The sequence below is a fragment of the Paraburkholderia domus genome (genome assembly GCF_905220705.1).
Classification (GTDB): domain Bacteria; phylum Pseudomonadota; class Gammaproteobacteria; order Burkholderiales; family Burkholderiaceae; genus Paraburkholderia; species Paraburkholderia domus.
The window spans coordinates 1-56,680 of sequence record NZ_CAJNAT010000038.1 but is presented as its reverse complement, the minus strand read 5'-3'; the positions used below and the strand labels follow the sequence as shown (position 1 = coordinate 56,680).

At 60.3% G+C, this 56,680-nt stretch carries 55 protein-coding genes, 1 pseudogene and 5 riboswitches (1 of these 61 cut by a window edge); of the genes and pseudogenes, 9 read left to right on the top strand and 47 right to left on the bottom strand.

The window, feature by feature from the left end; translation table 11 throughout:
• From KHO31_RS34975 to KHO31_RS34880, 20 genes are all read right to left on the bottom strand, one after another.
• Nucleotides 1–1,650: the 5' portion of an LPD7 domain-containing protein gene (locus KHO31_RS34975; RefSeq protein WP_201083128.1), read on the bottom strand. The gene continues 36 nt to the left of window position 1, outside the view; the window shows 1,650 of its 1,686 coding nt (coding positions 1–1,650); the start codon lies at nt 1,648–1,650; its stop codon lies off the left edge, out of view.
• A complete protein-coding gene (locus KHO31_RS34970) occupies nt 1,647–3,428 on the bottom strand; it encodes a type IV secretory system conjugative DNA transfer family protein (RefSeq protein WP_201083130.1) in 1,782 nt (593 codons plus the stop codon). Before KHO31_RS34970 ends, KHO31_RS34975 begins: the two co-directional genes overlap by 4 nt.
• Nucleotides 3,429–3,430: 2 nt before the next feature.
• Nucleotides 3,431–3,787 carry a hypothetical protein gene (locus KHO31_RS34965; protein WP_201083132.1) on the bottom strand — a complete coding sequence of 119 codons (357 nt, stop codon included), beginning with the start codon at nt 3,785–3,787 and terminating at the stop codon, nt 3,431–3,433.
• A gap of 52 nt (nt 3,788–3,839) precedes the next feature.
• A complete protein-coding gene (locus KHO31_RS34960) occupies nt 3,840–4,208 on the bottom strand; it encodes a hypothetical protein (protein WP_201083134.1) in 369 nt (122 codons plus the stop codon).
• Complete coding sequence (locus KHO31_RS34955) at nt 4,205–4,495, bottom strand: hypothetical protein (protein WP_201083136.1); 291 nt, start codon at nt 4,493–4,495, stop codon at nt 4,205–4,207. The genes KHO31_RS34960 and KHO31_RS34955 overlap by 4 nt, the downstream gene beginning before the upstream one ends.
• Nucleotides 4,492–4,719, bottom strand: coding sequence for a DUF3717 domain-containing protein (locus KHO31_RS34950; RefSeq protein ID WP_201083138.1), 228 nt, complete (start codon nt 4,717–4,719; stop codon nt 4,492–4,494). Before KHO31_RS34950 ends, KHO31_RS34955 begins: the two co-directional genes overlap by 4 nt.
• Complete coding sequence (locus KHO31_RS34945) at nt 4,716–4,979, bottom strand: hypothetical protein (RefSeq protein ID WP_201083140.1); 264 nt, start codon at nt 4,977–4,979, stop codon at nt 4,716–4,718. Before KHO31_RS34945 ends, KHO31_RS34950 begins: the two co-directional genes overlap by 4 nt.
• Nucleotides 4,976–6,013: a P-type DNA transfer ATPase VirB11 gene (gene virB11, locus KHO31_RS34940; protein ID WP_201083147.1), complete on the bottom strand. Its 1,038-nt coding sequence runs from the start codon at nt 6,011–6,013 to the stop codon at nt 4,976–4,978. Before virB11 ends, KHO31_RS34945 begins: the two co-directional genes overlap by 4 nt.
• A gap of 48 nt (nt 6,014–6,061) precedes the next feature.
• A complete protein-coding gene (locus KHO31_RS34935) occupies nt 6,062–6,724 on the bottom strand; it encodes a hypothetical protein (protein ID WP_201083149.1) in 663 nt (220 codons plus the stop codon).
• Nucleotides 6,725–6,735: 11 nt separating this feature from the next.
• Nucleotides 6,736–8,106: a TrbI/VirB10 family protein gene (locus tag KHO31_RS34930; protein WP_201083151.1), complete on the bottom strand. Its 1,371-nt coding sequence runs from the start codon at nt 8,104–8,106 to the stop codon at nt 6,736–6,738.
• Between the two features lie 18 nt (nt 8,107–8,124).
• Complete coding sequence (locus tag KHO31_RS34925) at nt 8,125–9,033, bottom strand: TrbG/VirB9 family P-type conjugative transfer protein (RefSeq protein ID WP_201083152.1); 909 nt, start codon at nt 9,031–9,033, stop codon at nt 8,125–8,127.
• The gene (locus tag KHO31_RS34920) at nt 9,030–9,881 is read right to left on the bottom strand and encodes a virB8 family protein (protein WP_201083154.1); all 852 of its coding nucleotides are present in this window, start codon (nt 9,879–9,881) and stop codon (nt 9,030–9,032) included. The genes KHO31_RS34925 and KHO31_RS34920 overlap by 4 nt, the downstream gene beginning before the upstream one ends.
• An 8-nt stretch (nt 9,882–9,889) precedes the next feature.
• Entirely contained in the window at nt 9,890–10,147 is a 258-nt protein-coding gene (locus KHO31_RS34915) for a hypothetical protein (protein WP_211625454.1), read from the bottom strand.
• 35 nt (nt 10,148–10,182) lie between these two features.
• Entirely contained in the window at nt 10,183–11,055 is an 873-nt protein-coding gene (locus KHO31_RS34910) for a type IV secretion system protein (RefSeq protein ID WP_201083245.1), read from the bottom strand.
• Between the two features lie 69 nt (nt 11,056–11,124).
• On the bottom strand, nt 11,125–11,370 hold the full coding sequence (locus tag KHO31_RS34905; RefSeq protein WP_201083158.1) for a hypothetical protein: 246 nt from the start codon (nt 11,368–11,370) through the stop codon (nt 11,125–11,127).
• Nucleotides 11,360–12,133 carry a type IV secretion system protein gene (locus KHO31_RS34900; RefSeq protein WP_201083160.1) on the bottom strand — a complete coding sequence of 258 codons (774 nt, stop codon included), beginning with the start codon at nt 12,131–12,133 and terminating at the stop codon, nt 11,360–11,362. The genes KHO31_RS34905 and KHO31_RS34900 overlap by 11 nt, the downstream gene beginning before the upstream one ends.
• A gap of 25 nt (nt 12,134–12,158) precedes the next feature.
• Complete coding sequence (locus KHO31_RS34895) at nt 12,159–14,729, bottom strand: VirB4 family type IV secretion system protein (RefSeq protein ID WP_201083162.1); 2,571 nt, start codon at nt 14,727–14,729, stop codon at nt 12,159–12,161.
• Complete coding sequence (locus KHO31_RS34890) at nt 14,729–15,166, bottom strand: VirB3 family type IV secretion system protein (protein ID WP_201083164.1); 438 nt, start codon at nt 15,164–15,166, stop codon at nt 14,729–14,731. Before KHO31_RS34890 ends, KHO31_RS34895 begins: the two co-directional genes overlap by 1 nt.
• Nucleotides 15,167–15,173: 7 nt before the next feature.
• The gene (locus KHO31_RS34885; RefSeq protein ID WP_007731410.1) at nt 15,174–15,539 is read right to left on the bottom strand and encodes a hypothetical protein; all 366 of its coding nucleotides are present in this window, start codon (nt 15,537–15,539) and stop codon (nt 15,174–15,176) included.
• A 50-nt stretch (nt 15,540–15,589) separates the two neighbouring features.
• On the bottom strand, nt 15,590–16,249 hold the full coding sequence (locus KHO31_RS34880) for a lytic transglycosylase domain-containing protein (RefSeq protein WP_201083167.1): 660 nt from the start codon (nt 16,247–16,249) through the stop codon (nt 15,590–15,592).
• 526 nt (nt 16,250–16,775) lie between these two features.
• On the opposite strand from KHO31_RS34880, the gene KHO31_RS34875 reads away from it, so the two are divergent.
• Entirely contained in the window at nt 16,776–17,063 is a 288-nt protein-coding gene (locus KHO31_RS34875) for an Arc family DNA-binding protein (RefSeq protein ID WP_201083169.1), read from the top strand.
• A 71-nt stretch (nt 17,064–17,134) separates the two neighbouring features.
• On the opposite strand, the gene KHO31_RS40125 is transcribed toward KHO31_RS34875, so the two are convergent.
• From KHO31_RS40125 to KHO31_RS39930, 13 genes are all read right to left on the bottom strand, one after another.
• Nucleotides 17,135–17,623: a fatty acid desaturase gene (locus tag KHO31_RS40125; RefSeq protein ID WP_407945982.1), complete on the bottom strand. Its 489-nt coding sequence runs from the start codon at nt 17,621–17,623 to the stop codon at nt 17,135–17,137.
• A gap of 458 nt (nt 17,624–18,081) precedes the next feature.
• Entirely contained in the window at nt 18,082–18,801 is a 720-nt protein-coding gene (locus tag KHO31_RS34865) for an autoinducer binding domain-containing protein (RefSeq protein WP_201083173.1), read from the bottom strand.
• A gap of 14 nt (nt 18,802–18,815) precedes the next feature.
• The gene (locus KHO31_RS34860; RefSeq protein WP_201083175.1) at nt 18,816–19,079 is read right to left on the bottom strand and encodes a hypothetical protein; all 264 of its coding nucleotides are present in this window, start codon (nt 19,077–19,079) and stop codon (nt 18,816–18,818) included.
• A 315-nt stretch (nt 19,080–19,394) separates the two neighbouring features.
• Nucleotides 19,395–19,685: a hypothetical protein gene (locus tag KHO31_RS34855; protein WP_201083177.1), complete on the bottom strand. Its 291-nt coding sequence runs from the start codon at nt 19,683–19,685 to the stop codon at nt 19,395–19,397.
• Nucleotides 19,682–20,455, bottom strand: a complete 774-nt coding sequence (locus KHO31_RS34850; RefSeq protein WP_201083179.1) for a hypothetical protein — start codon at nt 20,453–20,455, stop codon at nt 19,682–19,684. Before KHO31_RS34850 ends, KHO31_RS34855 begins: the two co-directional genes overlap by 4 nt.
• A 259-nt stretch (nt 20,456–20,714) precedes the next feature.
• Nucleotides 20,715–21,743, bottom strand: coding sequence for a tRNA 2-selenouridine(34) synthase MnmH (gene mnmH / locus KHO31_RS34845; RefSeq protein ID WP_201083187.1), 1,029 nt, complete (start codon nt 21,741–21,743; stop codon nt 20,715–20,717).
• Between the two features lie 593 nt (nt 21,744–22,336).
• Nucleotides 22,337–22,555: a hypothetical protein gene (locus KHO31_RS39605; protein ID WP_201083189.1), complete on the bottom strand. Its 219-nt coding sequence runs from the start codon at nt 22,553–22,555 to the stop codon at nt 22,337–22,339.
• 346 nt (nt 22,556–22,901) lie between these two features.
• Complete coding sequence (locus tag KHO31_RS34840; RefSeq protein ID WP_201083195.1) at nt 22,902–23,216, bottom strand: hypothetical protein; 315 nt, start codon at nt 23,214–23,216, stop codon at nt 22,902–22,904.
• A 264-nt stretch (nt 23,217–23,480) separates the two neighbouring features.
• Entirely contained in the window at nt 23,481–24,140 is a 660-nt protein-coding gene (gene gmtX, locus KHO31_RS34835) for a gamma-mobile-trio protein GmtX (RefSeq protein ID WP_201083197.1), read from the bottom strand.
• A gap of 209 nt (nt 24,141–24,349) precedes the next feature.
• Nucleotides 24,350–26,749, bottom strand: a complete 2,400-nt coding sequence (gmtZ, locus tag KHO31_RS34830) for a gamma-mobile-trio integrase GmtZ (RefSeq protein ID WP_456238765.1) — start codon at nt 26,747–26,749, stop codon at nt 24,350–24,352.
• A gap of 31 nt (nt 26,750–26,780) precedes the next feature.
• Complete coding sequence (locus tag KHO31_RS39595) at nt 26,781–27,083, bottom strand: tyrosine-type recombinase/integrase (RefSeq protein WP_236071655.1); 303 nt, start codon at nt 27,081–27,083, stop codon at nt 26,781–26,783.
• Nucleotides 27,029–28,159, bottom strand: a complete 1,131-nt coding sequence (locus KHO31_RS34825) for a hypothetical protein (protein ID WP_236071659.1) — start codon at nt 28,157–28,159, stop codon at nt 27,029–27,031. Before KHO31_RS34825 ends, KHO31_RS39595 begins: the two co-directional genes overlap by 55 nt.
• A 463-nt stretch (nt 28,160–28,622) precedes the next feature.
• On the bottom strand, nt 28,623–29,030 hold the full coding sequence (locus KHO31_RS39930) for an MFS transporter (RefSeq protein ID WP_328822639.1): 408 nt from the start codon (nt 29,028–29,030) through the stop codon (nt 28,623–28,625).
• Nucleotides 29,031–29,082: 52 nt separating this feature from the next.
• On the opposite strand from KHO31_RS39930, the gene KHO31_RS39925 reads away from it, so the two are divergent.
• Complete coding sequence (locus tag KHO31_RS39925) at nt 29,083–29,970, top strand: hypothetical protein (protein ID WP_328822641.1); 888 nt, start codon at nt 29,083–29,085, stop codon at nt 29,968–29,970.
• Between the two features lie 60 nt (nt 29,971–30,030).
• On the opposite strand, the gene KHO31_RS34810 is transcribed toward KHO31_RS39925, so the two are convergent.
• The 12 genes from KHO31_RS34810 to KHO31_RS34755 form a co-directional block, all read right to left on the bottom strand.
• Nucleotides 30,031–30,186, bottom strand: a complete 156-nt coding sequence (locus tag KHO31_RS34810) for a hypothetical protein (protein ID WP_201083204.1) — start codon at nt 30,184–30,186, stop codon at nt 30,031–30,033.
• 37 nt (nt 30,187–30,223) lie between these two features.
• A complete protein-coding gene (locus KHO31_RS34805; RefSeq protein WP_201083205.1) occupies nt 30,224–30,562 on the bottom strand; it encodes a DUF190 domain-containing protein in 339 nt (112 codons plus the stop codon).
• A gap of 28 nt (nt 30,563–30,590) precedes the next feature.
• Nucleotides 30,591–31,901: a voltage-gated chloride channel family protein gene (locus KHO31_RS34800; RefSeq protein WP_201083207.1), complete on the bottom strand. Its 1,311-nt coding sequence runs from the start codon at nt 31,899–31,901 to the stop codon at nt 30,591–30,593.
• A gap of 76 nt (nt 31,902–31,977) precedes the next feature.
• Nucleotides 31,978–32,044, bottom strand: a riboswitch (Fluoride riboswitch).
• Between the two features lie 60 nt (nt 32,045–32,104).
• Entirely contained in the window at nt 32,105–34,096 is a 1,992-nt protein-coding gene (locus tag KHO31_RS34795) for a proton-conducting transporter transmembrane domain-containing protein (RefSeq protein WP_201083209.1), read from the bottom strand.
• Nucleotides 34,086–34,895, bottom strand: coding sequence for an NADH-quinone oxidoreductase subunit NuoB (gene nuoB, locus KHO31_RS34790; protein ID WP_201083211.1), 810 nt, complete (start codon nt 34,893–34,895; stop codon nt 34,086–34,088). The genes KHO31_RS34795 and nuoB overlap by 11 nt, the downstream gene beginning before the upstream one ends.
• 12 nt (nt 34,896–34,907) lie before the next feature.
• Nucleotides 34,908–36,395 (bottom strand): hydrogenase large subunit, encoded by a 1,488-nt coding sequence (locus tag KHO31_RS34785; RefSeq protein ID WP_211625452.1) that lies wholly within the window; start codon nt 36,393–36,395, stop codon nt 34,908–34,910.
• Nucleotides 36,392–37,864, bottom strand: a complete 1,473-nt coding sequence (locus KHO31_RS34780) for a hydrogenase 4 subunit F (protein ID WP_201083215.1) — start codon at nt 37,862–37,864, stop codon at nt 36,392–36,394. The genes KHO31_RS34785 and KHO31_RS34780 overlap by 4 nt, the downstream gene beginning before the upstream one ends.
• Nucleotides 37,865–37,866: 2 nt before the next feature.
• Nucleotides 37,867–38,547: a hydrogenase gene (locus KHO31_RS34775; RefSeq protein ID WP_201083217.1), complete on the bottom strand. Its 681-nt coding sequence runs from the start codon at nt 38,545–38,547 to the stop codon at nt 37,867–37,869.
• Between the two features lie 6 nt (nt 38,548–38,553).
• A complete protein-coding gene (locus KHO31_RS34770) occupies nt 38,554–39,501 on the bottom strand; it encodes a respiratory chain complex I subunit 1 family protein (RefSeq protein WP_201083218.1) in 948 nt (315 codons plus the stop codon).
• A gap of 238 nt (nt 39,502–39,739) precedes the next feature.
• A riboswitch (Fluoride riboswitch) is annotated at nt 39,740–39,811 on the bottom strand.
• 50 nt (nt 39,812–39,861) lie between these two features.
• A complete protein-coding gene (locus tag KHO31_RS34765; RefSeq protein ID WP_201083220.1) occupies nt 39,862–40,230 on the bottom strand; it encodes a DUF190 domain-containing protein in 369 nt (122 codons plus the stop codon).
• 261 nt (nt 40,231–40,491) lie between these two features.
• Nucleotides 40,492–41,784, bottom strand: coding sequence for a phosphopyruvate hydratase (eno, locus tag KHO31_RS34760; RefSeq protein ID WP_201083221.1), 1,293 nt, complete (start codon nt 41,782–41,784; stop codon nt 40,492–40,494).
• The gene (locus tag KHO31_RS34755) at nt 41,762–42,127 is read right to left on the bottom strand and encodes a DUF190 domain-containing protein (protein WP_201083223.1); all 366 of its coding nucleotides are present in this window, start codon (nt 42,125–42,127) and stop codon (nt 41,762–41,764) included. The genes eno and KHO31_RS34755 overlap by 23 nt, the downstream gene beginning before the upstream one ends.
• Nucleotides 42,128–42,323: 196 nt before the next feature.
• Nucleotides 42,324–42,391, bottom strand: a riboswitch (Fluoride riboswitch).
• 186 nt (nt 42,392–42,577) lie between these two features.
• A riboswitch (Fluoride riboswitch) is annotated at nt 42,578–42,650 on the top strand.
• 175 nt (nt 42,651–42,825) lie between these two features.
• Here KHO31_RS34755 and KHO31_RS34750 point away from each other — a divergent pair.
• Nucleotides 42,826–43,563, top strand: a complete 738-nt coding sequence (locus tag KHO31_RS34750) for a hypothetical protein (RefSeq protein ID WP_201083225.1) — start codon at nt 42,826–42,828, stop codon at nt 43,561–43,563.
• A 100-nt stretch (nt 43,564–43,663) separates the two neighbouring features.
• On the opposite strand, the gene KHO31_RS34745 is transcribed toward KHO31_RS34750, so the two are convergent.
• Together KHO31_RS34745 and KHO31_RS34740 are read right to left on the bottom strand one after the other, a co-directional pair.
• Nucleotides 43,664–45,214, bottom strand: coding sequence for a MutS-related protein (locus KHO31_RS34745; RefSeq protein ID WP_211625450.1), 1,551 nt, complete (start codon nt 45,212–45,214; stop codon nt 43,664–43,666).
• Nucleotides 45,211–46,746, bottom strand: coding sequence for a MutS-related protein (locus tag KHO31_RS34740; protein WP_201083229.1), 1,536 nt, complete (start codon nt 46,744–46,746; stop codon nt 45,211–45,213). Before KHO31_RS34740 ends, KHO31_RS34745 begins: the two co-directional genes overlap by 4 nt.
• 259 nt (nt 46,747–47,005) lie before the next feature.
• A riboswitch (Fluoride riboswitch) is annotated at nt 47,006–47,068 on the bottom strand.
• A 974-nt stretch (nt 47,069–48,042) separates the two neighbouring features.
• Here KHO31_RS34740 and KHO31_RS34735 point away from each other — a divergent pair.
• The 6 genes and pseudogenes from KHO31_RS34735 to KHO31_RS34710 all read left to right on the top strand — a co-directional run bounded on the left by KHO31_RS34735 (nt 48,043) and on the right by KHO31_RS34710 (nt 56,141).
• Nucleotides 48,043–48,474, top strand: a complete 432-nt coding sequence (locus tag KHO31_RS34735) for an NUDIX hydrolase (protein WP_201083231.1) — start codon at nt 48,043–48,045, stop codon at nt 48,472–48,474.
• Between the two features lie 31 nt (nt 48,475–48,505).
• Nucleotides 48,506–49,207: an MgtC/SapB family protein gene (locus KHO31_RS34730; protein ID WP_236559988.1), complete on the top strand. Its 702-nt coding sequence runs from the start codon at nt 48,506–48,508 to the stop codon at nt 49,205–49,207.
• A 684-nt stretch (nt 49,208–49,891) separates the two neighbouring features.
• The gene (gene imuA, locus KHO31_RS34725; RefSeq protein WP_201083248.1) at nt 49,892–50,584 is read left to right on the top strand and encodes a translesion DNA synthesis-associated protein ImuA; all 693 of its coding nucleotides are present in this window, start codon (nt 49,892–49,894) and stop codon (nt 50,582–50,584) included.
• Nucleotides 50,514–51,983: a Y-family DNA polymerase gene (locus KHO31_RS34720; RefSeq protein ID WP_201083233.1), complete on the top strand. Its 1,470-nt coding sequence runs from the start codon at nt 50,514–50,516 to the stop codon at nt 51,981–51,983. The genes imuA and KHO31_RS34720 overlap by 71 nt, the downstream gene beginning before the upstream one ends.
• 6 nt (nt 51,984–51,989) lie before the next feature.
• Nucleotides 51,990–55,136 (top strand): error-prone DNA polymerase, encoded by a 3,147-nt coding sequence (locus KHO31_RS34715; RefSeq protein WP_211625448.1) that lies wholly within the window; start codon nt 51,990–51,992, stop codon nt 55,134–55,136.
• A gap of 46 nt (nt 55,137–55,182) precedes the next feature.
• Nucleotides 55,183–56,141 (top strand): annotated as a pseudogene (locus tag KHO31_RS34710) (SOS response-associated peptidase family protein).
• Nucleotides 56,142–56,680 lie beyond the last annotated feature (539 nt).

Here is a 56,680-nt window from a genome sequence, read left to right as displayed (position 1 = left end):
GGCGGTCTGCGACTGCAGATCCTGTCCGCGCTCCGGCGTCGCCTGTTGGGTGGCCTGCTGTGCTGCGTGAGCCTGGCCGCGCTGCTCCAGCTCGATCTGCCCACGCACGGCCTCGATCGTTGCTTCGCTTACCTGAGGCATGGGCACGTCCAGTGGCCGGTTAGCTGCGCGCGCCTCGGCCACGGCGCTTTCGAACTCCCCCATCAGCTTCTCCTGCTGCTGCTCCGGCAGACCCTTGATCTCGTCACGCAGCACCTCGCGCGCGGCCTGCGCCTTGATGCGCTCGCGTGCTTCATCGAGCGTCTTCTGCTGTTCCTTCGAGTATTTCCAGTCTCCGCTCAGGAACCGCTCGCGTGCCTCATTGATCTGTCGGCGCTCATCGGTTTCGCGGCGCGCGCTGGCCAGCGCTTCGCGCTGCTCGCGCGTGGGCAGGCCCGGCACGTCGGGCGAGAACACCAGCCATTCGATACGCCGGCTCTCGACTGACTTCGGAGCGAGTTCGGCACCCTTCTCGTCGAACTGGCGCTTCTGCGCTGTTACCGTCTTGCTGCCGCCCTTTTCCAGCTCGATCCGCTGACCGGGCTGCACACCGCTTTCGCCGATCGCGCGTTCGAGGTCCAGCCCCCACACGGTGCGCTCGCCACCCTCTGTCCGCACGGTCGCGTAGTAGCTGTCGTTCTGCTTATCGTCGTGGTTGAACGGAGCGGGCCCGTGTGCCACCATCACCCCCGCCGTGACACCGGCCGGCTTTGGCGTCCCCTGAACGGGGCTCGCCGGCGCTGCTGCAGACGGCTGCGTAGCGATCGTCGGGTTGCCTCCGGACGCAGTGTTTTCACGTGCCGGAGTGGCTGGTTTCGCAGCATCCGGCACGGCGGGCTTTTGCCCCACTGCGTCTGCTGCCTCCATCTCATTCGTGCGCGCCTTGTCCGCCGCACCGGATTTGTCGCCCGCGCCAATGCGCATTGCCTCGCGCGCAGCGGTCAGTACGGCGCGATCCTGCGCACCGGGTTTGAAGCCACGCGTCGGCACGCCGGCGAGCTCGGCCGCGATCCACGCCTGCCGACGAAACTCCTCGCTGCCCTTGAGCTGCAGCTCACCCCAGTTCTTCGCCTTCGCAACTTCAACCATATGCGCGATCACGTCGCGGTCCTCGCTTGCCGTCGACAGCGAGCGGCCCTTGTCCTCGAAGTGGACGGTCTCACTCTTGCGATCGAGAAACTTGCCCTCATGCGCGACATACTGATTGGCCACCGACTTCGGCACGTCGTAACCGCTCCGATCGAAAATCGGTTTCGGGCGGATGCTGTTCTCCGCCCCTTCGCCCTTCTTCCCGAGCGGCTTGCCGGTGCCGGCGGCCGGCTTCACCGCCTCGTCGGTGGCTGTGCTGGTCGTTGGGTTGGTCGCTGAGTTGGTCGATAAGTCGCGCTTGAGCAGCTTCCCGACCTTCTCCCGATCGGCCTCGCGGATCTTCTTCAGGCGCGCTTCGGTTGCGTCATCGACCGGCGTTTCCGGAGGGCCGGGCACGGCGCCCGCGTCCGGGTCGTTCGCCGGCGGCGTGACGCGCGCGCGGATGGTCGACGCATCGTCGGCATTGGCCGCGTCGCGTTCGCGGTAGTCGATCCTGTCGGCGGGAAATTCGATCTCGTTCATACGGTCACTCCTTGTGGTTCAGGGTGTGATTGAGGTGCTGCGGTTTGCGCCGTCACGGCGGCCGCCGCGTCCGGCAGGACTTCTCGCAGATAAGGCATCAACTGGAACAGCGATGCGCGGATGCTGTTACGGTTGGCCAGCTGGACAGGCGCGAGTACTCCGATTTCGTGCTCACGAACGTCACGCGCCTTACCGGCCGACTGTCTGGCGGCGTCTGCCGCCGCGACAGCCTGTTGCGCACGTCGGGCCGCGTTCTGCGTCTGCCACCACTGCTCGATGTCGATCTTTGGCACGGGTGCGCACAACTCGCGCGCGACGAACGCGGCGTGTTTCATCTGTACCTCGTTGGGAAACTTCGGACCGAAACCGAACCAGGCGCGCTGGCGGTTGGTCTTCTCCAGCTTCGCCATCACCGCCTGCAGATAGGGACTCTGCTGCACAAGCCGGTCGACGAGTTCGGCGTCTTCATAGAAAAACGCCTTCTCGCACAGGATCGGCTCGCACCCCTCCATCGTGATGATCTGTTTGTTGTGCTTCAGCGCCCGCAGCTCCTGCGGCATCATCAGTGCCCTGCCGTGCTCCGACTCGCTGGTGCTCGTCGACGAACTCCGCCCGCGACTACGGTTACGCGAGCGCGCCATGTACGTGAAGGTCCCCAGCATCTTCGAGTACTCTTCCGATTCCTTGACCGTACGCGGTGCATAAAGGCTGCGCATCTTGCAGTTGATCGCCAGCGTTTCGGCGCCGTGCTTGCCATACAGCTTCGGATCCTCGATCTGTGACATGCCCTGAAAGATCAGCATCAGCCGGAGGTTGTAGCCAGCAATGAACGGGTTGGCCGTATCGATGATGTCGATCTTGCCGGGCGCTGCAAACTCGTCCAGGATCAGCGCGCACTGGTATTTGAGCGCAGGATTCTCCGCAGGCATCTCGCGCGTGTTCAGGTCGATCAGCTGCGAGAAAAAAAGATTGACGAGCAGCGCGCCGGCCTTCAGGTCGCCCGGCTTGATGCCCACATAGATCGACATGCGCTTTTTGCGCACATCGGCCAGATCGAAGTCAGAGCGGCTGGTTGCCGCGTCGACAACCGGATTGCTGAAGACGTTCAGCGGCGCGGTCATCGTCGATACGATGTTCGCGAAGGCTTCCTTCGACTGCGACAGGAAGCGGTTCAGCGCGTCGAGACATTCGAACGTGAGCGCCGGCAGCCCGTCAGTCGCGTGAGCTGCATCGGCGCGCGTGCTGACGATCGACGAGATGTGTTCACGGATCGCCCTGCCCTTGCCGGAGGCCTGTCGCAGCGCCTCACCAAACGTGCAGGGCAGCGAGGGCGTTTCCAGCAGATACAGCACGATCCCGATGAACAGGTTGCGGGCGTTGTCGTTCCAGTACTTCAGACGTGCATCGACGTTGGACGGATACAGGTGTTCGCCGATCGTCATCACGTCGCCCACGCGCGCATATGCGGGTCGGCCTGCGATGTATTCGAGCGGGTTGTACGCGTGCGAGCGTCCGTCTTCCGAGAACGGCGCCCACAGATAGGTTTCGTGACCGCATGCCCGCCGGTAGCCGGACGTATAGTGGTAGTTCTCTTCCTTGATGTCCTCGACCACGACGGAATCGGGATAGGTGAGAAGATTCGGGATCACGAGCGACGTGCCCTTGCCGGAGCGGGTGCCGGCAGCCGTCATCAGGAAATCCTGGCCGTAATACTTCAGGTATTCGCCCTTGTACTTGCCGACAATGAACGGCGGATACAGATGTTGTGAGGTCGTCATGGTTATTTCTTCTCCAGCAGGCCCGCTTTCACAATGTCGTTACGGGTTGCGAACCGGGCCTCGCCAAACTGCGCGAGGCGCTTGCGGCCCGACACGAGCGCCATCGTGATGACGACCACTGGCAGGCCGGTGATGACCACCGACAGCAGCGTGCACACCTTGAGCGCGCGCACCACCGCAGGCACGTCGCCGTAGGCATGCCAGTAGTCGTACAGTGTGAACACGCCCGCGCTGCCCTCCGGCAGCTTCTGCATCTTCGCGAAAAGCTGACCGCCGGCGAACTGCCCGAGGAACGCGAAGCCGCACAGGATCAGCAGGAAGACCACGATGGGGATCAGAATTCGAAGCGGGTTCGGCATGGTCGGTCCTCAGTGGGTGGCTGCATCGCTATTGACCTCAAATCCGGCCGCGTCAATCCGACGATCGGCTTCGCAGGGAACCCTCCGGCCTAGTCGGCGGCCGCGGGCCTGCGGCCGTCTCGTCGTCGCAGTGTTCAAGTACGCGCTGCGTGGCGCGAAGGACCGGCTTGCGGGCACGCAGGCGCTCGGCGCTCGCATAGGCATGGCGTGCGAAATTGAGCGGTCTGTCAGCAAGGAGCCGGTCCAGCACCGTGCGTCGACGGACCGAAAAGTTAGCGGCGCCACGGCAGCCCGGTTTGCCGTTCGCCTTGACGTCGCGCACCGCAAACGTCACGTGATCAGGGTGATCCGGCGCATAGCCGTTGCCGTCCTCCATGCAGATCCACTTCTCGCCGATACGGAATTTCAGATGCGTTGTCATGCGGCCATCTCCTGTTGTTGCAGATGCGCGCTCAGGTCGCGATGCAGGCGCATCGCGTCGCGCACGTTACCGAAGGGTCCGTGGAACTGGTTGCCGTTGGCCGCCGCACAGCGGTCGATCGGCTCCCACAGCAGGTAGCGCCACTCGTCATAGACTGAGTACCGCGCGATCGTCCAGCCCGACGGGTGCACCAGCGCAAAGTCGCCGGACGGTCGCCATTTGCACGGGCTGTCATCGCTCGCGTCCGCGGCATCGGCAAGCGCGGTAGCCGGAAGATCTGCCTTCATTGCGGGAACTCTCCGGGTGGATCGGCGCACAGGATCCGCAGGGCGTCGCGCTGCGCGTCGTCCAGTCCGGCGTCGGTGATAGCCACGCAGCCGTGCAGGATCACGGCGCCGTAGAGCCGCGCCAGCGCGCGGGCCTCTGTGCTGGCCGCAAATGCTTCGTCGGACGGCGAGCGCATGCGCCATCCCTCGATCGCCGCCTCGATATCGCTGATCGCGAAGTTCATACATGGTCCTCTCTGCGTACGAGCCAGTGCGCCGTGAAACCGCGCGCCCACGACGCGGCGTAGACAAAGCACAGTGCAAGCACGCCGTACTGATGCGCTCGCCACGCCATGTCGAACCAGAACGGTTGCGCGGCCAGCCCGAAGATGCAGGCCCAGCGCCGCCAGTGCGCACGCCTGTCCTGCGACAGAAACACGGCGAGCGCACCGCACAGGCTGATCGCGATCTGTTCGATCATCTGCGCCGCAGCATCGGCGCTCATGAGACACAACCCAGCAGTTGAGCCTTGCCGATCGGGTCGTACCAGATTTCGCTGAGCCGCTTGTTGCGCATGAAGAGAACCAGATCAACCGTTACGCGAACCTGTTCCAAGATGAATTGCCAGTCGAGCGTCTGGCCGACCGCGCTCTGCTTGACCAGCGTCGCGATGCGCGAATGTGCCGAGCGCGCATCGTTGCAATGCACGGTTGTGATACCGCCGGGCGTGCCGGTGTTCAGCAGCGTCATGTAGTCCCACGTCTCGTCGCCACGCAGCTCGGCGAGGAAAACGCGGTCAAACTTCATGCGCAACGTGGAGCGCACCAGTTCCTTCGCCGGCAGCGTGTCGCTGAAGAACATGTGCACGCGGTTCGGGTGGTTCGGCAGCGACAGCTCCGGTGTGTCCTCGATAGTGCCGATCCGCTCATCGGACGGCACGAGGTCTGAGAGCGCCTTGTTCAGCGTTGTCTTTCCGGAGCCGGTGCCACCGGCGAGCACAATGTTCAACCGGTTGGCAACCGCAAGCTCAAGCATGCGCGTGACATTGCGCTGACCTTTCGCCTCGAGCATCTCAAGCTCGAACGGCTGCAGATCAAGTGATACCGACATGTCGCGACGTGGCGACACGTCCCGATAGCCCTCGAACCAGCCGTTGCGCTCATACTCGGCAACCGACAAACGGACGTCAGACGGGATGCGGATCGTGATGGAGATCGTGTCCTGCTCGCAGGCCGGTTGCATCAGCACGTGCCCGCGCTGGCCCTCGGGCAGGACCACCGGATGAATCGGCTCTTTTGTGGAAAACTTGCCGCCCTTCATCACCGTCAGGGCGTTCGCGAGCTTGAAGCACGCATCGAGCGAGCAGGCCGGCGCATCGTGTCGTCGCCATCCAGCACTCCCCTGCGTCCAGATCTCACCGGGACGGTTGATCGCAACCTCGGTAAGACTCCCGTCGAAGAAGTTCGAGATGCCCATCTGCTTGAGGAAACTGCGCGCGATCGTGCCCTTCTCGATCACATCGATTACGATTGCACTCATTCGCACTCCTTTCTGGTTTTGGTCACATCGGTGCGTCATGGCGCGCTATCAACGAGGCGTAGTGCCCGAATCCTGCGGCTCGATCTGCACTGACACGCGATATAGGCGGTGATCGTCCGGCACGCTGCTGGCAAGCTCGCGGAGCGTTTGCGCCGGCGACATGGAAACCACGGTTGCGCTCAGTGGCGCGGCCGGCCGGGTCAATTTCCATCCCGCACCGCCGATTGCCACAGTTGCGCATAGCCCCGTTACAAGCCAGATGCGCGATGTGAGTGGCGCCTGGCGATCGTGAATCGGTGGTGTCTTGATGGGTTGACGGTTAGTTGCGTGCACTTCCATTGCGTGAGCGGCCGCGTGATTGACCTGCTCATCGAGCGACGGCAAGGCGTTGTCGCTCCATTCCGAGATCGTCAGCCCGATACGCGCCCCGACACTACGCAACAGGTTGCGTAGTGTCGGCGCTGACATGTCGTCGATCCGGCACCCATCGAGCGCCATGCAATCCTCGAACGCGTGCTCGTCGGCGATCTGACGCAGTGGCAAGGCATCGGGAACCATATGCGCACGCCGTGCATCGACCCGCTCGGCCAATTGCCGGACCGTGTTGCCGTAGAAACAGAAGCGCAGTGCGCTCCGTAGTTTCGTTTCGAACATGTCGCGATCGAGGCCGTGCAGGGGAAAATCGTCCGGGTATGTGACTTTCAGGTTCATGGATCCGTTCCTCATTGCTGTCCGCTCTGGCCAACCGGCTCGCCCAGCGCGTCGACGTTCTCGTACACGCCGCTCAGGTCAATGTCGCGCGCCACAAAGATATTGATGACCGAGCCCTGGTTCGAATACGCCGTCGGCGGGATGTTGATGGTGCTACGCAGCGTTTCCGCGGCCACGTTCTGTGTGGCGTTCGAACTGTTGGAGAACGTGATCTGCTGGCCAGACCCGGTTGCCTTGTTCGCGAGCGCCTGGCCGAAGTCGCCAATCAGGCTGACCATCAGCGCGCCCTTGAACCGCAGCCAGAAGTGCTCGTCAACATAGGCTGGAATGCCTGCGGCGCCCAGCGGATCGGTAGCCGGCGAGTTCAGTGGAATGCGTACGTCGCCGTCGTCGATCTCGTCCCAGATCGCGCCGATCACTCCCTGCCCCTGGATCACCGCGTCGCGCTGCTCGCCCTTCGCCATCGCACCCTTGCGAACGAGCAGCGTCGTGCCATCGTCGGACCATACGTCCTGCGCGATCGGGCACCCGATCAGGCCCGGCCGGTCGGTGCGGATCGCCGTCGACTGACCACAGCGGATCATCGTGTTGCGACTGAGCAGGTAATGCCGGTTCGGCCGGAACGAGGCCTGCATCGGCTGCAGCTTCGACGGTTGCAAGGACTGGTCGATCGCGGAGCCCTTGCCCTTGCCCTCGCCCGCGTCCGCCTTGCTGGTTGAGCTGGGCCCACCGCCTGCACTGCCGCCGCGCAGCGCTGATATGCCCATCGACTTCGCCAGACCTGCCAGACCACCGGCATCGTGGCCGACCGCTCCAGTGCTGCCACTGTCGCTGTCGCCAGTGGCTTCATTTGATGCCACGGGACCATCTTTGCTCTGGCCGGAATCGTTGTTGCCCTCATTGCCCCTGCCCGCGACGAGCACGCTGCCCTCCAGGCGGCGCTCGGCCGGCGTAAGCGGCCGCGGCTGGTTGCTCACGGTCACCGCCTGTCTATTCCTTGTACCTCCCGTCTGCGATGCCGCGCCAGCCGGCGTCGCGAGGTGGGAATTCGCTGCAGCGGCGGCCGCAGCCTCCGACGCTGCACGGGCCTGGTCTTCCGCGCGTTTGATACGTTCCTTCTGCGTCTCCAGATCCGCACCGGCGTCACTCGCGCCGCTGTCTTTCGGTTTTGTCAGCGCCGCCTGTTTCGCGTCCTGATGCTGCTGGAACAGGCGCTGCAGATAGATCGTGACACCCGACGCACCCAGCGCAATAACGGCGAGCGCGACCAGCACCAGACGCAGCTTGCCCACGCGCGTTTTCCGGCGGCCCGGCAGATCGAGCGAAGGCTGCGGGCCGACGTCGGTCGATGCCGCATGTTCCATTTCGTTTCGTTCAGTCATACCCTGTTCGCTCCCTGATCAGTCCGTCGATGCATCGGTATGGTCACGCGCGATGCGCGCGCTGCCCGGTACCGACGAGCCCGCACGGTTGTAATGACCATCAGGCGAATAGCCGTCGTTGCGAATACCCAGCACCGACTGGCCGTAGCGGATGACAAACGACTTCGACACTTCGTGCACGACGACCGTATCCCGCTCCATATGAAAGTTCGCCGTCGCCTCGCCACCGTCGGGAAGCTTCGTGAAGATCGTCGGCAGGTCACGCGCCGTTGCGTACTTGAAGTACGTGAAACGGCCGTCGTCCCACAGCGCGGTCGGCGCGAGTGCACGATCGCCGCGCATCATGTACTGGATATTGGCTGCAGGAACTGACGCCACAGGCATGGATTTCACAGCGCCCACGCTCACGATCGATGCGGGAACCGCCGGTTCATTGCCCTGCTGACCGCCCAGCGCTGCACTAACCGCTTCCTGCCGCCGCAGCTGCGCGCTCGCCGCCCTGGCACGCGTGTCCGGATAGTCGAAACGCAATATCCATGTCGCGGGCTGTGCAGCCGACACGTTGACAAGTGACAGCGGATAGGTGCGCCGGTTGGTGACCAGCAGAAGGTTGGTTTCCGGCTGCGGCGCACCCGGTTTGAGCATCGCGCCACTGTCGTTGATGGCCACGTGCCAGGCTTTGCCGTCTCCAATGCCCTCGCCGCTGTTGATGATGTGTTCGCCTGGCTCGAACTGGATCATCACCGCACGCCCCGGCATGGTCGCCACACGATAGGCCTGGTCCGGATCGTAGATCGCGCACTGGATGTGCGGGTCTGAACCGCAGCTGCGCGGCGTTTCGAGCGCTCGCGCATGGATCGGCGCCAACGCGAAGCTCAGTGCGGCCGCCGCTGCGCCTGCTGACATCCGCATCGTTCGTCCTTTCATGCTCCACCTCCGGCTGCCGCAGAGCCCGACGCCGACCCCGACGTAGCCCCGGCATCGGCGGGCGCCCGGGTCCAGTCTCGCGTGACCTCGTAGCTCGTGCAGCGAAAACCGTCCGCGTTGAGATCCTGCTGATCCTGCTTTTCCGGTACGTTCACACGCTCGAATGCGACCGTCGCAATCCAGTACGTCGGATCCGGCCGTTTCGCTGCGGGATTCAGCGGGACCAGCTGACGCGAGAAGAACACCTGCGCGGCGGGTGCGAACGTGATCGAGCCGACGTGTGCGATGACCCGCGCCTGATCCTTCAGAAGTTTGAGCGGGCCCACCGGGCCGCGCACCAGCCCGTCATAGGCTTCCTTCTCGTGATCGTCGCTCATGAACATCACCGCGGCGTGCGTGTCCGAAATCGTCTCCCAGTCATAGCTCTCACGTAGTTCGACGTAACGGTGCAGATCGGCGCGATCGGTCTTCTCCGAAAACGTAACGTGTCCGTTAGCCGTTGTCGGCAGCACGTCGACCTTACCGGTCGACGAGTCCACTCGCAGCACAGCAGGCGGGTTCGGCCGCTTTAGGAGTCCTAAAGCCCCCATGCCAGAAACAGCGGCGAGAGCGACAACGCCCGATAGCACCGAGCGCCGGTCCGCGATACGGGCCTTCTCTTCCGCTGCTTTGACCTTTGACTTTTCGAAGGCCTGTGCCTGTTTCAGGTACCAGCTGACCGCATCGCGCTCACTTGCCTCAACATCGCTCACCGGCGCTTCTGTGCGCGTGGTCGACCCGGCCGGGCTTCCCTTACGTTTGCGCGCGTTCGCTCCCAACGCAAACCAATGCCTGATAGTCGATGCCATCCTGTTCCTCACTTCGGTTCCGTATGGTCCGACTGCTGGGCCAACGGTTGATTGACCGGTACCCACTGACCAGTCGGCTCGGGCGGCTTTGGCGCCGAGCTGCACGCCTGCAGCGCGAAGGCCATCAGTAAAATAGCGACAGGAGATTTCATGTTCTCCGTTTCTCCTTTGGATCGAGCAAAACAGGCGTATTGCGTGGCATCTAGCAAAACAGCTTGATCGATACCATCGCGCCGATCGTTGCCACCACCGCCGCGATAAGCCACCAACGTGCGATCGTCTTGAATAACCTGATCATTTTTTATGCCTGACTCAAACTACCGCCGGTCTTCGGCGATCCGCCACCGCCCATTTTTCCAAGCAAGCCGGCAAATCTCGCGACGCTACCCAGCTTGCCCACCATCGTCGAGATACCGACGCCGCCTGCAAGAGATGAAGCCAAACCCGGTAGGTTAAGTGAGATAACCCAGAAGGACAGCCCCATGATGTCCAGGTCGATGACTTGCGCGATAGAAGGGGATCCGTTCAGCGGCACCACGCCCATCGCGAAATTGACCTCGAGCGCACAGGCGGCTGCGAAGAGCGTGACCAGCAGGGTGTAGTTCATGCATTGACCGACCCAGTTCCAGAAGAACTGCCGCGATGGTGGGAAGAGCGCCGCCGAGATGAACAACGGACCGAGTGCGAGCAGAAGCCCAAGCGCAAACTTCGCCAGAATAATGTACGCAATGGCTATCGCCATGAATGGGCCGCCGAAAATGATCATCAGCGCGATCGTCCAGATGGCTGCAATTACCTTCAGGCCGGACGCCTGTGCATAGATCTCCTGGGCTGCATTGATGTATGCATTGAGCAGGTTGTCGAGGCCGGACACCGGGTTGCTACCGTTGGTCAGCGCGCCGGCCAGCTGCTCGCCAAGACCATTAAAGAACGGAACGATATACTCGCTGTAGAACTGGATGTTCATCCCGCAGGTCAGGATGACCGCCCAAGTCGCCATGCGCATCAGGAAATCGTTAATCGGCTCGTCGTTGCGCCCCTGCCAGTATGTCCAGAGGATCAACAGGACATAGATGCTGAAGCAGGTAGCCATCAATGGCGAGATCAGCGAAATGATGCGGGTCGAACCGGCCGAGATCGTGTTCAACACGTTCTGATCGAACGATTTCGTCATTGAGGTGAAAAGCTGGATGTCTGCCACGGATATCCCCTGCTTCGGTCAGCGGTTGATGGACGAGCCGGATTACTTGAGCCCGGCCGCGCTGGCTTCAGCATCGTCGCTTGCAGCGTTGATGCCCTTCGCCTTACGCTCAGCGGCAAGCTTCTCAGGCGTCGTGCCGAGAAACGCCGCGTCGAACTTCAGATCCTGTTGCTGCCGTTGCTCTTCCTGCAGGTTGTGCTGGTGACGATCCCATGCGAGGTAGCCGAGGTAGCCGGCGATCGCGACCAGCAAAGCGATGATTGAGCCGAGAAGTGTCTTATTGATCATTGGTTTTCCCCAGGAATGCGTTGTCGAATTCACGGTCGCGCTGCTGTTCGGCAAGCTGCAGCTCTGTTTTCTGCAACTGCGCGGTGAGCTGCAAGCGCGTCTGATCGTTCGTGACCATCGTCTCTTCGGCCGCCATTCGGTTCTGCAGATCCGCCTTCTGCGCGGGATCCTGCGTCAGATTCGACTGCTGCATGAGCGACTGGATGTTGTTAAAGCGCGCCATGATCGCGCTATACGCCTGCTCGTTCATCGCCTTGTTGGCCGCGAGCGTGTCGTAATAGCGCTGCTGACCGGGGGTGCTCGCGCCGGTCATGCTTTCCTGCTGCTCGATCGAACGCATCGACGAACTGATACCCGAGAGACCGCCGTTCTTCGCCTGGTCATAAATGTTTTGCCACTGTTCCGGAAGGTAGTTGCGCAGCGATGCATCGTTCATGATGTTGCCGAAACTGCTGTTGCCAGTCAGCGCCTGATACTGGGCCTCCTGATTCTGGACCTGCTGCATCAGCTGCTCGACCTGCACCATCTGCTGCGCGAGCTCCGCGGGCGAAATGGTCGGCACACCCTGCGCGTGAGCCTGCGAAAACGCACACGCGCACAACAACGCGACCAGACTGCGACGAGGCCAAAGTGTAATTCGCGGCAGATAGGCAAAGGCGCTCATGCCGGCGCGCGTTGATCGTGCCCGCAGCGCCTCGCGAAGGTTGCAGATCGCAAGGTCAACTGGCCGGTGCACGGCCGGATAGACATCGGTGCTGTTCATCATTCCCTCCCTGGGTTGCAGCACATCAGGCAAAAACGTCGTCGTCAACCGGCTGATTAACCGGTGGATAAACCTGCGCAAGCTCAGCACGTTTGCGCTCGAGGCCGCGCTGCAGCTCGGCGGACCACAAACGCTCATCGGCGCCGTGTTTTGCCGTGAGCCGCGTGCGCAGCTTGCGTTCGAACACGCGGTACAGATAAACGGGCAACCAGACGTCCGGATCGCCACCAAACTCGGCCCGCACCCCGTCGCAGATCAGTGCGTTCTCGCGATCGCCAGAGAACACCGCAATCGCGTCCTCAAGCCCGTTCAGGTCAAAGCTGGCAAAGGCCGACTGGTTGCCCTGCTTGATCAGGAATCGGTGCAACTGCGGTGTGAGTTTTTTGAATTCCTTGAACTCCTTGCGGGTCATGCCGTCGCGCAGATAGGCCTCTTCTTCGGCCGCCGGATCGGCTAGCCAGATCTTTGTGGCGACCAGACTGCGCAGCGCGGGAAACAGGTCTGCCGCACGCTGCGCCTGTTCCGGCTGTTGCGTGATCAGTCCCATGAATTCCCCTTCTTTACGCCCGCTCGCCAGCGTTTCCTCGATCTGCTCGCGGATCGTGCGAAAGCGCAGCGGCAGCCAGTACTCTTCGATCACCGTCAGCATCAGCGTGCCTTCCCGACGCATCAGTTTCTTGAGATGGAACAGGTAGGCAAATGCAGGCTCCGACGGCTCATAGTTCTCGACAAGAAACGCCTCAACATCGAACCCGATCCAACGTTGCTCGCTCATGTTCAATGAGAGATTGGGCGGGTTATCGAACACCCACCAGAACCGGCCGCCCTCCGACTTGCACCAGATCGACAGACGTGCGCGCAGGCCGTCGTCGCCCTCGTCTGGAATGCTGTCGAGTAGCAGGCTGAAGCGGCGCAGCCGAACGTCATCGACCCCCATTACCGCATCGACGGCGTTGCGGCAGTGAATCTTCTCGCCGGCCGTCAGGTCAATCTTGATTGGCTTACCCTGATGGTCGACACCGTTCTTGCGGCCGCACAGTTCGACGAGCCCGTACAGGAATTCGCGATTGTCTGGCGTGTCGGCGAGTTCGAACGGCGCCCACCCGGTCGGCTTGCCTTTCTCCAGATAGACATAGGCGCCACCCATCGCACGAATGAACACTTCCCAGCCCCGCCCCTTGTCCAGCACGTACAGCATCGGATCGAAGCGGGACAGCATGCCGGTCGCCGCCACGATGACCGTAGACTTGCCGCTGCCCGTCGTGCCTTTCGCTTCAAAATGTCCGGCGACCTTCTCCGAAACATTGATGTCCCCCAGCCGGCTCGCGTGCGAGCTGTAGTTGTACACGCCCGAATCCGAGCGAAACGGGATGACGGCTGACCCGTCACCGATCGGGTTACCTTCCGCCTTGCCTGACGAGTAGTCATGGTAGGTGTACATCGCCGCAAAATTGCGTGAGGACTGCACTTTCGGTCGCGGTTTGACTCGCGCGCCCGGGACTTGTGAGAAGTACGTGAACGGAGCAGACCCCGTCGCGGGCGACCATTCAACTCCACACTCGTTGCGCGAACGGGACGCAAACCTGTCGGCGTTCTCCAGCGCCTCTTTCGCTGTTTCGCCGTAGATAACCGCCGCGCCGTGATACTCGCCGAACGACAGTTCACCCGTGTTCACGTAACCCTGTGCGGCGCGCAGTTCCTTGACCTGATGCTTCGCCTTGTCTCCGGCCGACTCCAGCTTGTTGATTACCGAATCGATGGTCCGGTTTGACTCAAAGCCCGTCATGCAGTTGAACGTATGCGTAGTCGTGAATTCCATGTTCAACGTGATCAACGGGTCGAGCTGGCCCCAGCCCGGCTTCTCCGGGCAACTGCGAAGGTCGAGGCAGGTTGCAACACGTCGGTACGCCGGCACGTCGCTCGCCCCGATCTCAAGCGTGTTGTAACCAAAATGCAGATGGCTCGACGGGATGACATCGGTGCCGGGTTCCGCTGCGACCGGCAGATCGCCGGTCTTCCCATTGATGAGATAGCTGACGAGCCCATACAAGGGCGAGAACAGCATCTTCGTGCCGTTCATGTGCTTGCGCTCGTACACTTCAAGCAACTCGGCTTCATACTCGGCGAACTGCAGCAGCGCCTGTTGGGCAAGAGACCCGATTTCTTTCAGCCCGTCGTCGAACTCCTCGTATTTCAGGATCAGCGACAGGTAGTAGCGGTTCTCGAAGAACTTTTCGTCTCCGAAACGTCGCCCGATGTACTCGCGTACGAACCACTGCAGGAAGCGTTGTTTGAAACGGTACATACGATCAAAACTCACGCGCTGTCGCACGAACGTTGCGTGATAGCCAAGGCGGCCACCCAGGTCGCGACCAAGCTTGCTGTACGCTTCCGTATCGCGATCGAACATGCGCTCCATCGCGACGTTCTCGTGCACCTCGAACGGCATGCCGCGCATGGCCAGCGTCACCATGAACCGGTTGGCCTCAAGGTGCTGTACGTGTTTCGTGACCGGATGCCCGTACTTCGGAATCCAGTCTTCCACGGCGCCGATCGCGCCGAGGATTTCGCTGGTGACGGCGGGTCTGCTTTGCATCAGGCCTCCGGATCGAGCTCACGCAGCCGGCGCTCACCCTTGGACAACGGTTTGAAAAAATCGCGATAGACGCGGCGCTGCCGTCCGTATCGCAGCGGCGCGAGCGTAGCAGTATTGCCGAAGCGCGGGGCGGCTCGCCCGGAATTTAGCCGCGCGCGGACCCGCAGCTGCCAGAAGTAGAAGCGGCAACGCAATTCCAGCCACATGATCCGCAGGCCCTGGTCGTCGGTTTCGCAGATGTGCTTGAAATACAGCAGCACCGGAAAGCCCAAGAAAACGAATAGCAGACCGCCTGGTCCCACGAAGAAGGAAACCAGCACGCCGACAAACATCGACGCGACGACGACAACCAGCATCGCCATATAGGGAACGCCCCAGATGGCCGCCGTGCGGCCAAGGCCATTGAATCCGGGATAGCGGGTTTTTTCGTCCGACATGGCGTGCTCAGCTGAACATGTTCCACAGATACGGTGCGAGCACGCCGACCACCGAGCCCACCGCCGCCACCTTGCCGCACATCGTCACAAACTCGCTCCAGTGCGCGCGATCGGCCCAACACTCCGCCCCTTTCCACATCAGCACGCAGGCCGCGACGACGCCAAGGAACGAATAAAGCCAGATCTTGAAGGTGGTCGCGCCCTGCGTCGCCGAATCGAGCCCACCACCCGCGAATGCAAGTTCCGGACCGATTGCGGTGCCGAGGGCCATCGTCTGGCGCATACGGGTTGCGATTCGCCGCATTGATATGCGATATGAATAATCTTTCAGCTGTACTAATTTCATGGTCGCGAGCTTCGTATTGCGATTCATGTCTTCTCCTTTCACGTGGTTGAGATCAGGCCGCGTCGTCGCGGCTCAGATCAGTTGCAGTCGTTGTCGCAGGCGGAATCGCCGAATGCATCCCATGACGGGTGCGGTGCGTCCTGCCGTTGTTTTGGGCCACTGCGGCGTGTGGAAGATGTTTTGGCATCGGGCGCTGCTGCGTGTGCTGGTCTGTCGGACTGACTGTCCATCACAACAGGAATCGCAGGAACAACGTTGGTTGAACCTGCCGCCATCTGGGCGTTGGCAACAACTCGTTGGACATAACTGGTGCCGCCATCGTCGGCTGACTCGCCGCGCGTGAAATTGCCGCTGTAGTAGCAGCTAATCGCAGCACGCAATGCCGGCCCACCCTGCCCCATTGCCGCAGTCGCCCGCTCATAACAGTCGCGCAGTATCGCGCTGCCCGCGCGCAGGTTTGCACACGGATCGAATGCCGTTTCGTAGGTCAATCCGTAGCGGGCAAGATTGGCCTTGTTGACCTGTCCAAGCCCCATGCTGAAATTGATGCCTTGTGAATTGAGCGCTTTCGCCGTCACCACCGCTTCAGCATGGTCACGCGGCTGGCGAACAAGGTGGCCACCAACGACGCCGATCGCGTACGGATTGAAGCCGGACTCAGTCCTCACGACCGCCTGAAGCGTCGTAGGGTGGACGTTCGGCGCGCATTGCTGGGCCAGGGAGTTGAAATCAAGCATGACTTTCCCCTTCACCAACGCTCAATCGTTGGCTGCGCCCGAACGATATAATGGCTTTAGCCATTGTCGACCTCTCAGGTTTCAACAACCGGTCAGGTCGGCGCCAATGCTCGCAACATCGACGCTGACCGCTTCTACTACCCGTACCTCCACGCCTGCCCTTCCCTGTCTGGCGTTACCTCGCCAAGATCCGGCCCGCGCGATGCGAGCCAATTAAATCTCCTTCTGACACCGCCTCCTGTCGCGACGTTGGCGACGCGGGGAACGCATCCGACGCGCACTCGTTGCTGACCGCCTCATCTTCCAGTTCGGCCCGACGAGTACGAAGCTCAACAATCAGCTGCGCATTTTTTGACCGTGCCTCCTGCTTTGCCCGATCGATGAGCCACTCATTTAGCTCTCGGGGGAGTCGACACTGCGAGCGAACGATGTCACCCATTCTCTCTCCTCTGGTGCTTTATAGTCACTACGATGCAGTGACACAATGTCACTATATTCCAGCGCCAACGTAGTGTCAAATGTCACTATGAAAGACAGCTACCGCTCACAATTCCGGCTACCGTGGTCTCTCTACCACCAGTTGAACGAATCCGCCACGAAGAATCAGCGCTCACTCAACGCTGAGCTGGTCGCGCGTTTGGAGTCGACCTATCCCCAACTCAGTGTCCGCGACGATACCGATGTCGACGAATTGCGCGAAACCGTCTCGACGATGTCTCTCGCCGAGCTCATGACCCCAGACGAGATAACGATGTTCGCCGAACGCATGCTCGCTCTTGTCGCACGCAAGCGCACTACCAAGACAACACCGTAGTGACACTTTCCAACAGATGATGTGACGAATTCAAGAGGCCCACTTAGCCTTGCGGCCGCCAATGTTTTATGCTAGTCGCTTCTCTTTGGTACCCTATGGTTCATGACCAAGAACCAGAGCGGTGGAATTAACGCCAGGCCAAACATGTGCAGATAGCCGCCAGGAAGCGCACTCCCGGTGTGAACCAGGCCATCATAGGCCTGCGTTTGCTCAAGATGATGGTGGGTGTGACGCCCGTTATTTACGAATAGGCGATTGGACAACCAGAAATTAACGTCCCACGCAATCTGATGGCCCAGGTCGTCAGGACTACCACACAGGCCATAGTGCTGCAGGTAGCCAACCGCCTCTACGACGAAGACAGAGACTATGCCCTGCCCCGCGTAGAAGACCGCCCCTCGCCAGCCACCAAACCACGCGAAGAGACCCACGACCGCTACGCTGACCGGGACGATCTGCAGGAGCCGGCTTCCCCTCCAACTGCGTGCCTGGCTTAGCTCGTAAGCAATAGCGGATCTCAGCGCCGAGAAGAAGGAGCGGCCGACGTGACACCAAAACATGGGCTGTTGAACCAAATCGCGGATCGCCGACATGCCCGTGGTGGAGTTGATGTACGACTCGGTAGTGAGGGTATCCGGCGACTGCTAGCGCTACGTCGGAAATCAACCTGGATACACGCCCGCCCCGGTGCATTACTTCGTGAATGTGCGCCATCGCGAAAGCACTCACCACCCCCGAGGCAATAACGAGCCCGGCAAACTCCAGCGGCCTCGCGGTCATCGCTCTTTCGAGGGCAACAAGCACCGCAGCGCCCCACACGCAAATGTAAGTGACCGGGACCGCGGGAACGCTCGGCGCATGGCTCCCCCTGTGATTTGTGACCTCCACGTCCTGTCCGATCAACGCGTCAGCGGCCGGAACCACCGCAACCAGGAGCAACAAAAACAGCCAGGGATGCCGGTAAAAGAAGAATGCCGTCGCGGTCGCTGGTAATAGCGTCGACAGCCAGAACCCGCCCTTATTGCTGCGCAAAGATGTCATTTTCTTCCGCAAACCGCACCGCCGCGGTAATGTGCGAAACGCCAATCTTTTCGTTGATCCGTTGGAACTGCCTGTAGACAGTCGTCGAAGACACCTTCAGCTCATCGGCGATCGCACCTGCATTGAAGCCAGATCTTACGAGCCCAATCAACTGCACGTCCTGTTGTGAAAGGCCACACTTTCTGATCGCATCTTCGCGCACTCCCCGCGATGACCAATCGAGGAGCTCTAACGCCAGGGCCCGGAAAAATGCCCGCCCCTCTCTGAGTTTCGGCTCACCTTCCTCGGGCTTCACGCTCGAGCCAAGGTAGAGAGCTCCAATCCGGCCTTTCTCGCTAGCGTGCGCAGGAATGAGGAACGTGCTGAGAAACCCGTGTTCCGCGGCAACCTCAAGCATCCGCTTTTGCCCAGCAGTCCGGACTGGCAACTCCGAGCCCAACACTGGCGCAGTGTTCGATCGTGCGTAATCGAGACAAGGGTCCGTCAGATACCATCGGTTCGCGTTGTACAGTTGGCACCATTCAGGGCGACAACCGATCAAGAATCGATGGGTGGAGCGACTGGCTGAATGATCGGTAGGATGCAACGAGACGAACACAAACCATTCCGCTCCCTTCGATCGAATTGCGTCGCTAACAAGCGGTATCAACTCCAGTTCATCCGGTGCATTTATAACGGCATCAAAGCTCAGTTCCATTACGGTCGATCCATCTAGATTACTTCACCAACTCCATCCGCCCAGACAATGTTTCGCACTTCCATATAAATTGCCCGCATCACCGAATGATGTGGGTCCGAAAGCGCGAACTTTTCAAACTCTCCTTTTGATGAAATCGGCATAATCTGAACCAGCATAAGTTCATCACCCTGAATCAGATACCTTTCCGCAATGAAACCGCCTGGCACCTGATAGAGACGAATGCCCACCTGCTCGACATCGGCACTAACGGCTCGTTCATAGACAAGGTTCTTCATAATCCTCGCCTTCGATCTCGGGGCGATGCCCGCAAGCACGACACGTCCGATTCTTGACTTCATGCTCAGACAGAGACGAAATCACATTGTCTGCCACGCATCTTTCGCACTCGAAGATCGATACGAAAAATTCCGCACAGCAGACTTCGCACTTCATTTGATGGACTTCGTTTTCCTGCAAGATTTCCCATCCATCATCACCGTGATCGGCCCCACAAGAAGGGCACACAATGCTGATACATTCGCTCATAGTTTCCAATCCAACAAATCATCTTCACTCCGGCGAATCGCCGGGACGCCTCATGCACCCGAGTGCTACGCCAGCCTTCCGCCCATCGGCGCTGGATACGTCTCACGCGATCGACTCGTACGCAGTCTTTGCACGTAATGGACGAACCGCTCTATCTCGGCCTCGGCCATCCCGAGCCACGCGAATCGTATGGTTCCGGGTTCCCACGGGATAATTCCCTCGCGGTCAATGCCGTGATGCTCGAGAGACTGAAAGAACACGGACAGGTCATCGTCCTGCAACTGCTTCAGCCACGTCCGCAGGCGCTCCAACTCCTCCCCAGTCAACTCCACCGGCGACGTGTTTAGAAAGCTCAATGCGAAGCGCGTTGGGCAAGGCGCTCGCGGGACGTATAAAGATCGCAGTGGTCCTGGTGCGCTGTGCGGGGATCGACGCCGAGTATGGGAAACGAAAGCCCCTGTTCCTTTGCATCCTTGGCGCGCTGACCCCCCGGCCGATCGTCAGGGGATGTTGGCCAAATGCGTTTCAGGTCATCCGCCCGGTACTTCTCGCGGGACTCCCAGATCTCACACAGTTCGCAGTACTCCCTCGATTGAGAGATCCGGTAAGCCGCATCGACAAGCGGACTGTCGTGCCAGTGAGCGAGCGGCCTGGTGCGCTCCGCTGCATACATGCGCTGATGGTCATCTTCCAGATTGACGCCCGACTCCTCGAACAGTCTGCGAAATAGAACCAGTGATTTGCGGAAATACTGGGATGCGCCATCAGACTGCGCATACAGGCGCTCCGGAAATGTTTGCGCGTTATCCGGTGCAACATGGCCATTAGCCGCGTCTGTAATGCCGGTGACAAGCCAGAAAGCATAGTGCGGGAAAAGACGTGCCAGCGCCTCGATCATGTCGGGCGTGGGTCGTTGTCGACGATGAAACACCTTACGCCAGCGCTGAACGGAAATACGGGTGTATTCCGTCAGCCGCTCCAAGTAGCCCCGGCCAGGCTCGGGCCTCGGGAGCAGAGTACCGAATGCCCTGCGCAGCGCCCCCTCTGGCCGTTCGACTTCACCTGGCGCGAGGCGTGCCTGCTCGTTCAGGAGCAAGATCATGCGGTCTTCGATCGTCGTGGTCATATCCCGAAAAAGTCCCAATCAGTCAATCTGTCCCGATTAGATAAATTCATAAGATATGACCATACGCGCCCTTCCTCTGCCTCCGCCAATTCAGTTACAAAAGGAAACACGAAGAAAGGTGCCTACTGCTACAAGGCGGAAATTTCTCTGCATACCTATGTTTTTTGCATAAATTATGTGGCAAATATGCCCTATGCCACCGGTATCGCGGGGGTAATTGGCGATGAAACGGTTTCAGCGAACTTTAGACAGAGGCCGTTTAGCCGAAGCGCTGAATGAGCGCAAGCGCCACGGCCCGGAGACTGTCAGGCGACAGTTCCTGCAAGTTAATGACTGGTGCATCTGCAAGTGCGGAATAACTGCGCCGTGTCGAACGCGCATAGGTGGGATCGTAGTGCGAGACCATGATCCGCTCGAACAACTCGGGTATTTGCCGTGATCTGGCCATTTCCTGCCACATCGCAAACTCTTTGCCTCCGACATGGCTCCGTAGAGAGGCGAGCTTCGCTACAAAGGCGTCCGGATCTTGCTCGAAATGATGATAGTCCTCTCGCCACAATATGACTCGCTGGGCCATCGGCGTGTTCACGCAGACAAGCTTGCCCTTCATATGCATTGTTTCGAGCAGCGCCGGGGGTAACTGTACATTGCCAATCTTCTTGCTCTCTGCTTCCACCCACACCGGGCGATCGGGCGAGAAGGTACTAAGTTTCTGTTGCAGCAGGCTATCAAAGTATTTCTGCGTCGGCTGCGGCGTACCAGGTATCGCACCAATGACCGAACCCCGGTGAGACGCGAGTGCCTCCAGATTCAACACCTGCGCGCCGACGGCTTCGAGTTGATCGAGCAATCGGGTCTTTCCACAACCAGTCGAGCCTGACAGGACCACATACGAGAACTCTCGCGGCAGCGTTGCCAGTTGGTCGTTGACCCAACGCCTATAGCCCTTCCAGCCACCAGGCAGGCGGTCCACCTTATAGCCGATCGTATCGAGAGCATCAAACCAAAGGCGGCTGCGCTTTCCGCCGCGAAAGCAATACACAAGCACCCTGCCATGACGTGGGCGGGCCGCAATTATGGTGTCAAGGTGACGCGAAATGTTTTTCAGCGAATAGGACACGCCGATCAGATATGCCCGCATTTTGTCGGTCCGATGCAAGGTGCCGACCTCGGCGTATTCGTCAGTGCTCACCACGGGGAGGTTGATTGCCCCAGGGATGTGATCCACGGCGTATTCGCGTTCGCTGCGTGCGTCGATGATGAGGTCGTAATCTTCGAATCGGTACATGCCCACGCGCCTTGTAATTTTTGGCGTACAACGCATTTTCTCTACGCCATCCGGACAACCGGTCGAATGCAGGCATGGTACGAACCCCTTACCGCTCTGGCAAGCCCTACCACCCGGCACGTCTGTCACCGCTGCTGGCTCACGCGGAGGACTTGGCGAGCGCGTCCGGCATATCGAAGTTGTGATTGCTTACAACGACAGCTACGGACTTTTTCCCGCGGGCCGGAAATGTAGCGGTGAATCGGGGCCGCGTCCTCTGGACTGCAGGCGAGTATGCAGTTTGCGCAACTCCGCTCAGCGAGTGCCGTTTGCATGATAAAGATGTTGTAAAGTCTGTTGGCCACGCAGTTTGCGAGACGTCTGGCCCCGAAAGAAACTCTCCGCAGATCAAGGCGCACACGCGCTGACCTACGGTTTGACATCGAATGTAGACGGGGGCAACAGCGATCGCTCATCGACCTGCTAGCCGTGGAGCAGAAGCAGCTGCGCGTGGAGCACTGTGTTTTTGAGAACTAGCTTCACGCACATCGCCGATGTTGGAGCAGTGCCATTCGCACCTGCATAGATTGCCACGGATCGACGCCAGCGAGGTACTAGCCGTGGTTATCGACCCACGCACGTGCCCAGCCTAGTCCGGCGAACTGAGCTTCTTCTTCCGTATCAAAAACACCGAGTATCCCGGAGGCTTCAACAATCTTTGTGTCGCGGGTAATAGTTCCGCTGCCTCCGTATCGCTGAGGTGAAAGGATATCCACTTGCTGAAGTATGGCGTGACCGAAGATGCGGTATCCCTTGTAGTTTCCCGATTCCATCAGCGCACGACCTCAACATACGAGTCGTGAGCATCAACGCGCAGCACATTTCCCTCGGGCGTTATCAGACGGGGGATTTCCGAAACGTCAGGAGTGGTACGTCGCGTACCTGCACCGGCAGTTCCCTGCTTCACGGCGAGCTTGGTGGCGGTGGTCGGCGTGCAATGCGCCCGTGTTTTTAACAAATGGGGTACACGCCGCTTGTGCGTAAGCGACTTCGGTGCGCCAGCTCCCTGAAGCAATCCACCTCGAGCTTCGGGCGGATTCCAGATTTCTATGTAGCGCTCACCTGCAAACGCGGGCGAAGTACACGCCAGTAAGAGCAACCCGCAGCCAACCAGTTTCACTATCGTTTCTCCTTGGCGATGCGATTCAACCTGTCGCTGCAGGATACATCCCCTCCGACGCATGACCCGTCGCAATCGTCACAGTAGCGGCGGTCACGCACAGCGCCATCAACACGACAGACATCCGTTTTCACCGGACTTGCGGTACCCAACGAGCGGCCATTTTCGCACGCAAGGAACGTCAGCTCCCCGGCTCGCCCACGACGAATGGCTTCATCGATTTCCTGCTCGCCAAACGCAGATTTCATCTCGGCGACAAACGCCGCAATTTGCGGCGTCGGATGGCTGACCGACTTGCGAACGTGTATGTCCATCTCGCCTCTCCCGAAAAAAGTACCTGTTCGTCGCTACGGATTTCCGTGTAGAGTACTGTATATCTATACAGGTATTTGTGCAATTCAATGACTGTCCCGTCCCCCATTCCGGAAGCAATACACCCGTCCTTATGGACCTTTACCCTGGAGGTACATAGTTTGTAGCTCGACGGCCCGAAAGCGTTGTGGGCATGGCGTCCGCCTAACTTCTCCTTGTGATGTATCAATACATCGAAATACATCGCTCCTTTCAAAGGTAGTGGGTCAGTTCCCAAGGACCTTGCGTATAGCGCGTGCAAAGCCGATATCGAACACCGTCCGGCCTCGTTCGTTTAAGATCTCGCCGTGAGTCCCCTCTCGTAACCCCTGCTTCTCGAGAAAATCGACCGAGACCGCTTTCTGCAGCGCTTCGCGCTCGGATGGCGTGAGTTGCTCGTTGTGGCCGAATATCGTCCCAGGCAACGTGGCTGCGCCAGCGACGCGGACCCCGAGAGGGCGCCGATCCACAACGACTTGTGTGTTGGACTTCAGCAGGTTGACTTCTGCCCTTAGCTTGTCACGCTCTCCGATGATGGTCTGCATGATGGCGCGAATAGCGGGGTCATGGATTCGCATCAGGTATTCATGGCTTGCCAAAGGCTTCGATGCCTGTGGCGCCGGCCGCCCAACAAAGGTCACCCAGGCGCTTACCAGTACTCGGTAGTCGGCCGATTGAACGTTGTAGAGGACGCGCCCTTTCAGGATTCCATCGGCTTCGGCCAGGCGCCCGATGGTTGGGAGCGAAAAATCGCATGACCCTGATTCGTGGTGCCTGCGACAAATCTCGTGCATCGCCGTTAGCTTGGCGCGCCGATGAGAGCGGCCGCCTTTTGCAAGCAGCTTGTCTAGAACGACGTTCGGGTGGTCGATCGTCATGTCATTCATGCTTCCGATTCCGTGAGCGTTCGAGGTTTGCGGGTAAACGTTCTCGAGGAATTGACCTTTGGCAACAGCGACGTGAGATCGACACCAAATCGCTCGCTCAAGCTCTCACCGGCGTCCACCAGATTGATCACCTGCCGCTGTCCCAACACCGGATTCGCTGGATTCACCTGCTGTGCGAGACGACGCATAAACGCGTTGCCCGCGCGGAGTTACTCATCTTCGCTCAGCATCATGAACACGGGTGGCACGTCATCGCGATAGAGCACGGCATCGAGCAACTGACTACGCCGGAATACGGACTTGCCAGCATCGAGATCCGGATAGAGTTCGACGTTTTCGCAGACGCCAGCGAGTTGCAGCAATTCCGATTCGGTCTCCTCAAACGCGATATGCACATCACCAGCGGTACCGACAGCCACTAACTGGGTATCTCCGTCGCGTGTCACCTCGAGCGCAGACTTACAGCGTTCGATCAGACGCCAGCAGGCCGCCAAATCCTCAGCGAAGTCGTTGAATCGCTTCATCGACCCTTCCCACACGCGCTCTGCCTGCCGGTAGGTATCGAGATGGAGAAACCCATGGCCCGCTTCCTCGGCATCAGCCTTCTGCTTCTTTAGCTCGAGAAGAGCGTTCTCATTCGCGAGGCAAGCGTTGCGTGCCTCATCGAAATGGTAGGCGATCGTGTTGAAGTGCGCCGCAAGTGCCGGCAGGTAGTGCGGTTCCGTCAGAAACCAACGGCAACGAACGCAGTTGCGACTGCCCCCGGGAACAGGACCGTGCTTTGGATTGGTGACAGCGGTACCCGGCAGAAGCAACGGCCCGCCGTTGTGACAACCACCTATGGCTCGGTTTTCCACCGAGTCACTGGTATTGCCGCCGACCATACAGAGGCCGTGGTGCATCGGCATCCAGCCGACCGGGTTTCTTGCCGCGGGATGCTCCGGGATAATACTTGCAACGCTGGGTACACTGTTGCAGATCGCTGTTCGCAGAAGCTCCTCATGCTTCGTGTCGAGCAGAAAATTCTGAATGCTCGCGTCTTTATTCGCGTCGAGCCGCGCCTTCGCATCGGTTAGCACGTCGCGAATATGGGTCGCTCCCGGCTTGGTGCAGTACAAGGTCATAACCAGGCGAGTATGGCCGACAAGTTTTTGCAGCACCGGAAACGGCACCTGGCCTTCGAGCGCCAGCGCAGTGATCAGGGAGACTCGCAGACTGTGCAGCGGGAACAGGGTCCTTCTCGAAACCTGTTCTTCCAGCGGCGGAAGGAGCCGTATCGGTGCCCCGTTGCGGTGAGTCTCGGCCCGGTCAGCCAGGCGCAGCTCGAGAGCTTTCAGCAAGCGAAACCAGCATAGATCGAGTACCTTGTCCTGGACCGGAAGATGACGCATATTCGCAGGGTACTCGGGCAACCTGAACAGAAAGCACGCATCAGCGTAACCCGCCAATTGCACATCGCTTTTGACGATGATGTGGCGACGATCTAATTCCGTCCATGATGTCCGGCGTGAGATGGGGTTGTACTTCTCCTGCCAGTCACGCAGTTTCTCGAGCCAGTAGAAGACATTCTGATGAACCGCCCCGCCAAGAATCCATGGCAACACATAGCCCTTCTCAGGCCCGGACCTTGAGATATCGGCGGTCTTGTTTGTATTGATGTAAAGGGCCACGGACTGTGCCTCGCCGGCGACGAGATCGCTGATGCGGCGGAAGACCCCCTGTTGCAGGGGTCTCGAGGTACTTCCCTGCGCGATCCCACTCGAGTTCGGTTCCCGGCGACCAGACATGTAGCGCCACGTATCCGCTTCCCCGGAGTCGAGCACGCGTACCTGAGAGGTGCGCAGCGGTAGGATCAGTTTGACGAGCAGGGCAACCCATCGCACTGGACTCCACATCTGCAAAACCTGCCCACCGCGATAGTTCCCGCTCAGCTTTCGTATACGCCAGACGCAATCTGGGTCATCGCGATCAATCTGGTCTTCGGTGACAGTGAGCCAGTCAGGAGCGCTGGCACCGAGGTGGCCGAGTTTGCTTCCAAGCGCTCCCTGCGCCCATTGCCAGTCGCGAAAGTGGGGCCCTGCTGCCAGGATTTGCCGTAGCTGGTCGATATAGCCGTATGGTAGCGGTGAGTGCACGCTTTCATCGCGCTTCGGCAATCCGCTTTTCGACATGCGAAGCACCGGGCTTCGAAATGCAGGCATCACGACAGCTTTGTCGTTCTTGTCGATGTGACTGAAGTGCCGCAACAGCACAAATTGCAGGAAAGCGTGAACCAGATTGTTTGCGCTGATGCCGTACGGAGAGTCCGGGCAGGCTGTCTGGTGGAAGTTGGGGACGTGGGTGGTTTGCGTCAGGAATTCGGTCGGGTCAAGAGGCAGCCCTTGAACAACGAGGTAACGCTCGAAGAAGAGGGACAGAGCTTGCAGTTTGTGGCCGAGATTATGTGTTTCGCCACTTAGCCACTCTAACGCCAGAACACGCCAGGCAGCGAGTTCTGGATAGAATTCGTCCATCCATGTCAGCGTTGAATCTGAGTCACGCCGCAGACTGCGCTCGGTCCTCGCTGCCTTACGACGCCCCTTGCGTTTGGTTGGGGAAGTTTTATACATGGAAATCGCTCGATCGTTATGGGAAGGCTGGTCAGACGAACGGACCGAATTGCGACAGGAACTCGGGTTGGTCTCCCCGCAGCCGCAGCGCGGCCGCCTCAAGTGCAATTCTGGCGTCGCGAGTACTGGGCTGTGTGTAGATTTCCTGGCTTTCGATGGACGAGTGATGCATGAAGCGGCGGATCAGTGGCTTCTCGATTCCAGCGCGCTTCAAGCGCTGTCCATAGGCGTGTCGGTGCCCGTGAGGCGTCGTGCCGAGTGCCTTTCCGACGTTGAGGCCTATGCGTTTGCACGCGGCTGCGTGAGCCTTGTTGTACTGGGTGAGCGTATACATCGCGCCGAACGGCTCGCGCTTAATGTTGACGAAGGCGAACGGATGCGCCCTTTCAAAACGCGCGACCTGTTTGAGATAGCAGTGCCATAACTCGAGAAACAACTTGCCGTATTCCGGTATGAACCAGTACGCCTGTTTGTAGTAAGGGCCGTCATGCATACCCCTTTCCAGCCCGCATGCCGGCGGTCCATCAGATCGGTGCGGGGCACCAGGCCGAAGCGTTGGGCGAGATATTCGGCCCGATTCGATTTTCTCGGGCGTCCCAGCTCGCCGCACCAGTCGGACGGTGCGGCTCCGTAATGTGGGTGGTGAATGAGGACCGTGGCCTGTCGAACGTTTGCGGGATCGGGAAATACGTCCTGGACGTAGATATGGAACGGTTCCGACTCACGAAATCCCGCACCATGTAGCAGCAAAGTAATCAGGATGCCGCGGTAGTCGTAGTGATCATCGGTACGAAAGCCCTTGAACAGCAATTCTTCAAAGCGGTCCTCAGAAAATGCTGGCGGTTCGCCTTGAGCAACTTTAGGCAGTCGTCGATAACGAAGCCGATAGCCTGTCGACCGCGGAGTCGCGTTTGACGCCCATGTATGCCCGAGAAACGCTTTGCTTCTGCGGTACTGGTAAGCGGCTTCATCGGTCTGCCGATCGAAGGCCCCGCCGGCATATCGTGGATTGACCTTCGACGCTTCGGGGCGAAGCTCCCCTAGCCAATTGAAGAAGTCGGTCAAGTGAGTAACGATGCGCGCCGCGTCGTGCGGCGAACGTGGCGGCCAGCAAAGCCCAGTGGTGTCAATGTCGGTTTCGCGATTGAAGGTGCCCGTGTACAGGCGCTGCGCGAAATTCTGAAACAGGCGATGGGGATCGCGCTCGGTCGGATTGACCTGGAGGTATTCGAGAAAAAGACGAATGGACCGCGTGACCTTCCGCATCCATTCCAGACTCCGATCATGGCTCCGGTGCAGGAAGTAGTCGATCATCGGTTCAAGAATCCCTGACGCGGTAAGAAGCGCGGGAATCTCGGCGTAGACGTTGGTTTCGTCCGTAAGGACCCGTGCTTTGATGCTGACGAACATGGCTCGACGGAAAAAAACAAACATCCTACGCACGCATTAAGTCACCACGTTGAGGGTCGCTATCGGGAACACGTCCGGGGCGTCCTGGGCTGGCTAAAGCCTTTTCAGCACAGCAGTCGCAGAGCTCGGGCAGACGCTAATGAACTGGTTGGACGCCCAGAGCGGCAATGGCGCCTCGCTTCGACCAATTCTCACGAAGCCCTGCTGTGCAAAGTAGGCTTACCATCAAGGCAGGAATGACCAATGTCCGAGCGACTTCAACCGACTCGATGTCCCAGTTCGACCTCTAATCGCTCGCTCGCGAACGGCCGTTTTCGTTGTCGTACCGGACCGCAGGCGACTTCGGCACTTCATTCGCGTCGCAATAGAGGGGTCAGCCATATTCGCCGAGACGTCGCATGGAGCCGCCGTCGCGTGACGCGCTCGCTGGCGATGTGTTATCTCCAATGATTCAGTGCGCCGCTTAACCCTTCTCGCGATGCCAACTCACCCAGGCAAAGACCGGTATCGCCATCGCTTGTGTAATCACACAGAATGCGACGGCCCCGATCACCGACTGATCGTAGATCCAGCCAATGAGAGCGCTGCCCGCGAACCAGCAGACCCCGTACACCGCGGTGAACGTACCGAACGCCGAGGCTCTTTTCGACGGCGCAACCATTGGCGCGACCGCAGCAGGGATGATCGACTCATGCACGCCCATGCCCATCCCCCACAGCGCTGCGCCAAGAATCGCCAGACCGAAATGTCCACCGAGAAACACAAGCGGCGCGAAGAGTAGCGAGACGCCCGTCAACCCGATCAGCACCTTGAAGCCGTACCGGTCGAACAGGCGGCCGAGCGCTAACGACGCTCCGCCGCTTACAGCCATCGCCACACCATAGAAGATCGGGATCCGTTGCCAGCGTCTGGTGTTTGACCCAGTGATAGGCGATCAGCGGATAGTCGGCAAAGCCTGCCGCGACGAGACCTGCACCGCCGAGGTAGACCCAGTAAAGTGCCGGGAAGCTACCAGCACTTGCTTCATTCGCCGCGCGCGGCTCCATGTCCTCGGGACGGGGAAAGACCAGACGCGCCACCGTGAGAAAACACAGATTGATCACGGCAGGCACGGCGAGGACGGCAAACGCCAGCCGGTAGTCGCCGCGGGTGGCGAGGACCGCCGCGACAACGAGCGGCCCCACCATCGCACCGAACTGGTCACAGGCTTCGTGAATGCCGAAAGCCCATCCATATCCGCCGATGCGTTGCGCGGCACTCGAGAGCATCACGTCACGAGGTGGATTGCGTATTGCCTTGCCGACGCGTTCCAGGATGATCAGACACGCTGCCGCCTGCCAGCTGTGTGTCAACGCGAGCGCAGGCACCGCGACCATCTGGACGATGTAGCCAAAGATCGTGATCGGCCAGAATTGTCGTGTCGTGTCGGCGACAACTCCCGAGACAACACGCAGGCCATAGCCGAGGAGCTCGCCAAAGCCGACGACGATCCCGATGATTGTTGCCGATGCGCCCGCGGCCTCGAGGAAAGGCCCCAGAATACTGCGCGCGCCTTCGTACGTGAAATCGGCGAAGAAGCTGAGGATACCTACCAGCAGAACAAAGCGCATCGCTCGCCGACTTCCGGGGCTTATCGTCTGATTTGCCATGCCACCTCCCAGAGAGCCATTGCCCGGCTCAACGGTCGTCCGCTGCGATCACATCCGGATGAAGCCGTATATGTAGCAACACCCACCAGCGTTTGGGACAATCGTTTGCGATCGAGACCACGTGCGCCGGTTCCCCCTCCAAGGCCACAAAGCGCAGCCTGACCGCGGTCTCATAGGCCCGCGCAGCGTCCGCTCGCATCCAGGCAATGACAAACGGCATCGTCAAGAGGCCGAACGCCCGAACCAGAAGAGCGGAACGCTTTCGTAGACGGCATTCACGACAATGGACAGGACCCAGGCCATTGCCTCGGTCGCCACTAACGCGAACCCCAGCAGAGAGAACTCGCCCGTCAGGCGCAGCCTGGTTTGTGCGTTCATCGTCGACTCCGATGGTGCGGTCTGTCGGTCAGGTCACTTACGTCGGTATTTCACACGGCAGGAAAATCGCCCGGACATTGTCGAGCCCCTTGCCATGTACATGCCAGAAGTCACGCACTTTGGCCTCCAGGTCAATGAGCTCGATGCAGTGAGGGAAACGGTGATGCGCAACCTCGATGTGTTCGTGATGGAGCCGGTCGCCTTTGAGGTAACCCGCATGGACACGATGCAGTAGCGCCTGCTCGATGCCGGCATTCTTCGCGCGGCGAAGTAAATGCGAAGCGAGACTTGGGCGCGACACCCGATGCCAGAAACGCGTCGGACGGGCACGTTCGGAGTGGTGAAAATACAGTCGAAGCGAAATCAGCTTGGTCATGATGTCAATCAGCGAGAGTTCAAAGTGCTCAGGATTGCGCGGAAGCGGTCGCGGACTTGCGGGCTGCGCGACGCAAAGCGGGAATCTCGGCCAAGCGCATGCCGGCAGGCAGGAGTGGGTGTTTGGCATGGCCGACCCGTTGCGCACGATAGATGCCCGTGTGCCCGGAGAAGAGATAGCTGACGACACAGGCCAATGCGGCGTACACACCAATCTGCGGGCCAAAGAGTTCAATCGCCATCACAGTCGACGCGATCGGGGTATTCGCCGCGCCGGCAAACACCGCAACAAAACCGAGCCCCGCGAGCACCGGCACCGGCAACGCCAGCACGTGGCCCAGCGCATTGCCCAGCGTCGCGCCGATATAGAAGAGCGGCGTCACCTCTCCTCCTTTGAACCCGGACGCGAGCGTCACCACAGTAAAGCCGAACTTACCCACGAAGTCATACACCGGCAGCGAACCGGTGAAGGCTTGGACGATGGTCGGAATGCCAAGGCCCAGGAATTGCGGAACATTGAAGATCGTAGCGACGACTGCCACGATAGCGCCACCGATCAGCGGCCGAACCGGCGCGTAGGCGATCTTGCGCTTGATGAGCGCCGACAATGCGTGCGTCGAATCGGCAAAGAGCATCCCGACCACACCAAAGGCCATTCCTGCGACGATCGCGGATCCAATCCCAAGCGCCGTGAGGGCCGGCACAAACGGGACCGTGTAGACAGTGTGGTGAATACCCCATAGGCGGCACACCACGTCAGCCATCACGGACGACGCGAGACAGGCGAACAACGCGTCGTAGCGCAGCCGGCCGATTGCGAGCACTTCAAGACCGAAAATCGCCCCCGCGAGCGGCGTGCCGAAGATCGACGAAAAGCCCGCCGCGATGCCGCCCATCAGCAGAATGCGACGCTCCTCGCGCCCGAGGCCAAAGAGTTGCGTGACACGATCGGCCAACGCCCCGCCCATCTGGACCGCTGTGCCTTCGCGGCCAGCCGAGCCACCAAACAGGTGGGTAATCACGGTGGCCACCAGCACAAGCGGCGCCATGCGCTTGGGCACGATCTTCTGCGGATCGTGAATCTCGTCGATTAGCAGGTTGCTGCCGCCCTCGACACTCTTGCCAACGCGGTGGTAGACCCAGCCGGTCAGGAACCCCGCGAATGGAAGCAGCCAGATGATCCAGGGGTGGTCCATTCGGGTATCGGTTGCGCGATCCAGCGCAAAGAGAAAAAGCGCGGAGGCGGAGCCGGCCAGGGTGCCCAACACGCTTGAAAGCAGCAGCCAGCGCGCGAGATACGGCACCATGGCGAACTGCTCGACAGACTTGAGATGTTTCATGATTTTCAGGTTCGATAGAACATCAAACCTGAGCGACAGGACGTCGCGTGGACGGCCTACGACCTCCTGCACTCAGGAATTCGTAGGCATCATCAGCCGGGGGATCGGCGGTTGTTTGGAGGAATGCCATCTCCAGCGGGCGTGATTTTAATCGAGGAACGCCGCGTTGCGCAAGAATTACGCAATCGTCCGCTCAAAGCAGGCTATACGAGTGTCAATGCCAGTATCGCCACCAGCAGACCGCCGATCAGTGCGAGGTAGAAGTTCAGATTGCCGGACTGTAATGCGCGCAGCCTGTCGGCACACCACGTTACGATCCGGATTGCGGGCTCGAAGAGATGCCGCTCGAACAGGTCAGTCACCCCCTCGGAAAACACCAGTCGCTTGATGAAGTACTCGCGCTGCTCATGTTCGCGCTCGGTGCTCATGGTCGGCTGATATACGAAGCTGTAGAACGTGCGCATCGCATTCGAGAACGTCAGCGGCGTAGTCATCGCGTCACGGCCATGCGAGGTCATGCCGCCAAACCAGACCGCCGTGCGCCGCACCGGACGCGCCCTCGTGAGCCGCAACAGTGCGAGCGGGATGAGCGCCAGCAACGGCATCGCGATGATGAGCTTCGACGGCGAGATAAAGGCAAACTTGTCGGTCAGGGGCACCAGCAGCCATCCCGATACCATTGCCTGGGGACTGTTGGCCTGAAACAGTGTCTGGGCTCCGCTCGCCAGCGCGTTGAGCCACAACGGCGCACCGACGGCCACCGCAAGCACGCAAAGTCCCAGCACGCCGACGGCCACAGCGCTTCGCCGGGGCACCGGACGTTGATAGTCCGGGTCCGGCATTCCCAACAGCCCCAGCCCGAACAGCTTGACGAACGTCGCCAGTGCCACCGCCGCAGCGAGTGCGAGGCCCGCACCAGCCAGCACCAGCGCAAGACGCCCGGTGAAAGCCGATAAGTGAAAGCCTTGAAACACCGACTGGAACACGTACCACTCGCTGACAAACCCCGCCTGCGGGGGAATCGACGCCAGACTCATCACCGCGAAAAGTGCGCCAAGACCCAGCATGAAGCCACTGTTCCTGATCCAGCCGCGCGGCACAATGTCGTAATTGCCCGTCGACGCCTGGATGCCGTCGGCGACCAGAAAGAGCGCGCCTTTGGCGAGCGCATGGCCGGCGAGATGCAACAACGCAACTGTCCACGCGAGGCCGGCGAGATCATTCAAATGGTCGCTGCGAAAGAGTTGTGTCACGCCGAGCATCGCCACCGCGACCGACGCGTTCTCCGCCGACGAGTAGCTGAGCAGCGCTCGCCAGTCGTCCTGCTGGAAAGCGAACAGGATCGCCAGCACCGCGCTGACAACGCCGATCGCGATCGCGACCACGCCGAGCCCGAACGCCGTGCCGCTATCGTTGGCGACGCCCAGCCAGCTGTTCCAGCCACGGCTCAGCGCGAAATAGGCCGCGTTGAGTACGACACCAGAGAACAGCACGCCCGTCGCACCACTGCCGCTTGAGTACGCACGCGGAAACCACTCGTAGAAAGGGATGAGGCCGAGCTTCGCGCCGAAGCCGATAAGCAGCGCGATACCGGCCGCCCACGACAGAAGCGCTGACGTCTGCGGCGCATGGGCGCTGAATGCGCCGAAGCCGATGGTGGCCGACGCGTGGTCGAGTAGCAGAATCGCGAAGACCAGTGCAATCGCGCCCACCTCGAGCAGCGCGAGCATGAGCAGCACGGGTTTGCCATCGGCTTCACGCGCGCGCTCGCCGGCGAGCATCACCGCTCCCCCCAGGCTCATCACCTCCCACGCGACGAGCATCGACATACCGTCCTGCAGACCGAACACACCCAGTGCGCCGAGCAGGCTCAGCGATGCCCCCGCCCACCACGTGCCAGAACGGCCCGAGAGGGGCGAGCCAAGCCAGCAGGCGAAGATCGCCGGTACCAGACCGAAGCCGAGCAGCCAGAGCGCGGCGGGGTCGAGCGCGAAGGCGATGCGCTGCGAAGCGAGTGCAAACGGAAATTCAATGCGGGGGGTTGCGGTGGGCAAAGCGATCAGACACGCAGCGACGCCCAGCACGCAGCCGGCGCTCAGCAAATATCTGGGCAATGCCCGGGCTGAGCACATCGGCGATAGGACTGCGGTGGCGAGCCACAGGACGCTCGCCGCCAGAATCAGGTCAACGCTCAAGCTGCCCTCCTCGCATCCGTTGCTCCGCACGACCGACTATCAACAGCAACGCATGAATGATCGCGGCAGGATTAGGCGGACAACCCGGCAGGTAGACGTCGACCGGCAAGACTCCGTCGAGGCCGCTGCCGCACGCGTAATTGCCACCTGTGACGCCGCCCGACACGGCACACGTTCCGGTGGCGATGACCCACTTCGGATCGGGCATCGCCTCATACGTTGCCAGCAGCGGCGCACGCATCGCATGCGTCACCGGCCCGGTGACAAGCAGGACATCGGCCGCGCGCGGTGACGCCGTGAAGAAGATGCCAAGCCGGTGCAGGTTGTAGAACGGATTGTTCAATGCCTGAAGTTCCGATTCGCAGCCATTGCACGATCCGGCGTCGACGTGCCGGATATGCAGACTGCGGCGGAATGTGCGACGAGTCCGTTCGACCACCTCGCGTGGCACACGCGAAGCCATCTCCTCGTCCCACACAAGGTCGTCCCGGTTCGCCACGCCAACCGCCCAGTCCGCCGATGGCGAGAAGGCGCCTGTGGGACACACTTCGGTACAGCGCTGGCAGACGATACAGCGGCCCCAGTCCACCTCCGGAGCGACGTGCACTCCCCGCTCGGGAGAAAAGGCGATCGCGTGCGTGACGCACGCCTTGGCGCAGGCATCGCAACCCTCCTGGCACCTGGCCGGATCGTAACGCGGCATGCCGAGCACGCCCTGCTGACCGTGCGCATCGCCCTTGAGCGGCCATTCGGTACTTGCGCTGCCGCTCGTCAGCCCAAACCAGGTCCATAGAGACATAGTCGCTCCGTCCTATCGCGCGCAACCCGAAATGGTCAAACCGAAACTCGCTTCGTTGATCGCATAGTCCATCATGTTGCTGTCGTGTACGGTGAAGGGAAACACTCGCCAGTTGGAAAACGACGGCGACTTGATCTTCGCTCGTGCAATGCGTGACCTGTCACCGAAATGCAGCGCATAGAGCACGGTGCCCCGTGACGACTCAGCCCAGCCGAGCCCCTCGGCGTTCGGCGCGTAGCGGCAGGGCTCGAGGAGTGGTCCGGCGGGAATGCCGCGCATGATCGCATCGTCGAGCAGCACCAGACTCGTCCGGAGTTCCGCGATCCGCACCTTCATCCGGGCAAACGCGTCACCCTCGCTCCGGGTCGCGACAGCGGGCGGCAGTTCATCGTATGCGGCATAAGGGTGATCCCGCCTGAGGTCCCGGTCGACACCTGATGCCCGTTCGACCGGTCCAGTCGCGCCCTGATCGAAGGCGAGTTGCTGACTGAGCGGTGCCGTGGAAATGAGCCGATCGAGATGGCTGGTGGTCCGCTCGATCAGGTCGACATACCGCTCCAGTTCGGGTCGGAGCGCTGCGACGCCCCCGGCAATCGCCACCACGTCCAGATCGCGGCGTACGCCGCCGGGCCACACAATGCTGCGCAAGAAGCGGCTCCCGCAGGCCAGCGCATTCATTTGCTTGGCACGCTCCTCAAGCAGCTTGCCCTGGGCCTCGCCGACCTTCAGCGTGGTCGAGTGGCACAATTGGCCGAGGTAATGCAAGTGGTTGTAGATGCGCTCAAGCTCCGCCACGATCACGCGAAGCCAACGTGCGCGAGGGGGCACGATGCAGCCTACGGCGTCTTCGACCGCCTGCGCATACGCGAGCGCATGCGCGACGCTATCGATGCCCGCAACGCGCTCCGCCAGCAGAACACCCTGTTCGATGTCCATTCCCTCGAACTGCTTTTCCATCCCGCGATGTTTGAGGAACAGATTCGGGTGATAGTGGAGAATGCCCTCACCAACGTAGTAGAAGATGAACTGGGCCGACTCGACGACATCGGCGCGCACGGGACCAAACGGCAATAACTGGACGTGCTTGCCTGATACTTGCGGCAGTGTCGGGGCGGGAAGTGAGCCCGCGACGCTCGCCTGCGCCGCATCCGCCGGTTCGAGCGGGCCACGCTGCGTCGGCGGCAAAAATGCGGTGACGAGGCGTTCGGGTTCCGGATGTCCGGCAAACGCGACACCGCTCATTTCCATGATCTCGCGCTCATACCAGCCGAGCAGCGGGCACCTACTGGCAAGACTGGGAACCGGCGCGTTGCCCGTTTCGATGCGCCAGCTCACGAACTCGCGCCGGCCAGGTGCCGTCGCGATATAGCGCAATTCCGGCGCGTCCGGGCGAGGAAACCACGCGTACGCGGCCTGCATGCGCCCTCCGTGGCCGAGCAGATCGTCGGCGGCCGCGCCGAGTCCGGCAAGCGTGACTTCCTTGAGCGCGCAGTTGTTCATCGCGTCTGCCCTCCCAGATCCGCGGCAACCATTTCAAAGAAACGCCACAGGTCTTGCGGCCACCACACACCGAGGACCAGTACCGGCACAAAGGCGAGCCACATCGGAACCGTCATCCATGCGCTGACGTTCACCGCGCGCTTGACCCACACCTCGCCCACGGGCTGGGCTTCGAAGTACATGGCCCTGAAGTGGTTGAGAAAGCCGATGAAGATCACGATCAGCAGTAGCAACATCACGATCACGGCCCAAACGTTCGAGCTCGCCATCCCTGCACGCAACAACGTCAGTTCGCTTAGAAACAAACCGAACGGCGGCGCTCCCGTGATCGCCACTGCGCCGGCCAGCCACAGTGCGCCCGTGACAGGAAAGCGCTCCCATACGTGGCGGATTTCGCCCATGTCCTTGGTGTCGAACACGCGCATCACGTTTCCGGCACCGAAGAACATTAACGACTTGTTCAGCGAATGGTTGAGCATGTGATACAGCACCGCAGCAATCGCGAGCGGGCCGCCGAATCCTAGTCCCAGCGCCAGCACGCCCATATGCTCGACGCTGGAATACGCCATCAACCGCTTGACGCCTTCCTGACGCACAATGAACAGCGCGGCCACAAAGAGCGAAAACGTGCCGAACGCAACCAGCACGGTACGCGGCAGCAGCGAGGAACTGGCCGCGTCGGTGATCGTCAGGAAGCGCGCGACGCCAAGCATCGCCGTATTCAGCAGCGCGCCGGAGAGCATGGCGGACACAGGCGCCGGCCCCTCACTGTGCGCATCCGGCAGCCATGTATGCATCGGTGCGAGGCCCGCCTTGGTGCCATAGCCGACCAGGACGAGCAGGAACGCCATCTGTGTGAGCGCGGGATTCATGTTCGGCGCTGCATGGCGCAGTGCGTCCCACGTCATATCGTAGGTCGGACCGATGACGAGACTGCCGGCCCAGTAGAACAGCACCGTCCCGAGCAACGCGAGGCTGATGCCCGCGGAAACGACGATGATGTACTTCCATGCCGCTTCGATCGCTTCCTTGCCGCGCTCGAAGCCTACGAGAAAGGTGCTAACGAGCGTGGTCAGCTCGATCGCAATCCAGTAGACACCGATATTGTTCATGATCGGTCCGCAGATCATTGTCGCCGCGAACAGGGCGAAAAGCGCATAGAAGTTCGGCAGGCGCTCACGGTCCTCCGCTAGCAACCGCATATAGCCAACCGCATAGATCGAAGCTAGGCAATACACGAGCGCCGTGCAAACCAAGGTCCAGGCGGCCAGCGCATCGACCACAACGTAGTCGTGCAGAAAGCGATGTCCGTCCCTGACCGTGCAGACGAGCGTCGCCGCCGCGGCCACGCAGACAATCGATGCGGCGAGATTCGCATACTCAGCGACGCGCGCGCGCCGGCTCGCCGCGCAGATTGCTGCCGCGACAACCGGCGCAACGACGATCACGACGCTCCATGTTTCGATCATGGTCACCCCACCAGCCGTCTGAGTTCCCGGCTGCTCGTACTGCCGACGTGCGCGACCAGATAGCGAACCAGTACGCCGAAGCTCACGACGATCACGAGCAGATCGAACAGCAACACCAGTTCGATCAGCATCGGCATCCCCGGCACGAGAATCTGGGAACCCAGGAATATCCCGTTCTCCAGGATCAGGAGGCCCAGCACCTGACTGATTGCCTCATGGCGCACCGCCAACATCAGAAAGCCGATGAGCTTCATCGAGAGCATCACGGTGAGCGCCAGCACCACTACCGTGCCGCCCAGGCCCAGCGCGTTGCCCAGATGGTTCGACACGACAAAGGCGAAGAGCACCAGCAGCGCACCCAGCACGATGCTTGAGCTTGGCTGCAGGATCACATGCAACTCCCGCTCGACTTCCAGCCGGACGATGATTCGCCAGATCAGATAAGGCAGCACCAGGCCCCGAAAAAACGCGGTTAAAAGCGCGATCAGATACAGTTCGTGGTAGTTGCCGTAGTAGCCCACCGCGCCGGAGAGCGCCGCGATCAGCCACGACTCGGCCATGAACGCGAGCAGGTAGTCCTTCAGCCAGCGCGAGCCCAGCATCACAAACGCAAGCAGCAGGCTGCCGATCGCCAGCAGGCTGAAGAGCGATGCGGCGAGCGGACTCAGGTGGGCGAGCAGCATGACATGTCACCGAAGCTGGTTGGCGGCGATCGCAAGCACCGCCAGCATGAACGACGCCGCAAGTGGCTCCTGATACCGGAAGAAGCGCAACCTGGATTGCGCCGTCTCGACAACAACAACGACGAGCACGACCAGCAACATACGCAGGAAAAGACCGATCGCCGCACCTAATGCACCCAGCGCTGTGCCGTGTTGCGATAGTCCCCACGGGAGGGTCAGCACGTTGCAGAAAATGGTGTAGAGAATGAACTGCTTCATCATCGACGCCCATTTGAGCAGCGCCAGAAGCGGTCCCGAGTACTCGAGGATGCGCGCCTCGTCGATCATGTACACCTCGATGTGCGTGCTCGAGTGGATCGGCAAGCGGTCCGTCTCAACCAGCAGCAGGACGAAAAACGCGAAGACGAGAAACAGGTGTGCCGGACTCCAGTACACGGATGGCTGTGCCACAAGCAGATGGTTCACGACGAACGGCAGCATGGCTTTGGCGAGCAGCGTGATGCCGACCAGCACGAGGATCAGCGTGGGCTCCGCGAGAATGCCGAGCATCACCGAGCGGCTTGAGCCAATGCCGCCATAGGCGCTTCCCGAATCCAGACCCGCCAACACGACCGCAAACGACCCGAATGTCAGGATGAGGCCGCCGCCAAGGATGTCGCCCATGTCGGAAAGCGGCAGTGGAAAGTCGGTGAGCACCGGGATGAGGATCGGTACCGTGAGCATGCAGGTGAACGCGACGACCGGTGCAGTCCAGTAAATCCACGAAGCGGAGTTCGGCACGACGAGTTGCTTGTGGAAGAGTTTCCACAGGTCTCGATAGGGTTGGAAGATGCCAGGGCCGCGTGCGCGTTGCACACGCTCCTCCCATTGCAGGATGACGCCTTGTAGAAGCGGTGACAGTGCGATGATGGTCACCACCTGGGCAATCTGGAGGGCGACGTCGTGCGCGTTCATGCCCCCTCCGTGAAGACGAAGGGTTGCTGAACGACACCTTGGGACCGGATTTCAACGCCCGCGCTGATCGCTACGCGAAGTCGCGGCAATGCGTATGGACGGGGGCGGCAACCATCGTCGCACGGCGACTCGCTTGCGCATTCCATGTTTTTTTGTGTTCTTGTAGGCAACAATATGCCCGGAATGCTCGAAAAGGCGAGCCGGCTGAAAAATGCCTACCGGCCCCGAAGCGCCCGGGGACCCTGTAGGCATCATTAGCCGCAAAGCTTGCTAGCGGCGGTTAGGGAGGAATGCCATCTCCACAAAAAACAGTTTTGAGTATAGGTGACGCGCCGACGCTTGCAAGGTTTGCGTTTCCTCCTATCCCGTTGACCGGCCGAACAGGGAAAAATGCTTCGACGGTTTATTCGGGACGTCGTCACCGATCACACCGAACTCGATCGGAAAGCGCATGTAGAAAACGTGCACGTTTTCGGCGCGCACGAGATCCAGAAGCTGCCCGGCTTCCTTTTCAGTCACAGCAAGAATGATCTGCACCGGCTGGTCGTCGAGCCTGAGCATGTGGGCCGCATGATGCGAACCCGCGTGGCCGATGCCTTCGGCGCAATTGATGACGGTCGCGCCACCGATACCGAGTTGGCGAACCTCATGCAGCAGCCATTCGCATACGGTCTGATGGCCATGCTTCCTGTTCTGCTCTGTATAGAACGTCAGTTGATAGCCGTTCATCGTGCATCTCCGCCGCCCACCGGGCCTTGCAACTCCGAGCGGCGCGCGCGTGGCTGCGTCCAGTACCCGGAGTAACACCGCGTTGCTCGACCGAGGCAGGCCCGGTCATCCACCGCTTGATTCATTCTAGTTCACAGGCACCACGACACACGATTGTGCTGTGCAGCATCTCGTTCGCACAACGGGCGGTCCTCCCTGCCGGACGACGGAACTCGCGCGCGACGCCTCATGACTGGATCCAGCCCTGCCGTCAGGCGTCCTCTATTGGCGCTGCCGGAATGCGTCCTTGCCGGCAAACACGGCGTCCCGCCCCAGCACTCTTTCGATCGCAAGCAAACGGTTGTACTTCGCCACGCGTTCGCCGCGCGCGGGTGCCCCGGATTTGATCTGGCCGCAGTTAAGCGCGACCGCCAGGTCCGCGATGCTCGTATCCTCCGTCTCGCCCGAACGGTGCGAGACCAGGCACGTGTATCCCGAGGACTGCGCGAGCCGCGCAGTGTCGAGCGTTTCTGTCACCGTGCCGATCTGGTTAAGCTTGATCAGTATGCTGTTGCAGCAGCCTTCCCGGATACCACGGCTCAGGAACTTGCGGTTTGTGACGAACAGATCATCACCGACGATCTGCACGCGCCCGCCAAGCTGTGCAGTCAGACTGGCAAATCCCGCCCAATCGCTATCCGCGAGGGGATCTTCAAGCGAGACGATGGGGTACCGGGCGACCCACGTTTTCCAGTAGTCAATCATCTCGTCGGACGACAATGTCAAACCGTCACGCGTCAGGTGATAACGGTCATCGTGATAGAACGACGACGCCGCAGGGTCCAGACCGATCGCGACATCGTCTCCTGGACGATAGCCCGCACGTTCGATTGCACGCATGATCGCTTCCATCGCTGCGACGTTCGAGGGCAGTTGCGGGACGAACCCACCCTCGTCGCCTACGTTCGTCGTCGTCCCCAGTTCTACGAGAACTTCGTGCAGCGCGTGATAGATTTCAGCGCCATAGCGCAGTGCTTCCCGAAACGTCGGCGCGCCGAGCGGCACGAGTTTGAATTCCTGAACGTCGGGACCGTGATGTGCATGTTTGCCGCCGTTCAACACGTTGAACATCGGCACAGGCAGCACGTGTGAATTGGCGCCTCCCAGGTAGCGGAACAGCGGCAACCCACAGGCCTGTGCGGCAGCTTTCGCGCACGCCAGCGATACGCCGAGAATCGCATTGGCCCCGAGGCGACTCTTGGATTCCGTGCCGTCCAGCTCGATCAGGGTCGCGTCAATGCGCCGCTGGTCGTCCACTCGCATACCTTCCAGCGTCTCAGCGATCGATTCGTTGACGTTGCGCACCGCATCGAGAACGCCCTTGCCGCCGTAGCGGGAGCGATCACCATCACGCAGCTCGACGGCTTCGAATTCCCCCGTCGACGCACCGGAAGGAACCGCTGCGCTCGCCTGGATGCCATCCAGAAGTTCCACGGTGACCTCGATCGTCGGGTTGCCTCGGGAATCGAGTACTTCGTCTGCGGTAATGCGCTCAATCGCTGCAAGCGTGCCCATCGTCGTGCTCCTCGCCGTCTCTCACGCCTGCGCCCAATACCTCGTATTCGATAGGACCGCGCGTGTAGAAGAGTTGGACACCGCCGTGTCGGAGGCTATCGAGCAGTGCATCGATGCGTGCGTCCTCCGCGGCCACCGTGACCACGACGGGCTGGTCGAGCAATTCAAAAAAGCGCGCCGCGTGATATTTGCCATGCGCGTCGATGCTTTCACTCACTTCGATCACCGTTGCGCCCTCAATGCCGGCTTCTTTCGTCTTGTCCAGAATCCATTCGACGACGGTCATGTGACTCTTGCGGTGACTCTGATTGGCCGCGAACAGCGTCAATTGACTGCCTTTCATGGGGCGCTCCAATCGGTTCCCGAAGAATGCATGAACTGTCGCCGCGTGCAGGACGCGCCACAATACGCTCGGATGCGTCGCGTGACGGATGCGTACGACCTTGTCGCAATGATGATAAGCATAGGAAACCAGATTCACGTGAGGTACAAATCTGGCCAGCAGGACGCTGGGACATGCCCACGACCTCCTGACTCAGGAAATCGTAGGCATCATCAGCCGGACTTGACCGGCGGTTCGGGGAGGAATGCCATCTCCGGTGCTTTCAGTGTAGCAAGGAAACTGCCGGGCCGTTCAGATATGGCTTGTGCCGCGATTACGGTCCGATTGCATCTCGCGCCGCAGCAGTTGATCCTCGGACCGAAAGCTCTGATCAAAAGGCTCGCGAGAAGCGCCGGAGAACTCGCAGCTGCACGCGTTGCAAAGCGCGAACGCGGTGAATAGAATGAAAGCGTCGAGACGGGAGATGGCATTCCTCCCTGAATCGCTGCTCGAATATGCTGCGGCTGATGATGCCTACAGTTCACTGGAAGAGGGCTGTAGAGCCGCAACACCCCTCTGTCCAGGTTTGCGTCGCTGTTCGTAATCTGGGCATTCTGACGTGCGCAACTTCTCTCCGGTCTACCCAAATTGCATCTCGCGTGCCGTCGTTTCGGGTTTCGCGTGCATACGTGGTCACGACCTATCCGGGAGACGATGCCATGCATGAAGCAGACAACGCCGAATCCGCGCGAACCTTGATGCTATCGAACGGTGAAGTGGATTTCCTCTGGTGGTTTATTCAGGGCAGCATTATGGACCCCGGCGTGCGTGCGCGCCTTTACGCGCATTGGGGCCTGTGCTCCCGCCACAGCCTCGCGTTCTTTATCGTTGAAGCAGCGTTCCGCCCTCATCTGATTCACGGTTGCACGATTCTGTATGGGGAACTGATGCGTCGCGCGATACACGTCCTGGACGATCGTGGCATCCACGGCCTGGTCCCGGGCAGTGTCTCGCGACACCTCTTGCATGCGCCCGGCCCGTGCCATCTGTGCGACCTCGGCTACCACGAGCGCTCCGAAGGCAATGCACCACCCGAACGGCTGGCACAGGGACGGGACATCACGAACGCCGCGCGCTTCGCCGCTGACAACCGCCGTGGATGGCTTCCGTATGTCTGCGGCCGGTGCGCAGGGACCGGTTCGCCCGTCCTTTGCCGCTTGCATCTGATTGAAGCGATGGAACATGAAGGCGCGCAAATCGCAAAGTCCCAATACGCGAGCATCGTCAGCATTTCCGCCCACCTTTCGACCTTCGAGAACGCATTCCGATGGGACCTCCGGGGCACTGACACGGAGGAAGATCGGGGTGCACTCATTGGTGCCATCGGCTGGTGCAGCGGATGGACCGAATTGGTCCGAAGCCTGTTGCCGCTTGAGGGGAAGATAAGCGAACCATGAACGTCATGACGGCGTCCGGGCTCCGTCCGCTATGGGAATCAGGAAATAAAATGCATCGGTCGTGCTCGCCCGGACTGATGCCTGCGCGATAGGCGGCATGCTATCCGACCTTCGACAGGTCCGCCGAGGCGGACTTGCCACGCGCTTCCTCATCACCCTGCGACAGAAAAATCCGCGTGTACAGATCTTCCCCATAGCTGGTCTGCAAGGGCTCAGCTTCCGTCAGTCTGAACGTGCGAACTCCGTCGAGCCGCCGCTCCGCTCTCAGGAACATCATGCTCTGTGTCTTCTGCTCATGCAGCCCGTGGGCCAGCGCGTACAGGTGTGTGACGAAGACGATTTTCACGCGTTTCTGCAACAACGCCACGATGATCTGCCGCGCGATCTCGGAACCCTCGCGCTCATTGGTTGCGGCAAAGGATTCGTTGCACAACAAGAGCGTGTGTTCCTTGATGTGTTCGACAATTTCGCTCATTCGTTTGAGTTCCTCATCGAGCTTTCCGCTCTTCATCGATGCATCTTCCTCGCGCTTGTAGTGGGTAAATATCCCGTCGCACACGTTCGCCGAGAACGACGTTGCCGTGACGAACATTCCACATTGCATCATGATCTGTGCCAGTCCAAGCGCTCGCAGAAACGTCGACTTGCCGCCCTGATTGGTGCCCGTGATGACGATGAGTTCCGTGCCGCCTCCGTGCACGTCGTTACCAACGGGTGCCCGCCCGGTGCGCAGTGCGAGGCCCGCGTCGTACAACCCTTCAATGGCGTGCTCTCTTTCAATGCGCTCCCGTGGAACCGGAACGCACATGACGAGATCCCGCCGGGTCAACTCATTGTGCAGATTGACGCACCCGAGGTAGAAAGCCAGTTCGGTGCGCAGCATCGTGAAGAAACTGAGGATGTGCTCGGCTGATTGCGCCAGCGCGTTGGCGACGAGATTGATCCCCCGCGCCTCCAGCTCCGCCAATGCACGGGCGCCATTCTCATCTCGATCGGCAATACGAAACGTCAACGAGGGCGATCGTTTGGCGAGTAGCCGCTTCAGAAAGTTCGGGTCCTTCTCATGCGGTTTGCGCAGTACGTAGCTGATTCCCTTGTTGCCTGTTCCCAGCCCGGCACTGATCAGCACGCCGTCACCGAACTTGAGCTCCTTGAGACAATGCCGGATCGTCACAAAATACTCGTCTGTCAACTCGCGCTGGATCATCGAGAAAAATTGCGCAAACCCTTCTGACTGGAACTGCCCCGCCTGTGCGTCGGTCACAGTCCTCAGCGTCCTCAGTACGCCGACAAATTGCTGGATCATTTCTCGCGCACCGTACAACACCGAACTGGCTGACGAAGAGAAGAAGCTGTAGTAGCTCTTGCGCTCTGTTTCGATCGCCTCGAACGCGATCGCGTAGAGCTGTCGCACAGTGGCCTCATGATTGATGCAATCGTCGAGGATCGAATGGCGATACGTAATCTCGTCCAGCTCGATTGAACTGACCGGGACGACCCGCTTGATGACGTCGTAGAGAAACGCGTCACCCTGCGCCATCGCCTGATAGAGCGTGTTCAGTTCCAGGTCCTGCACCAGCGCCGGCTCGTTCCACTCGGCCTCGCGGCGCAGATTGAAGTCACGGTCCCTATAGAGCAGATATGGCTTCATAGCCCGAGCCGCTCCTTCAAATGGTCATAGGTCAAGCCATAATGTTCGGCGACCGACACCGCGTACGCACGACCGTCAGCGGGTTTTCTTCTCACCCGAAAGGTGCGGGAAGCCGGGTCCCCTGGCTTGATCTCGCTGACCATGCTCACGGCCTGTTCGCCGAGATGCGCGATCTCCTCGATGAAGGTTACGCAAACGCACAACGCATTGCGCTCCAGAATCTCGCCGATGATTTTCCTGCTCAGAAACAGTGCGTCAGTCAGCGTTGTCGAACTGAAGATCTCATTCATGATGATGACGCTGCGCGACGTGGCGTGCGTCAGGATGTGATGAACGCGCATCAGGTCGTCCTGGAGCTTGCCACGCAGATCGTTGGTATTTTCTTCGCGCTCGAAATGCGTAAACAGCCGGTCGTACAGAAAGAGCAGGGCATGGCGGCCAGGCACCGGACAACCGATCCTCGCCAGATAGTGCAGTTGGCCGAAGGTGCGGGCAAAGGTGGTTTTGCCACCGTTGTTGGGACCCGATACGACAATCAGCCGTTCTTCGTCATCGAGATGAAAATCGTTGCGGACGACACCCGATTTTTCGCTCGTGAGCTTGTACGCGAGCGCCAGATCGAACGTCTCGTCGCAGCGCACGGCTTTGCTGTCGGATGACACACGTGGGTAGCAAAAACACAGGCCCGCAGCTTTGCAGATATCGATGTAGTCGCGGTACGCGAGGTAGAACTGGACTTCACGGTCGAACGTCCGGATCGTGGCATCGAAATAGCTCGCATTGTTCGCGCAGTATGTGGCGAGCTCCACGAACGCCTGCGGGTACAGTTGCGCGACGAAATCCAGGACATGGGCTTCGACGTGATTCATGTCCAGCCAGTCGCGCAACTCGACGCGATGATCCTTGACCGCTCCCTGCTTGAATTTGTCGAAAATCCTCAGAACGTCGGCACTGTAGTCGATCTCCGCATCGTAGGGGCGCACCGTGACGGCGTTCCCCTTGATGACCACGCAATATCGAATCGCCGAGAGGCACTGCTTGATATGGTCGGCGTCTTGGGTGAGTAACCGAAAGCGCTCAGACGCCACATATCCGTCCAGGTATTGATGAAACGCCCGCAGGCCTTTCGATGTGGGCGCTGCCCGCGGCAGATCCCGGGCAAAGGCCGCAAGTGTCTCGCAATAGACCACGACCGATTCGAGGAACCACCATTCCTTCTGGGGCCGGTAGTGGAGCTTCTCCGCCTGTGCCAGGTGCTCGCGCATTTTGCGCATGCTGTGGGCGAACGCTTTGATGCTGCCGAGCACGGCGACATTGTCGAGATCCTGCATGACCTCGTGCCGATACGTTATCGCTTCCTCACGCGACAGTTCGGTATAGAAGAACGGCTTCAGGTTGTAGTCGTTCCATCCCATCGTGACCGCCGAGACAATCTGGTCGAGATTGAGATCGCCGAAAAAATCGGGCTCCGGCACGTCATCCGGCTTTGGTCCGTCCTCCGGCTTTTCGAACAGGATGCTGTGAAAGACCATGCGTACCCTCTTCTTATTTTGCAGTCGCACACGTGCGTCTGCAGCCAGATTCCGTCGGCCGCGCGAGTGACTGGTTCCACTCGGCGGGATGGAGTCTGAGCAGAGATCCCAACGCCCGGCCACGCGCTCGACAGCAATCAGTGAGGCGGACAAACGTGATCGGTACGGTGATGAAAACTGGGAGGGGACGCCAGATTGACGATGGCGCGCGCTTCAGACAAACGAAGCGAGTCGAGACATGCCCACAGTACCCGAACCCAGGCCTGTAGGCATCATTAGCCCGTGCGGGCGGTTATGGAGGAATGCCATCTCCACTTCAATTTTCAGTCTACGCCGTGCAACACGAAGATACAAGACGCTGGCGACGCTGGTGAAGTCAGTCTCACCGGGCGAACCTGCAGGAAAGCGAAATGCACGTTTGTCCCGCAAGAATTGCTGCTTGACCGGCCATCAGAGTATTCGCTTCAATCGCACTTCAATGACACTTCCAGAGCGTTGCCTGAAGTTCGCGGACGCCCGTTGCCGCATCTCGACCAATCAATCAACTGGCCGCCTATGACTGTCGCCGCATGGCCGGTCCCTGTCTGACGGCGATCGGCGGCACGCGACCCAACCCGGTCATTGAGTGGTCGCGGGCCAAAGACTCATCTACGCTCGGAATCTGACATTGGGTTAATAGACGGATTAATTCACGGTGAAGCCGGCGGCCGGTTTGCGGGATCCCATCCCGACCGTGCCATGTCGCCAAGCGTTACTTATCGTCGCCGGCGGCCCGTCGCCTTGAGGCGCGAGGTGCTCCCTTGCGTCCTGCCCGGCGGTAAGCCGATTCGATAGCTTCTCCGGCGCGAGCAGCGATCTCCCGTAGTTCAACCCGCATGTACCTCGGCCACCATGCCAAGTGGTAGAACCAAAGGCATATGCTGCGGGGACCGTGAAGCCACTGGCGCTGGATTCCGTCAGTGGGCAATTCTTCCAGAGAGTGGTGGCCGATCGAACAGGCACCGAGAGTAAGCCAGACGAGGGCAAGGATAAGAGTTGGAAGCGAGACCAGGCATGCCACCGCAAACACAAAAAGCGGCAAGCAGATCTCCAGCGACGAGCGGGTTTTCATCGAATATTCTCCCCGGCACAATAACGTCGAGGGCAAATGGCGGACTGATTTAGAAAGCGTCGGGCTTCTTTATCTACCAAGCTCATCCCGAATCGAGCGAATGTGGCAACCCGTCGAATCCATATCGAACGGAAAAGTCACGATGCGCCATTCAAAGATAGCACCGGAACGAAGATCGGGTAACCATGAAAGAAAGAGCGACCATCGTGTGCAGGCAACACGACAAAATACTCCTCGTGACTCGCGGACGGTCGCGTTGGTCGCTACCGGGCGGCACGATCCGGCGCTCCGAGTCACCGATAGAGGCGGCCGGAAGAGAATTGACTGAGGAAACCGCCCTTGCTGTTGACGGCTTCACGTTTCTGTTTGAATTTGGCGGATTAACCAAACGGCATCACGTGTTTCTGGTGGACCTGCCAGATCACCTGACACCCTCGGCGAGCAATGAGATCTTGCGGTGCCGCTGGATCCGGCCCAGACACGTGTCGACCGTCATCACGAGCGTTCCCACCAGAGAAATTGTCCGACTGCTGATTAGTCACAAAAATGTCACAATAGCGCTTCCCGCCATCGACCTTGGCACCGTAACTGCTGCTGCCCAGCAGCCGGCCGTGTAGCCGGTCGCGCCAAAACGGTAATACGGTATGAATGCACGCTATCTGGACTTTTAATGTGATAGGTAATTTTGAAATATTGTCTCGCCTTCTCATGGCGGCCCTGCTCGGAAGCGTCATCGGCTTTGAGCGCGAAAGACTGAACTGGGCCGCTGGTTTGCGCACACACATGCTAGTGTGTGTCGGCGCATCATTGATGATGATGGTGTCCGCGTTCGGGTTCGCGGACGCGCTGGGTCAGAAAAACGTCGTGCTGGATCCGTCGCGCGTCGCGGCCCAGGTGGTGTCGGGAATCGGATTCCTTGGCGCCGGCTCGATTCTGCTGCGCGGCGAGGTTGTCCGGGGTCTCACAACGGCGGCCAGTCTGTGGTCGGTAGCGGGAATTGGACTCGCGGTGGGCGGAGGAATGTACACCGCGGCCTTTGGTGCGACGATCATCATTCTCATTATTCTCGCCGGGGTTAAGCCGCTGGAGCGGCGCTTTATTTCCGTCAGGCAACAGCGCAGCATACAGTTGCTGGCCGAACGAGGAAGCGTTTCGCTGGACAGTTTGCATCGCGCGCTTGGCACGGGGAGCATTCGGGTCAAACAATTTATCGTCCAACAGTCCGAGGACGACCCTGAGCTCGACGATGTGCAGATTGCGCTCTCGCGGGCATCTTCAAACGAGTTTGCTGCGATCTGCGCGCGGCTGGAAATGATGGCAGGCGTTCGCGAGTGCCGCCAAGAGAAGTAATAGCGGAACGGTTCATGATGCGAACGTATGAATATCACGGGTTCACTCTTCAGATAACTGTCGAGTCAGGTTTAAAGTTGCTGCCAATCAAACGGCCCGCAACACGGTCTGGGTATGTCGCAGTCGTCCGGGTCTTCCAGGCTGGCAATGCCCTTGCGATCTTTTCGCCGCTTAGATTTGGTGAGACTGGGGGCCGCCCGTTTGATACTGAGGTTGACGCCCTCATGGGCGGGTATAGCGCGGCACGCAGAATCGTTGACGATCTCTTTGGGCACGAACCTCACTGACTAGTCAAAGCCCGTTCCCTTCTTGTCGATACGCCGATTGACGTGAGAGCAAGCCGAACCGACAGATCCCTACCGGCTGCTTGTGAGCCGTAATGAGCCATCTGCAGTTCGACATTGACTGACTCCCATCGGCTGTTGCCCACCCAGCTTCTAGTGCCAGCCCGTGATTCAAAGAAACCACAGCACCCGTTTGACGCTCTGACGCCCGACCGCGGCCCCACGGCATGGCGAGGGATCTCGGCGACTCATCCGCAATCTTGAGATCTTGCGCTAGAATTACTGTATATTTATACAGTACTTTTGGAGCTTGATCGTGAATCGCACTGACGCGGCCGCTCAGCAGATACGTGCCCCCGGTGAACGGGCGCGCTCCATCGATGCCGTCCTCGACTCAAGTATGTATTCGGAGGCGGGGGGAATAACGCTGTGGCGGGCATCGCAGCTTGCGCGCGGCCGCGGCAGGACGGTCGATACCGGCTACGCGACGCTTTCAGCAGAACTGCCCGGCGGTGGATGGCCAATCGGCGTGCTCATCGACCTGCTGGTCCAGCAGGCCGGTGTGGGAGAGATGCGGTTGCTTCGGCCTGCGCTCAGCGCACTGGGCAAACGACCCGTTGCGATGGTTCAGCCGCCACACGTTCCGAACGGCCTTGGTCTCGAGTACATCGGTCTTTCCCCGGAACAGTTGCTGCAGATTCGCGCCGCAAAGACGGCCGACGCATTGTGGTCAGCCGAGCAGATCCTGCGAGCCGGAAGCTGCGGTGCACTCCTGCTCTGGACGCAGTACGTCCAGACGCCTTCGCTGCGGCGGCTGCATCTGGCCGCGCAGTCTTCGGAGACGCTTTTTTTCATGGTTCGTCCACTGGCGGCCGCGCAGGATGCGTCCCCTGCCGTTTTACGACTGGCGCTCCGGCCAGAACGCGACGGCCTGACCGTCGATATTGCGAAGCGACGAGGTCCAGCACGCGCAGACCCTCTGTCCATCCCCCTTCAACCAACCCCTGTTCCGTTTTCGCACCATGCGCGTATTTCTCGCCGTCCACTTGCCCCGGTTGCAGCTCGAGGTCTTCCGACCAAGGTGGCTGCCTGAACCTGCGCACGGCTGCGTGGTCCTGGACAGCGACAAGGTGCTCATCGCAGACGGGGTTGCCAGGTTAGCGGGCGTGCGGGTCGGCATGAAACGCGGCGGCGTGCTGACGCTCGCGCCGGAAGTGGAAATGTACGAACGCGATCCGGGCCGTGAATATGGAACGCAGCGCGAAGTGGCGATCGCGCTCATGAGGTTCTCGCCAGATGTCGCCTTGCTCGACGAGGCCGTCGTGGTGGTCGACATCGGTGCGAGCCTGCGCCTGTTCGGCGGTCTGCTTGCGGTGTGCCGTCAGGCAAAAGCGACACTCGATGCCATAGGACTGACCGCACGGATAAGCGCTGCACCGACCGGGCAAGGTGCATGGCTGCTCGCGAAACACCGGAACCGGCGTGTACTCAAGGTCGACTCGCTCGAGCGGCAACTATCCGCATTGCCATTGCTGTCGGTGCCGGAGATTCGACCGTTCGCTGACTGGTTCGCGGGACTGGGCTGCAAAACGATCGCCGATGTACGACGGTTGCCGCGCGCTGGACTGCAGCGCCGTTGCGGCGAACACCTCCTTGATTCGCTGGACCGGGCCTTTGGCACGGCGCCTGAACTTTTTGACTGGCTGGAACTGCCCCCGACGTTCTCCGCCCGCATTGAAATGCCCGACCGCATCGAGCATGCGGAAGCAGCGCTCTTTGGCGCGCATCGTCTCGTCGTCCAGCTATGTGGCTGGCTGTGCGCAAAACAGCTGGCCCTCACAGGCGCGACCCTCCTGCTGGAGCACGAGCGCGGACGGCAGGCAATTGAGCCGACCGCGATCGAGATTGCGCTCGGCGAGCCAACGTGGCGAGAGGAACATCTCGTTCGGCTCATCAGGGAGCGCCTTGGACGGATCGAGCTGACTGCACCGGTCATTGCGTTACGGCTCGATGCGTCCAGCGTGCAACCTGCAGTGCCGGCATCGGACACGCTATTTCCGGAACCCGGCGGCACAGCCGAGGACCACACCCGTCTTGTCGAATTGCTGGTTGCTCGACTCGGCGAAGAAAACGTACTCCGGCCTGCGCCAACCGCGGATTACCGACCTGAGGTTGCCAATCGATGGGTGCCTGTCGCAAGTGCGTCGAAAAGCACAGTGCTGCCTGAAGGACTTCCACGACCCACATGGCTTCTGGCAAAGCCGGTGCGGCTGCTCATGCGCAAACACCGGCCGTTTTACGGCTCGCCACTGCGCATGGTGTCTCCGGGCGAGCGCATTGAGGCCGGGTGGTTTGATGGCGAACTGGTGACGCGCGACTACTTCGTCGCCCAGGGCGAAGACCAGAGCTGCTTCTGGATATACCGCGAGCGCGTCAGCAGTCGCGACGCGGAAGAAGACCAGCGGTGGTTCCTGCATGGCCTGTTCGGATGACACGCCATGGACGCCACCTTTTCCACCCTGCCGGCTTATGCCGAGCTGTTCTGCTTTTCCAACTTCACTTTTCTGCACGGCGCCTCCCATGCGGAAGAACTGGCTGAGCGCGAGCAACTGGGCTATTCAGCGCTGGCCGTCACCGACGAGTGCTCGCTGGCTGGCGTCGTGCGCGCACACGTTGCAGCGAAGCAGGCAAAGCTGCCGTTTATCGTGGGGTCCTACTTCAGTCTGGTGAACGCTGACGGATCACCCGCGTTCGGGCTGATTCTCCTCGCCAGAAACCGCGAGGGATACGGCAACCTGTCCGAGCTGATTACGCTGGCCCGTACGCGCGCTCCGAAGGGTGAGTACGGCCTGACGCCGCAGGACCTGTCGCGGCCCGACAGGGAGAACCGGCACCTGCGCGGCCTGCCCGACTGCCTCGCCATTCTGGTACCCGACTTTCCGGCGAAAGAAGACGTGCTGGCAGCACAGGTCGAATGGCTCGATGATACGTTCACGGGCCGCGCCTGGGTGGGACTTGTGCTGCACCAGCGTGCGATGGATGACATCCATCGGGGTTCGGTTGAGTTTGTCGCGCGGAATCAGGACGTCCCAGTTGTCGCGCTCGGCAACGTCGTCATGCATGTGCGCTCGCGAAAGCCGCTGCAGGACACCATGACCGCGATCCGCGTTCGCAGGCCGGTGCATGAGTGCGGCTATGACCTGACACAGAATGCCGAGCAGCACCTGCGTTCCAGACTGCGGCTCGCTAACCTGTACCCCGACGACGCACTTGCCGCAACCGTTGATATTGCAAGCCGCTGTACTTTTTCATTGGATGAACTGCGCTACGAGTATCCGGACGAACTCGTTCCAACCGGGTTCACCCCTGCCGCCTACCTGCGGCAGGAAACGTACATTGGCGCACAACGACGCTTTCCGTCAGGTATTCCACACAAGGTGCAGGAACAGATTGAGCATGAGCTTGAACTGATAGCGGACCTGCAATACGAACCGTACTTCCTCACGGTATATGACATCGTCCGCTTTGCGCGTAGCCAGAGCATCCTCTGCCAGGGGCGCGGCTCCGCGGCTAACTCTGCCGTCTGCTATTGCCTCGGCGTCACCGAGGTGGACCCGGCTCGCGGCAACATGCTTTTTGAGCGCTTCATCTCGAAGGAACGTGGCGAGCCGCCAGACATCGATGTCGACTTTGAGCACCAGCGACGCGAGGAAGTCATCCAGTACATCTATCGCAAGTACGGTCGCGACCGCGCAGCAATCGCGGCGGCAGTCTCAACCTATCGACCTCGTGGTGCGCTGCGTGAAACCGGCAAGGCGCTCGGCGTTGATCCCCAGATCGTTGACGTCGTTGCAAAGTCACATCACTGGTTTGATACAAGTCAGGATCTGCTTGCGCGATTCAGGGAATCAGGCCTCGACCCGGAAAAGCCGCTGATTCAGGCGTGGGCGAAGCTCGCATCGCAATTGCTTGGCTTCCCGCGGTACCTCTCCCAGCATTCGGGTGGCTTTGTAATCAGTCGCGGCAAGCTGACGCGTCTCGTGCCTGTCGAGAATGCAGCAATGGAAGACAGGTCGGTCATCGAGTGGGACAAGGACGACCTTGAGGCGCTCGGTCTGCTGAAAATCGACGTCCTTGCACTCGGTATGCTCTCGGCTATCCGGCGCACGCTTGATATTGTGTCGGAGCAGCGCGGCGAGCGTTTCGAAATGCAGGACATACCTGCGGAGGACCCGCAGACCTACGAGATGATTTCGGCTGCAGACACGGTCGGTGTGTTCCAGATCGAATCGCGTGCCCAGATGAGCATGCTGCCGCGGATGCAGCCCCGGACGTTCTACGACCTCGTGATCGAGGTGGCGATCGTCCGCCCAGGTCCGATTCAGGGCGGCGCCGTGCATCCCTACCTGCAGCGACGCCAGGGATTCGAGCCGGTCTCCTATCCGAGTGACGCGCTGAAAACCGCACTGGGACGAACCCTCGGCGTTCCGATCTTTCAGGAGCAGGTCATGCAGGTTGCGATTCTGGCGGCCGGCTTTACCGCCGGCGAAGCCGACCAGCTGCGTCGCTCGATGGCCGCCTGGAAACGTAAAGGTGGACTGGAAAAATATTACGATCGAATCGTTCATGGCATGCAGGAGCGCGGCTATGCCCTCGCCTTCGCCGAATCCATCTTCGAACAGATCAAGGGCTTTGGTGAATACGGTTTTCCGGAGAGTCATGCGGCCAGTTTTGCGTTGCTTGTGTACGCAAGCAGCTGGTTGAAGTGCCACGAGCCGGAGGCGTTTCTGGCGGCCATGCTGAATTCACAGCCGATGGGTTTCTACTCGCCGTCGCAGCTCGTGCAGGATGCACAACGCCACGGTGTCAAAGTCCTGCCCGTCGACATGACAATCAGTGGCTGGGACTCCGCACTGGTGAATTTGCCAGGCGCCGGAAGACCGGCCGTCCGGCTCGGTATGTCGCTACTACGAGGCATGAAAGACGGCGCTGCGGAACGCATCGAGAATGCGCGCGCGGTTCGGCCGTTCGAAAGCGTCAACGACCTTGCCCGCCGCGCGCAACTGGATCGCAAGGATCTTCATGTACTGGCCGATGCCAATGCGCTCGCCGCCCTCGCCGGCAATCGCCGTGAAGCGCTGTGGCAATCCGTTGCAGCGGTACCAGACAAGGACATGCTCGCGACAGCAGCCGTTCAGGACGAGACGCCCGCTCTCGGTGCGCCAACCGAGGCAAACGACATCGTTGCTGATTACCGTTCAGTGGGCCTGACGCTTGGCCGACACCCGCTTGAACTGCTCAGGCCGCAACTACTCGCGAACAGGCTGATGCCGGCGTCGACGCTGCGCACCTATCGCGATGGGCGACTCGCCCGTGGCTGCGGGCTCGTCACCGTACGTCAGCGTCCTGGCACCGCCAAGGGTGTGATGTTCGTGACGCTGGAAGACGAGACCGGCAACGTGAACGTGATCGTGTGGCCAAGTCTGCTTGAAAAACAGCGACAGGAAGCGCTGGGTGCGTCACTGCTCGCCGTCTATGGGACGTGGCAATGCCAGGGGGAGGTACGACACCTGGTTGCACAGCGACTGGTCGACATGTCACACCTGCTGGGCACGCTCGTCACGTCGACGCGAAACTTCCATTAGGAACCGGCGTACCATATTGGCGCACCTTTCTTGAGGGAGAGCAACCATGTGCTATTCAGCCCAGATCCAGGCGGACTACCGCAAATACGTCAGGATGTTTGGCGCGCACATGAGCATCCGGGAGTTCGCACAGCTGTACTGGGAGCGCGCCGAGGGCAGCAATGTCAGGATTCCGAAGGCGATGGACGCCGCGTTCTCGGTTCCCCAGAGCGACGAGGAACGGCGGATCAAGGAAGCGATCGACCGGTTCAACGGCGAGCAGGCAACCAGGCTCGAGCAGGAATTGTTCAAACAGCGCGCGCGACTCGCCGACGCCGAACGCACCCTTCAGGGCAAAACGACGAAGGCGGCCACCGAAAGCAAACGGATCGCGACCAGCAAGATCGAGTCGGCGCTGCGCGGGCTCGACGATCTCCGGCGCACCGAACTGAAAGACCGCGACTCGCGAATTTTCCCCGGCAAATATGCTCCGGTGATGATCATGGAAGACGGCAAGCGTGTCATAAAGCCGATGCGCTATCACTGCCGCCCGGCTGGCAAGCCTGCGTTCTACGACAAGAAATATCCCGGGACTTATAACGCCAGATTTGACAACCTCAAGGCTTCTGGAAGGGACTTTTTGGGTATTCGCACGGTCTTATTGTCGCGAATGCCTTCTATGAAAACGTGAAACGACATCGCCTTGAAGGGCGCGAGCTCGCTGAAGGCGAACAGGAGGAAAACGTGGTCCTGGAGTTCAAGCCGCAGCCCGCTCAGGACATGCTCATCGCCTGCCTGTGGTCACACTGGCAGGCCCCTGGCGAGCCGGCCCTTCTGTCGTTCGCGGCCATCACCGATGAGCCGCCACCGGAGATTGCGGCCGCGGGTCATGATCGCTGCATCATCCCGATCAAGCCGGAAAATATCGATGCGTGGCTCTGCCCCGAGCGAGGTAACCTCGCGGCACAATATGCGATTCTCGACGACCGCTATCGCCCTTACTACGAACATCGAATGGCAGCTTGAGCTCGCCAGGGTCTAACGGCCTGCGATTTTTCCCACCCACTTCACACGTGATCGTCATCGCGCGAATCCGTCCGGAAAGAGCCCCGCCCTTTCACACCCCCCCAAAGGACGCATTTTTCCGATTTCGTGCAATCCAGGCGTGAAGGCACTCGTGCTCCTTCGAGATTGAGCAAGCGTTGCGTCAATGCTGACCGGCTTTTAGCAGCATCCAGATTTGCCGCGTGGGCGGCCCGGCAAGGATTCACACAAACACCGCGCGGCACCTACCACAGGTGTAATGCTCTTCCCGTCGCTCGCCTTTGACTGCGCCCACACCCTTAAGCGTGAGGTCCCGGTGCGGAGGCTCAGTGGCCGGCTTGCCGTACAGGTCAGCGCACCACGCGCAGGGTTGAATCCAAAGGTCCATTTGTCAGGTGTCGGCAATTTCGAGCGTAAGCGATCAGCGAAGCACGTCCCTCCCGCAGACTTGACCTAGACGTTTTTTTCGTGCTCCCGCTTGCCCAGCTTCCAGGGTAGCAGCGCCTCGTAGTCGTCGGCGC

Coding starts and splice junctions, on each gene's coding strand:
- KHO31_RS34970 (WP_201083130.1), bottom strand. CDS start 3,428: ATGACGACCTCACAACATCTGTATCCGCCGTTCATTGTCGGCAAGTAC.
- KHO31_RS34965 (WP_201083132.1), bottom strand. CDS start 3,787: ATGCCGAACCCGCTTCGAATTCTGATCCCCATCGTGGTCTTCCTGCTG.
- KHO31_RS34960 (WP_201083134.1), bottom strand. CDS start 4,208: ATGACAACGCATCTGAAATTCCGTATCGGCGAGAAGTGGATCTGCATG.
- KHO31_RS34955 (WP_201083136.1), bottom strand. CDS start 4,495: ATGAAGGCAGATCTTCCGGCTACCGCGCTTGCCGATGCCGCGGACGCG.
- KHO31_RS34950 (WP_201083138.1), bottom strand. CDS start 4,719: ATGAACTTCGCGATCAGCGATATCGAGGCGGCGATCGAGGGATGGCGC.
- KHO31_RS34945 (WP_201083140.1), bottom strand. CDS start 4,979: ATGAGCGCCGATGCTGCGGCGCAGATGATCGAACAGATCGCGATCAGC.
- virB11 (WP_201083147.1), bottom strand. CDS start 6,013: ATGAGTGCAATCGTAATCGATGTGATCGAGAAGGGCACGATCGCGCGC.
- KHO31_RS34935 (WP_201083149.1), bottom strand. CDS start 6,724: ATGAACCTGAAAGTCACATACCCGGACGATTTTCCCCTGCACGGCCTC.
- KHO31_RS34930 (WP_201083151.1), bottom strand. CDS start 8,106: ATGACTGAACGAAACGAAATGGAACATGCGGCATCGACCGACGTCGGC.
- KHO31_RS34925 (WP_201083152.1), bottom strand. CDS start 9,033: ATGAAAGGACGAACGATGCGGATGTCAGCAGGCGCAGCGGCGGCCGCA.
- KHO31_RS34920 (WP_201083154.1), bottom strand. CDS start 9,881: ATGGCATCGACTATCAGGCATTGGTTTGCGTTGGGAGCGAACGCGCGC.
- KHO31_RS34910 (WP_201083245.1), bottom strand. CDS start 11,055: ATGACGAAATCGTTCGATCAGAACGTGTTGAACACGATCTCGGCCGGT.
- KHO31_RS34905 (WP_201083158.1), bottom strand. CDS start 11,370: ATGATCAATAAGACACTTCTCGGCTCAATCATCGCTTTGCTGGTCGCG.
- KHO31_RS34900 (WP_201083160.1), bottom strand. CDS start 12,133: ATGAACAGCACCGATGTCTATCCGGCCGTGCACCGGCCAGTTGACCTT.
- KHO31_RS34895 (WP_201083162.1), bottom strand. CDS start 14,729: ATGCAAAGCAGACCCGCCGTCACCAGCGAAATCCTCGGCGCGATCGGC.
- KHO31_RS34890 (WP_201083164.1), bottom strand. CDS start 15,166: ATGTCGGACGAAAAAACCCGCTATCCCGGATTCAATGGCCTTGGCCGC.
- KHO31_RS34885 (WP_007731410.1), bottom strand. CDS start 15,539: ATGAATCGCAATACGAAGCTCGCGACCATGAAATTAGTACAGCTGAAA.
- KHO31_RS34880 (WP_201083167.1), bottom strand. CDS start 16,249: ATGCTTGATTTCAACTCCCTGGCCCAGCAATGCGCGCCGAACGTCCAC.
- KHO31_RS34875 (WP_201083169.1), top strand. CDS start 16,776: ATGAAAGACAGCTACCGCTCACAATTCCGGCTACCGTGGTCTCTCTAC.
- KHO31_RS40125 (WP_407945982.1), bottom strand. CDS start 17,623: ATGTTTTGGTGTCACGTCGGCCGCTCCTTCTTCTCGGCGCTGAGATCC.
- KHO31_RS34865 (WP_201083173.1), bottom strand. CDS start 18,801: ATGGAACTGAGCTTTGATGCCGTTATAAATGCACCGGATGAACTGGAG.
- KHO31_RS34860 (WP_201083175.1), bottom strand. CDS start 19,079: ATGAAGAACCTTGTCTATGAACGAGCCGTTAGTGCCGATGTCGAGCAG.
- KHO31_RS34850 (WP_201083179.1), bottom strand. CDS start 20,455: ATGACCACGACGATCGAAGACCGCATGATCTTGCTCCTGAACGAGCAG.
- mnmH (WP_201083187.1), bottom strand. CDS start 21,743: ATGTACCGATTCGAAGATTACGACCTCATCATCGACGCACGCAGCGAA.
- KHO31_RS39605 (WP_201083189.1), bottom strand. CDS start 22,555: ATGGAATCGGGAAACTACAAGGGATACCGCATCTTCGGTCACGCCATA.
- KHO31_RS34840 (WP_201083195.1), bottom strand. CDS start 23,216: ATGGACATACACGTTCGCAAGTCGGTCAGCCATCCGACGCCGCAAATT.
- gmtX (WP_201083197.1), bottom strand. CDS start 24,140: ATGAATGACATGACGATCGACCACCCGAACGTCGTTCTAGACAAGCTG.
- gmtZ (WP_456238765.1), bottom strand. CDS start 26,749: ATGTATAAAACTTCCCCAACCAAACGCAAGGGGCGTCGTAAGGCAGCG.
- KHO31_RS39595 (WP_236071655.1), bottom strand. CDS start 27,083: ATGTATACGCTCACCCAGTACAACAAGGCTCACGCAGCCGCGTGCAAA.
- KHO31_RS34825 (WP_236071659.1), bottom strand. CDS start 28,159: ATGTTCGTCAGCATCAAAGCACGGGTCCTTACGGACGAAACCAACGTC.
- KHO31_RS39930 (WP_328822639.1), bottom strand. CDS start 29,030: ATGGCTGTAAGCGGCGGAGCGTCGTTAGCGCTCGGCCGCCTGTTCGAC.
- KHO31_RS34810 (WP_201083204.1), bottom strand. CDS start 30,186: ATGAACGCACAAACCAGGCTGCGCCTGACGGGCGAGTTCTCTCTGCTG.
- KHO31_RS34805 (WP_201083205.1), bottom strand. CDS start 30,562: ATGACCAAGCTGATTTCGCTTCGACTGTATTTTCACCACTCCGAACGT.
- KHO31_RS34800 (WP_201083207.1), bottom strand. CDS start 31,901: ATGAAACATCTCAAGTCTGTCGAGCAGTTCGCCATGGTGCCGTATCTC.
- nuoB (WP_201083211.1), bottom strand. CDS start 34,895: ATGTCTCTATGGACCTGGTTTGGGCTGACGAGCGGCAGCGCAAGTACC.
- KHO31_RS34785 (WP_211625452.1), bottom strand. CDS start 36,395: ATGAACAACTGCGCGCTCAAGGAAGTCACGCTTGCCGGACTCGGCGCG.
- KHO31_RS34780 (WP_201083215.1), bottom strand. CDS start 37,864: ATGATCGAAACATGGAGCGTCGTGATCGTCGTTGCGCCGGTTGTCGCG.
- KHO31_RS34775 (WP_201083217.1), bottom strand. CDS start 38,547: ATGCTGCTCGCCCACCTGAGTCCGCTCGCCGCATCGCTCTTCAGCCTG.
- KHO31_RS34770 (WP_201083218.1), bottom strand. CDS start 39,501: ATGAACGCGCACGACGTCGCCCTCCAGATTGCCCAGGTGGTGACCATC.
- KHO31_RS34765 (WP_201083220.1), bottom strand. CDS start 40,230: ATGAACGGCTATCAACTGACGTTCTATACAGAGCAGAACAGGAAGCAT.
- eno (WP_201083221.1), bottom strand. CDS start 41,784: ATGGGCACGCTTGCAGCGATTGAGCGCATTACCGCAGACGAAGTACTC.
- KHO31_RS34755 (WP_201083223.1), bottom strand. CDS start 42,127: ATGAAAGGCAGTCAATTGACGCTGTTCGCGGCCAATCAGAGTCACCGC.
- KHO31_RS34750 (WP_201083225.1), top strand. CDS start 42,826: ATGCATGAAGCAGACAACGCCGAATCCGCGCGAACCTTGATGCTATCG.
- KHO31_RS34745 (WP_211625450.1), bottom strand. CDS start 45,214: ATGAAGCCATATCTGCTCTATAGGGACCGTGACTTCAATCTGCGCCGC.
- KHO31_RS34740 (WP_201083229.1), bottom strand. CDS start 46,746: ATGGTCTTTCACAGCATCCTGTTCGAAAAGCCGGAGGACGGACCAAAG.
- KHO31_RS34735 (WP_201083231.1), top strand. CDS start 48,043: ATGAAAGAAAGAGCGACCATCGTGTGCAGGCAACACGACAAAATACTC.
- KHO31_RS34730 (WP_236559988.1), top strand. CDS start 48,506: ATGCACGCTATCTGGACTTTTAATGTGATAGGTAATTTTGAAATATTG.
- imuA (WP_201083248.1), top strand. CDS start 49,892: ATGTATTCGGAGGCGGGGGGAATAACGCTGTGGCGGGCATCGCAGCTT.
- KHO31_RS34720 (WP_201083233.1), top strand. CDS start 50,514: ATGCGCGTATTTCTCGCCGTCCACTTGCCCCGGTTGCAGCTCGAGGTC.
- KHO31_RS34715 (WP_211625448.1), top strand. CDS start 51,990: ATGGACGCCACCTTTTCCACCCTGCCGGCTTATGCCGAGCTGTTCTGC.